The 57,671-nt window shown below is 53.8% G+C and carries 44 protein-coding genes and 1 pseudogene (2 of these 45 only partly in view); 27 read left to right on the forward strand and 18 right to left on the reverse strand.

Translation table 11 applies throughout. The annotated features are described in order from the left end of the window. Nucleotides 1–444: the beginning of an L-asparagine permease gene (ansP, locus tag ACWWFX_RS12595; protein WP_231827196.1), read on the reverse strand. It extends 999 nt beyond the left edge of the window; 444 of the gene's 1,443 nt are visible here — the first part of the coding sequence; its start codon is at nucleotides 442–444; its stop codon lies beyond the left edge, outside the window. A gap of 329 nt (nucleotides 445–773) precedes the next feature. Here ansP and ACWWFX_RS12600 point away from each other — a divergent pair, with 329 nt between their 5' ends. After that, entirely contained in the window at nucleotides 774–1,172 is a 399-nt protein-coding gene (locus ACWWFX_RS12600) for a (R)-mandelonitrile lyase (protein WP_473223936.1), read from the forward strand. Between the two features lie 273 nt (nucleotides 1,173–1,445). On the opposite strand, the gene ACWWFX_RS12605 is transcribed toward ACWWFX_RS12600, so the two are convergent. Next, nucleotides 1,446–2,756 carry an MFS transporter gene (locus ACWWFX_RS12605; protein WP_473223937.1) on the reverse strand — a complete coding sequence of 437 codons (1,311 nt, stop codon included), beginning with the start codon at nucleotides 2,754–2,756 and terminating at the stop codon, nucleotides 1,446–1,448. Nucleotides 2,757–2,825: 69 nt separating this feature from the next. Further along, on the reverse strand, nucleotides 2,826–4,022 hold the full coding sequence (locus ACWWFX_RS12610) for an L-talarate/galactarate dehydratase (RefSeq protein ID WP_473223938.1): 1,197 nt from the start codon (nucleotides 4,020–4,022) through the stop codon (nucleotides 2,826–2,828). 316 nt (nucleotides 4,023–4,338) lie between these two features. Here ACWWFX_RS12610 and ACWWFX_RS12615 point away from each other — a divergent pair, with 316 nt between their 5' ends. The 4 genes from ACWWFX_RS12615 (at nucleotide 4,339) to pptA (ending at nucleotide 6,733) form a co-directional block, all read left to right on the forward strand. Further along, nucleotides 4,339–5,343, forward strand: coding sequence for a LacI family DNA-binding transcriptional regulator (locus ACWWFX_RS12615; protein WP_473223939.1), 1,005 nt, complete (start codon nucleotides 4,339–4,341; stop codon nucleotides 5,341–5,343). 66 nt (nucleotides 5,344–5,409) lie between these two features. After that, a complete protein-coding gene (locus ACWWFX_RS12620) occupies nucleotides 5,410–6,027 on the forward strand; it encodes a glutathione S-transferase family protein (RefSeq protein WP_473223940.1) in 618 nt (205 codons plus the stop codon). A 94-nt stretch (nucleotides 6,028–6,121) separates the two neighbouring features. Next, nucleotides 6,122–6,409, forward strand: coding sequence for a hypothetical protein (locus ACWWFX_RS12625; RefSeq protein WP_276223915.1), 288 nt, complete (start codon nucleotides 6,122–6,124; stop codon nucleotides 6,407–6,409). A 96-nt stretch (nucleotides 6,410–6,505) separates the two neighbouring features. Next, a complete protein-coding gene (gene pptA / locus ACWWFX_RS12630; RefSeq protein ID WP_015964345.1) occupies nucleotides 6,506–6,733 on the forward strand; it encodes a tautomerase PptA in 228 nt (75 codons plus the stop codon). Nucleotides 6,734–6,778: 45 nt separating this feature from the next. Here the strand turns inward: pptA and ACWWFX_RS12635 are convergent, their stop codons facing one another. Next, entirely contained in the window at nucleotides 6,779–7,351 is a 573-nt protein-coding gene (locus ACWWFX_RS12635) for a flavin reductase family protein (protein ID WP_276223909.1), read from the reverse strand. 193 nt (nucleotides 7,352–7,544) lie between these two features. Between ACWWFX_RS12635 and ACWWFX_RS12640 the strand changes: the two genes are divergently transcribed. Continuing rightward, nucleotides 7,545–8,321, forward strand: coding sequence for an MBL fold metallo-hydrolase (locus ACWWFX_RS12640; RefSeq protein ID WP_473223941.1), 777 nt, complete (start codon nucleotides 7,545–7,547; stop codon nucleotides 8,319–8,321). 84 nt (nucleotides 8,322–8,405) lie between these two features. Then, nucleotides 8,406–9,251: an N-hydroxyarylamine O-acetyltransferase gene (gene nhoA / locus ACWWFX_RS12645; RefSeq protein ID WP_276223905.1), complete on the forward strand. Its 846-nt coding sequence runs from the start codon at nucleotides 8,406–8,408 to the stop codon at nucleotides 9,249–9,251. Nucleotides 9,252–9,254: 3 nt separating this feature from the next. Here the strand turns inward: nhoA and ACWWFX_RS12650 are convergent, their stop codons facing one another. Further along, on the reverse strand, nucleotides 9,255–10,211 hold the full coding sequence (locus ACWWFX_RS12650) for an AraC family transcriptional regulator (protein WP_473223942.1): 957 nt from the start codon (nucleotides 10,209–10,211) through the stop codon (nucleotides 9,255–9,257). A gap of 111 nt (nucleotides 10,212–10,322) precedes the next feature. On the opposite strand from ACWWFX_RS12650, the gene ACWWFX_RS12655 reads away from it, so the two are divergent. Further along, nucleotides 10,323–11,516, forward strand: coding sequence for an MFS transporter (locus tag ACWWFX_RS12655; RefSeq protein ID WP_456145586.1), 1,194 nt, complete (start codon nucleotides 10,323–10,325; stop codon nucleotides 11,514–11,516). A gap of 59 nt (nucleotides 11,517–11,575) precedes the next feature. On the opposite strand, the gene narI is transcribed toward ACWWFX_RS12655, so the two are convergent. The 6 genes from narI to ACWWFX_RS12685 all read right to left on the reverse strand — a co-directional run bounded on the left by narI (nucleotide 11,576) and on the right by ACWWFX_RS12685 (nucleotide 20,797). Next, on the reverse strand, nucleotides 11,576–12,256 hold the full coding sequence (narI, locus tag ACWWFX_RS12660; RefSeq protein WP_015964350.1) for a respiratory nitrate reductase subunit gamma: 681 nt from the start codon (nucleotides 12,254–12,256) through the stop codon (nucleotides 11,576–11,578). Then, nucleotides 12,253–12,948, reverse strand: coding sequence for a nitrate reductase molybdenum cofactor assembly chaperone (gene narW / locus ACWWFX_RS12665; RefSeq protein ID WP_276223898.1), 696 nt, complete (start codon nucleotides 12,946–12,948; stop codon nucleotides 12,253–12,255). The genes narI and narW overlap by 4 nt, the downstream gene beginning before the upstream one ends. After that, nucleotides 12,948–14,504 (reverse strand): nitrate reductase subunit beta, encoded by a 1,557-nt coding sequence (gene narH / locus ACWWFX_RS12670; protein ID WP_276223896.1) that lies wholly within the window; start codon nucleotides 14,502–14,504, stop codon nucleotides 12,948–12,950. Before narH ends, narW begins: the two co-directional genes overlap by 1 nt. Then, on the reverse strand, nucleotides 14,501–18,241 hold the full coding sequence (locus ACWWFX_RS12675; RefSeq protein ID WP_473223943.1) for a nitrate reductase subunit alpha: 3,741 nt from the start codon (nucleotides 18,239–18,241) through the stop codon (nucleotides 14,501–14,503). Before ACWWFX_RS12675 ends, narH begins: the two co-directional genes overlap by 4 nt. A 60-nt stretch (nucleotides 18,242–18,301) precedes the next feature. After that, the gene (locus tag ACWWFX_RS12680; protein ID WP_473223944.1) at nucleotides 18,302–19,690 is read right to left on the reverse strand and encodes a NarK family nitrate/nitrite MFS transporter; all 1,389 of its coding nucleotides are present in this window, start codon (nucleotides 19,688–19,690) and stop codon (nucleotides 18,302–18,304) included. Nucleotides 19,691–19,999: 309 nt separating this feature from the next. Then, nucleotides 20,000–20,797 carry an IclR family transcriptional regulator domain-containing protein gene (locus tag ACWWFX_RS12685; RefSeq protein ID WP_473223945.1) on the reverse strand — a complete coding sequence of 266 codons (798 nt, stop codon included), beginning with the start codon at nucleotides 20,795–20,797 and terminating at the stop codon, nucleotides 20,000–20,002. A 255-nt stretch (nucleotides 20,798–21,052) separates the two neighbouring features. Here ACWWFX_RS12685 and ACWWFX_RS12690 point away from each other — a divergent pair, with 255 nt between their 5' ends. The 7 genes from ACWWFX_RS12690 (at nucleotide 21,053) to benD (ending at nucleotide 27,211) form a co-directional block, all read left to right on the forward strand. Beyond that, on the forward strand, nucleotides 21,053–22,171 hold the full coding sequence (locus ACWWFX_RS12690) for a muconate cycloisomerase family protein (protein ID WP_456145582.1): 1,119 nt from the start codon (nucleotides 21,053–21,055) through the stop codon (nucleotides 22,169–22,171). Nucleotides 22,172–22,179: 8 nt separating this feature from the next. Then, nucleotides 22,180–22,470: a muconolactone Delta-isomerase gene (gene catC, locus ACWWFX_RS12695; protein ID WP_015964357.1), complete on the forward strand. Its 291-nt coding sequence runs from the start codon at nucleotides 22,180–22,182 to the stop codon at nucleotides 22,468–22,470. Between the two features lie 74 nt (nucleotides 22,471–22,544). Continuing rightward, a complete protein-coding gene (gene catA, locus ACWWFX_RS12700; protein ID WP_473223946.1) occupies nucleotides 22,545–23,474 on the forward strand; it encodes a catechol 1,2-dioxygenase in 930 nt (309 codons plus the stop codon). 61 nt (nucleotides 23,475–23,535) lie between these two features. After that, nucleotides 23,536–24,930, forward strand: a complete 1,395-nt coding sequence (locus ACWWFX_RS12705; RefSeq protein WP_473223947.1) for a Rieske 2Fe-2S domain-containing protein — start codon at nucleotides 23,536–23,538, stop codon at nucleotides 24,928–24,930. Then, nucleotides 24,917–25,402, forward strand: a complete 486-nt coding sequence (benB, locus tag ACWWFX_RS12710; protein ID WP_473223948.1) for a benzoate 1,2-dioxygenase small subunit — start codon at nucleotides 24,917–24,919, stop codon at nucleotides 25,400–25,402. The genes ACWWFX_RS12705 and benB overlap by 14 nt, the downstream gene beginning before the upstream one ends. A gap of 9 nt (nucleotides 25,403–25,411) precedes the next feature. Then, a complete protein-coding gene (benC, locus tag ACWWFX_RS12715; protein ID WP_473223949.1) occupies nucleotides 25,412–26,428 on the forward strand; it encodes a benzoate 1,2-dioxygenase electron transfer component BenC in 1,017 nt (338 codons plus the stop codon). Nucleotides 26,429–26,437: 9 nt separating this feature from the next. Continuing rightward, complete coding sequence (gene benD, locus ACWWFX_RS12720; RefSeq protein WP_276223879.1) at nucleotides 26,438–27,211, forward strand: benzoate diol dehydrogenase BenD; 774 nt, start codon at nucleotides 26,438–26,440, stop codon at nucleotides 27,209–27,211. Here the strand turns inward: benD and yddG are convergent. Beyond that, nucleotides 27,208–28,086 (reverse strand): aromatic amino acid DMT transporter YddG, encoded by an 879-nt coding sequence (gene yddG / locus ACWWFX_RS12725; protein ID WP_473223950.1) that lies wholly within the window; start codon nucleotides 28,084–28,086, stop codon nucleotides 27,208–27,210. The genes benD and yddG overlap by 4 nt on opposite strands. 221 nt (nucleotides 28,087–28,307) lie before the next feature. On the opposite strand from yddG, the gene fdnG reads away from it, so the two are divergent. The 3 genes from fdnG to fdnI are packed head-to-tail and all read left to right on the forward strand — an operon-like array spanning nucleotide 28,308 to nucleotide 32,899. Then, nucleotides 28,308–31,355 (forward strand): formate dehydrogenase-N subunit alpha, encoded by a 3,048-nt coding sequence (fdnG, locus tag ACWWFX_RS12730; protein WP_473223951.1) that lies wholly within the window; start codon nucleotides 28,308–28,310, stop codon nucleotides 31,353–31,355. Nucleotides 31,356–31,365: 10 nt separating this feature from the next. Further along, entirely contained in the window at nucleotides 31,366–32,253 is an 888-nt protein-coding gene (gene fdxH / locus ACWWFX_RS12735) for a formate dehydrogenase subunit beta (RefSeq protein WP_327621996.1), read from the forward strand. Beyond that, on the forward strand, nucleotides 32,246–32,899 hold the full coding sequence (gene fdnI, locus ACWWFX_RS12740) for a formate dehydrogenase-N subunit gamma (RefSeq protein WP_149462536.1): 654 nt from the start codon (nucleotides 32,246–32,248) through the stop codon (nucleotides 32,897–32,899). The genes fdxH and fdnI overlap by 8 nt, the downstream gene beginning before the upstream one ends. 54 nt (nucleotides 32,900–32,953) lie before the next feature. On the opposite strand, the gene ACWWFX_RS12745 is transcribed toward fdnI, so the two are convergent. Together ACWWFX_RS12745 and ACWWFX_RS12750 are read right to left on the reverse strand one after the other, a co-directional pair. Further along, nucleotides 32,954–33,277: a CcdB family protein gene (locus tag ACWWFX_RS12745; RefSeq protein ID WP_276223869.1), complete on the reverse strand. Its 324-nt coding sequence runs from the start codon at nucleotides 33,275–33,277 to the stop codon at nucleotides 32,954–32,956. Then, the gene (locus ACWWFX_RS12750) at nucleotides 33,274–33,441 is read right to left on the reverse strand and encodes a type II toxin-antitoxin system CcdA family antitoxin (RefSeq protein WP_276223867.1); all 168 of its coding nucleotides are present in this window, start codon (nucleotides 33,439–33,441) and stop codon (nucleotides 33,274–33,276) included. The genes ACWWFX_RS12745 and ACWWFX_RS12750 overlap by 4 nt, the downstream gene beginning before the upstream one ends. A gap of 245 nt (nucleotides 33,442–33,686) precedes the next feature. Between ACWWFX_RS12750 and araJ the strand changes: the two genes are divergently transcribed. Then, nucleotides 33,687–34,862 (forward strand): MFS transporter AraJ, encoded by a 1,176-nt coding sequence (gene araJ, locus ACWWFX_RS12755; RefSeq protein WP_276223865.1) that lies wholly within the window; start codon nucleotides 33,687–33,689, stop codon nucleotides 34,860–34,862. 14 nt (nucleotides 34,863–34,876) lie between these two features. Here araJ and adhP read toward each other — a convergent pair whose 3' ends face one another. The 3 genes from adhP to ACWWFX_RS12770 form a co-directional block, all read right to left on the reverse strand. Next, nucleotides 34,877–35,887, reverse strand: coding sequence for an alcohol dehydrogenase AdhP (adhP, locus tag ACWWFX_RS12760; RefSeq protein ID WP_231827227.1), 1,011 nt, complete (start codon nucleotides 35,885–35,887; stop codon nucleotides 34,877–34,879). A 213-nt stretch (nucleotides 35,888–36,100) separates the two neighbouring features. Then, nucleotides 36,101–37,813: an ABC-F family ATP-binding cassette domain-containing protein gene (locus tag ACWWFX_RS12765; RefSeq protein ID WP_473223952.1), complete on the reverse strand. Its 1,713-nt coding sequence runs from the start codon at nucleotides 37,811–37,813 to the stop codon at nucleotides 36,101–36,103. A 392-nt stretch (nucleotides 37,814–38,205) separates the two neighbouring features. Next, nucleotides 38,206–39,900 carry an NAD-dependent malic enzyme gene (locus tag ACWWFX_RS12770; RefSeq protein ID WP_473223953.1) on the reverse strand — a complete coding sequence of 565 codons (1,695 nt, stop codon included), beginning with the start codon at nucleotides 39,898–39,900 and terminating at the stop codon, nucleotides 38,206–38,208. Nucleotides 39,901–40,113: 213 nt separating this feature from the next. On the opposite strand from ACWWFX_RS12770, the gene ACWWFX_RS12775 reads away from it, so the two are divergent. The 3 genes from ACWWFX_RS12775 to ACWWFX_RS12785 all read left to right on the forward strand — a co-directional run bounded on the left by ACWWFX_RS12775 (nucleotide 40,114) and on the right by ACWWFX_RS12785 (nucleotide 42,778). Then, nucleotides 40,114–41,160, forward strand: a complete 1,047-nt coding sequence (locus ACWWFX_RS12775) for an NAD(P)-dependent alcohol dehydrogenase (RefSeq protein WP_473223954.1) — start codon at nucleotides 40,114–40,116, stop codon at nucleotides 41,158–41,160. Nucleotides 41,161–41,207: 47 nt separating this feature from the next. Further along, nucleotides 41,208–41,639 carry an OsmC family protein gene (locus ACWWFX_RS12780; RefSeq protein ID WP_015964375.1) on the forward strand — a complete coding sequence of 144 codons (432 nt, stop codon included), beginning with the start codon at nucleotides 41,208–41,210 and terminating at the stop codon, nucleotides 41,637–41,639. 173 nt (nucleotides 41,640–41,812) lie between these two features. Further along, entirely contained in the window at nucleotides 41,813–42,778 is a 966-nt protein-coding gene (locus tag ACWWFX_RS12785; protein WP_456145569.1) for a TauD/TfdA dioxygenase family protein, read from the forward strand. Between the two features lie 33 nt (nucleotides 42,779–42,811). Here the strand turns inward: ACWWFX_RS12785 and ACWWFX_RS12790 are convergent, their stop codons facing one another. Further along, nucleotides 42,812–43,945, reverse strand: a complete 1,134-nt coding sequence (locus tag ACWWFX_RS12790; RefSeq protein WP_473223955.1) for an alpha/beta hydrolase — start codon at nucleotides 43,943–43,945, stop codon at nucleotides 42,812–42,814. A 285-nt stretch (nucleotides 43,946–44,230) separates the two neighbouring features. Between ACWWFX_RS12790 and ACWWFX_RS12795 the strand changes: the two genes are divergently transcribed. From ACWWFX_RS12795 to ACWWFX_RS12815, 5 genes and pseudogenes are all read left to right on the forward strand, one after another. Beyond that, the gene (locus ACWWFX_RS12795; protein WP_253899185.1) at nucleotides 44,231–44,476 is read left to right on the forward strand and encodes a DUF2545 family protein; all 246 of its coding nucleotides are present in this window, start codon (nucleotides 44,231–44,233) and stop codon (nucleotides 44,474–44,476) included. A 243-nt stretch (nucleotides 44,477–44,719) separates the two neighbouring features. Further along, the gene (locus tag ACWWFX_RS12800; RefSeq protein WP_276223815.1) at nucleotides 44,720–46,102 is read left to right on the forward strand and encodes a diguanylate cyclase; all 1,383 of its coding nucleotides are present in this window, start codon (nucleotides 44,720–44,722) and stop codon (nucleotides 46,100–46,102) included. Next, a complete protein-coding gene (gene dosP, locus ACWWFX_RS12805) occupies nucleotides 46,096–48,537 on the forward strand; it encodes an oxygen-sensing cyclic-di-GMP phosphodiesterase DosP (RefSeq protein ID WP_473223956.1) in 2,442 nt (813 codons plus the stop codon). Before ACWWFX_RS12800 ends, dosP begins: the two co-directional genes overlap by 7 nt. A gap of 335 nt (nucleotides 48,538–48,872) precedes the next feature. Then, nucleotides 48,873–50,090 (forward strand): TolC family outer membrane protein, encoded by a 1,218-nt coding sequence (locus tag ACWWFX_RS12810; RefSeq protein ID WP_473223957.1) that lies wholly within the window; start codon nucleotides 48,873–48,875, stop codon nucleotides 50,088–50,090. 105 nt (nucleotides 50,091–50,195) lie between these two features. Beyond that, nucleotides 50,196–57,671: pseudogene (locus ACWWFX_RS12815) on the forward strand (Ig-like domain-containing protein) (it continues 14,218 nt past the right edge of the window).

Raw genomic sequence — 57,671 nt, forward strand, 5'->3', positions numbered from 1 at the left:
CGCAAACACCCATTGCGGTACATCGCCAAACGCGCCCCAGTAGTGCATATAGAGGGCCACGGCGGTGATGTCGACGATCCCGGTCATCGCCCAGTTGACGAAATACATCCAGCCTGCGACGTACGCGGCCTTTTCGCCGAGGAATTCACGAGCATAAGATACGAAACTACCGCTGGAAGGGCGGTGTAATACCAGTTCACCCAATGCGCGCAATATAAAGAAAGAAAAGATGCCGCACACCAGATAGACGATAGCCAGCGACGGCCCCGCCATCTGTAAACGTGCGCCCGCGCCGAGAAACAGGCCGGTACCAATCGCGCCGCCGATAGCAATCATCTGGATCTGACGATTGCCCATCGCTTTGTGATAACCCTCTTCGTGGGAGTTCAGCCAACGGCGTTTCGCCGCACGCTGCTCCTCGGTGGTGTTGTGCTTTGTATTCATTAATTTTATACCTGCTTACCTGTCTAAATCCTTCACGGATGTCCTGTTACCCCGTGCAATAACAAACGATTGCGTGGATAGCAAATTATGCTGTCTTTCTCACGTTTCTGATGCAGAGATAAGACAAACATGGCGCTGCATCCTACACAAAACGCCAAATTGACGCAAAAGATAGATGAAGGATCTCAGGGCTGCTCACAGCGCGGTTGTCGTCGATTCAGCAAACTTAACGATTTATGAATTCCGTTCATGGCTCCTTTCATATTTGCCCGGCTAATACTTATCGCCAGGATGCGCTACGGTATTAAGCACAACGTAAGGAGAAACCGATGAAAATTATTCGTAGTGGATCGCTGCCGTCAGTCAAAGGCCCGGACAGCTGGTTTACCGGTACTGTCAGAATCGATGCGCCTTTTCAGGCTGAAGCCCCCGCGAAAGTGGGTGGGGCAACGGTGACGTTTGAACCCGGCGCACGCACCGCCTGGCATACGCATCCATTGGGCCAGACGTTAATTGTGACGCAGGGCCGAGGCTGGCTACAGGAGTTGGGGAAAGCGCCAGAAGTGCTGAACCAGGGCGATATCGCGTGGATCCCGCCGGAGGTAAAACACTGGCACGGCGCAAGTGCTGAAACGGCAATGACCCATATCGCCATTGCTGAAGCAGAAAATGGCAGCCCGGTCACCTGGCTCGAGCAGGTGACAGACGAACAGTATAAAGAGTGTTAACGTTAGCCTGAACATTTCAGGTTGCTGACGAAGTGTGCTTTGTTCTTGCCGGATGCGCTACGCTTATCCGGCCTACAAAATGTTGCCTGTTCAATATATTGCAGGAGTTCGTAGGCCTGATAAGCGTAGCGCATCAGGCAATGTTCTTACCAGAAAAGCCATTAAGGAAGGAGATGAAGAAGGGGCGGAACGTTGAATCTGCGATTAAAAAACGCCACTCCGGTGGAGTACAGTCATACCGGAGTAGCGGTGGCGATATATCGCCAGGTTCGGTTACGCCGCAGACGGCGTAAGGGTAATACGATCCAGTGGCCCGACAATAAACAAATACGAAGCCAGGCCGATAAGCCCCATTGAGCCAACATACAGAATCGCATAATCAAAAGATTGGGTATTCGCGAGGATCACGCCAATCACCAGTGGCGTCACAATGCTCGCGAGATTACCACACATATTGAAAACGCCACCCGCAATACCTAACACCTCTTTAGGCGAGGTATCGCTCAACACGCACCAGCCCAGATTACCAAATCCTTTGGCAAAGAAGGCCAGGCTCATGGCCGCAATCACCACAAATTCCGAAGACGTGTAGTTGGCGACAATAATAACGCACGAAAGCAGCATGCCACAGATAACCGGGAATTTCCGCGCGGTCGTCAGGCTGTAACCGCGTTTAAGTAGCCAGTCAGAGAAAACGCCCCCCATTAATCCGCCGATGAACCCTGCGATCGCGGGGATACTGGCAACAAACCCAACTTTAAGAATCGACATTCCCTTAGCCTGATACAAATAGGTCGGAAACCAGGTCAGGAAAAACCAGGTAATGGATGTCACGCAGAACTGTCCGATGTAAACGCCAATCATCATTCGGTTTACGCACACGCTTTTGATTTGCGCCAGCGTTAGTTTGTGTTGTTCTTTTTTACTACCCAGAGTCGGCTCACCGCCGCCCTCGCGAATATAATCAAGTTCCTGCTGATTTACCTTGGGATGTTGCAGCGGATCTTTCACTTTTACCAGCCAGAATATGCCCAGCAAAACGCCAATCGCACCAATGTAATAGAACACATAATGCCAGCTCAGGTTGTGCAGAATGATGGTCATTAACGGCGTAATAATGCCCAATGAAATATACTGCGCCGCCTGATACACCGAGGTGACGAATCCGCGTTCATTGTTTGGAAACCACTGCACGCTTAAACGACTGTTTGCCGGGAAGGCCGGTGCTTCAATTGCACCCATCATTAAGCGCAGCAAAACCAGTACAATGAGCGGGCTGGCATAAAGATAAATGGTGCCCTGAAACATCGTTACCAAAGACCAGCCGATTAATGCGCAACCGTAAACCAAACGTGAGCCGTAACGATCTAACAGCCAGCCACCGGGCAGTTGCATGATGACGTAGGAAATCCCAAATACAGAAAATGCGAGGCCCATTGATTCCGGGTCAAATCCCAGCTCTTTACTCATAATCGGTGCGACAACGGATAGTGTTGCGCGATCGGCATAGTTAAATACGGTTGCTAAAAACAGAAATATCAAAATGCTGTAACGGACATTGGTACGTTTTATTATTGTATTCATCACCCACTCCTTTTTCAGGGTTGCGAGAGAATGTTGTAGGGAAGGAGGGCGGGATAACCCGCCCGAAAATTACGGACGTTTTCCGAACTCACAGGAGAGCTGCGTCCAGCGACGGGCCTGCTCGCTGAGGCTGAAACCCAGACCGTGGCGATCGGAAATCCACATCCGGCCATTCCGCAGTTCTAGTTGTTCATTAAACAGCGGGTTCAACCACTCGAAATGCTCCAGCCACGGCTCCAGTGGATAGGCCGCGGAAAGATGTAAATGCACTTCCATCGCGAAATGCGGCGCCAGCTTGCGATCATGTTTAGCGGCGAGATCCATAATCTTAAGGAACGGAGAAATTCCCCCTACGCGCGGCGCATCCGGCTGAACAAAATCACTGGCATTGCCCAGAATCAGCTGTTCATGCTCGCGGAAGCTGGTCAACATTTCACCGGTAGCGATAGGCGTATCCAGCGCGGCGGCAAGCTGTGCGTGGCCCTCCACGTCATAGGCATCAAGCGGCTCTTCAATCCAGATTAAATTGAACTGTTCCATTTTTCGGCCCATACGAATGGCGGTTTCGCGATCCCACTGCTGATTGGCATCGACCATCAGCGGGAAATCATCGCCCAGCGCTTCACGTACGGCGGTCAGACGGCGGATATCCTCCGCGCAGTTTGGCTGGCCGACTTTCAGTTTGATACCACCAATGCCGTTTTCACGTGAAATCACCACGTTCTTAAGGACCTGATCCAGCGGCGTATGCAGGAAACCGCCTGAGGTGTTGTAGCACTGTACTGAATCGCGATGTGCGCCCAAAAGTTTCGCCAGCGGTAATCCCGCACGTTTTGCTTTCATATCCCACAGGGCAATATCGATAGGGGAGATGGCCTGAACGGCCATGCCACTTCGGCCAACGGATGCCCCGGCCCACAGTAGTTTGGTGTAAATCTTATCGATATCGTTGGGATCTTCACCCAATAGGTTGTCGGCAATTTCTTTGGCATGCGCGTAAATACCCTGGCCGCCAGCGCGTTTGGAATAGCTAAAACCAACGCCTTCGAAGCCATCGCGACTGCGAATTTCGGCGATGATAATTGCCACCTCGGTCAGCGGCTTCTGGCGTCCGGTAAGTACTTTTGCGTCGCTAACCGGGGTGGCAAGTGGCAGGAAGGCCAATGAAAGCTTGACCCATTCAATACGGTCACCCGTTTCTGCAGCGGTTTTACTGTTGGCCGCTTTCGCGTAGGTCACTGACTCGGAATTTGCGCTAAAGGTCATAAATGTCTCCTGATAAATAAATGTTTGCGCTAACATTTGTATCCTGGCATTTTTTAACAGGCCAGAGGATTGGGTTAAATTTGAACAAATGATCACAATAGTGTGACTAAAAAGGGAATATCGTGGTATTGATGTCACATTCCAGGCCGCTTTGTGGAACTGCACAATGCATAATGATATCGCTAACATTTTGTAATTAATGTTATTCTCTAAGCGGTTGTTTTTGCTGAGACAGGAATGAGGCCGTCTGGTAATAGCGGGGAACATCATGAATAATGCATATTCAACATTATCCTCTGAGGCAGGACTAACCACATTGAAACGTCCCGAAACACCCCGTGCGCCAACGCTCGAAGACGTCGCGCGTGCTGCCGGATTGTCCTCAATGACGGTAAGCCGGGCGCTCAATACGCCGCAGTTGGTGAGGCCAAAAACGGTCGAAAAAGTGATGCAGGCGGTGCGTGCCACGGGGTATATCCCGAATGCACTTGCTGGCGGACTGGCATCACGGCGTAGCAAACTCATTGCCGTTGTGGTGCCGCAAATTAACAACAATATGTTTGTTGATACCATTCAATCGTTGAGCGATACCCTGGCCCAGCGCGGTTATCACATTCTGCTGTGCGTAGCGGGTTATACGCAGCAAACGGAAGCCGAACTGGTGGCAACGCTGCTTTCTCGTCGCCCGGATGGCGTGGTGCTCACCGGTATTCATCACACCACGGAACTTAAAAAGGTGATTCTTAATGCTGCTATTCCGGTGGTAGAAATCTGGGATCTCACCCCCACGCCGTTGGATATGCTGGTGGGATTTTCCCATGAAAAGGTCGGTCAGGCGACGGGGGAATATCTCATAAAGAAAGGCTACCGACGTCCTGGATTACTGTGGACCGCCGATCGCCGTGCCGCACAACGTAAGCACGGTTTATGCGAGGTATTGAGGCGTCATAACATTGACGAACCGCCGCAAGTCGATGTTCCGCTCCCCGCTTCGCTGGCGCTCGGGCGTAGCGGGTTGAGCCAGCTTTTAGCCGAAAGCGAATTCGATATCATTGTTTGTAGTTCTGACACGCTGGCGCAGGGGGCCATCATGGAAGCGGAATCCCGCGGGGTACGTATACCTCAGGATATCGCGGTAATGGGATTTGGCGATCTTGATTTTGCCGCGTTTAATCGTCCGGCAATCACCACGGTAAGCGTTGACCGACGCGGGATCGGTGAACGTGCGGCGATACTGTTGGCCGATCGTATCGAGCATGTCACGCGCGATGAAACGATTCTGGATTTAGGGTTTGAACTCATTGAGCGAGAGTCGGCGTAGACATCGTTTATCATCACTTTCACCTGTTGCACTACACTTATCCCTTTCCCCAAAAGTGGAGGCAGCATGATAACGCTCTACGGTGTACCGGGCTGGGGTTCCGCTATCAGCGAACTGATGCTCACACTCGCGAAAATTCCCTACACCTTTATTGATGTTGATGGTTTCGATCACCCGGGGCCGAAGCGCGAGTTACTGAAAGTGCGCAATCCGCTTTGTCAGGTGCCAACGCTGGAACTGGAAAACGGCGAAATCATGACCGAAACGGCGGCTATTGCCCTGATGGTGCTCGATCGTTGCCCTGATCTTGCGCCGCCAATTGGTCGAGCTGAAAGGCAACAGTTCCAGCGTCTGCTTATCTGGCTGGTCGCCAATGTATATCCCACTTTCACCTATGCTGATTATCCCGAGCGTTGGGCAGCCGAAGCCTCGGAGCAGTTAAAAGAAAACTGTATTGAATACCGCAAGTCTCTTTATTGTTGGCTGGAAACACAGCTAAGCGCTCAGCCCTACGCGCTGGGTAGTGAAATCACATTGCTCGATTGCTATATCGCGGTGATGATGACCTGGGGCCCGCGACGCCCGTGGTTTGAGCTCAACACGCCAGGGTTAGTGTCGGTGGCCGACGCCGTCTACCAGCGAGGCGATCTCCAGCAGGTGCTGCGTGATAATAAATTAATCTAAATCATAAACGCGTAAGGGGAAGTACGGTTAAGGTAGGGTCTCGCAGGAACGCGTCATAGCGTCGTCTATTCATTCAGGATAGGATGTCACAACAATGAAATCATATCGATCACTCTCACTTGCCGTCATGCTTCTGACTGCCTTCAGTGCGCAAAGCGAAACGGCTGTTCCTCAGGATGTTCAGCGTTTTATCGATGAGGCCGAAATATGCCAGCATCTGGCCGGAGAGTGGGACCCGTCACTTCCGGAGCAACAGCAGAAAGAGATAAAAGCCGGTGTCGACGAGCACTGTTCAAAGGCGGAGAAACAACTTCCTGCATTACGCGGTAAGTACAGTGAAGAACAGGATATCCTGGCGATGATTTCGGGGTATTCGTTGTGATTTCTACCACCGCTTTTGCGGCTCTAAACGCACAATTTAACAACCCGCCCGCCGTACCTGTGGTAGCTTTAAACCTCTTATAATAAGGAGCCTGCTATGCCACACGTTGATATCAAAAGTTTTCCTCATGAACTGAACGCCGAAGAGACCGAAGCGCTGGCTGCGGATATTACCGAGGTGATCATCCGTCATCTGCACAGCAAAAACAGTTCCGTGAGTGTCGCCTGGACGCAGGTTCAGCCAGAAGCGTGGAAAGAAGTCTGGGATAGCCAGATTGGCCCGCACATGAATGAGCTTATTAAAAAGCCGGGTTACAGCATGTAATGCTTCGCCGGGTGGCAGTGGCTATCCGGCGAAACGTTCTGCAGGTTAATCCAGCGCGCGCACCAGCTTTCCGCTGGTGACGAACGTTCCCGCGCCAAGATGATGCAGCGTATTGCGTTTATCATCGTCAAACAGCCAGCGCCCTTCGATAAAAGCATTGCCATCAGCGGCGGCAGAGACGACTTCGCCAAACAATGTGTCGTATTTTTCGGCGGCATTGATTTCCGGCAGCAGGCGGCACTCCATCCACGCCAGACACTTTTCCTCAATCATGGGCAACCCCAGGACCGGACCATTAACGGTTGGGATGCCGTAGCTGTTAAATTTATCCTCATCGCGCCCGGACGTGCTGCCAACGGCATAAGTCCAGTTGGTGGCAGCAACCCCCGGCACCACGATGCCAAAGGTGCCGTTACGCTCGATAAGCTCGCGTGACCATGCGCTTTTATCCACCACAATAGCAATACGCGGCGGATCAAACTCCACGGGCATCGACCACGCTGCTGCCATCACATTGCGACGGCCGCTTTTTTCGTCCTTGCTGGTGATAAGGATCGTCGGGCCATGATTCAGTAAACGGCTGGCATGTCTTAACTCAACAGGGCGGAAATGGCTCATAGGGTGTCCAATAAAAGTTTATACATCATAATAGTAATGTCGTATCTCTCGCATAAAGCAAGTGCGTACCGGGCGAATCGCCACTGTCGATAAAAAGTGGCTCAATTCCATCGATGTTTGTCAATCAGGCCTATTTTGCAGGATGGCAACAGCCGCCATACTGGTGCCATCTGAACACGTCAGGAGTACTGAGATGAAAATTACCCAGGTGCGCAACGCAACCCAGATTATCCATTTTGCCGGTAAGTCGTTCCTTATCGACCCGCTGCTGGCAGCGAAAGATGCCTATCCTGGCTATGCAGGTTGTGTTCGGTCTCATATTCGGGTACCGATGGTGGAATTACCCTTTGATATCGAAACGCTGTTAGCGGTGGATGCCATTATTGTGACCCACACGCATCCGGATCATTGGGATGACGCTGCGGTTAAGTTGATTCCAAAAGATAAGCTAATTTATGTGCAAAATGAACGCGACCGCGCATTATTAACCTCGCAGGGTTTTACACATCTGTCGGTATTATCTGAACATTCAATGTTCGGTGATATTGAGCTGATTAAAACCGAGGGGCAACACGGTTTGGACGCGGCTTATGCCGATGCGGCGGTCGGTGAGCGAATGGGCGACGCCTGCGGCGTAGTCTTCCGCCATCCGTCAGAGAAAACACTCTATCTCATTGGCGATACTATTTGGGTTCAACCCGTTGCGGATAACCTGCATCGCTACCAGCCCGGCGTCGTCATTATGAATACCGGCTGGGCACATATTTTAAAATACGGCCCGATTATTTTTGGTTCTGAAGATCTTATTCGCGCGCATCTTATTGTGCCGGAAGCACACATTGTTGCTACCCATATGGAAGCGATTAATCACTGCCTGTTAACCCGTAAAGAACTACTGGAATATGCGCGCATCAATGAAATCGATGCATTTGTCAGCGCACCGGATGACGGTGAAACGATTGCATTCTGATATCACCTCGGCCACCGCACAAAAACGCCAATAGAGAGGCGAAAATGGGTTATAAGTACTGCACTGAATGATAAGGAATGACTTATGACGCCATTTTTGCACACTTATTTTTCCCGACTTGGCTGGGAAGGAACCCCTGAAACCACCGTCGAGACGCTGCGTAAACTGCATCTTCTGCACAACTGTGCCATTCCTTTTGAAAACATTGACGTCCTGCTGCCGCGTGAAATGCAGCTAGACGATCAATCATTACAGGACAAACTGATTACCGCCCGCCGTGGCGGGTATTGCTTTGAACAGAATGGTCTGCTGGAGCGTGCGCTGCATGAACTTGGCTTTACCGTTCGCAGTCTGCTTGGACGTGTCGTATTGGCAAACCCGCCGCAGCTTCCGCCGAGAACGCATCGCTTATTGCTGGTTGATGTGGAAGGCGAGCGCTGGATAGCCGACGTCGGTTTTGGCGGCCAGACACTTACCGCGCCGATTCGTTTGCAAGCCGACCTTGAGCAAGTCACGCCGCACGGTGATTACCGTTTGTTGCGCGAAGGGGTGAACTGGACACTCCAGTTCCGCCATCATGAACACTGGCAGTCGATGTACATTTTCACGCTGGATAAGCAGTACTTCGCCGATCATGTGATGGGCAATTTCTGGTCCGCACACTGGCCGCAGTCGCATTTCCGTCACCATCTGCTGATGTGCCGCCACTTGCCTGAGGGCGGAAAACTCACCTTAACGAATTTCAGTTTCACCCATTGGGATAAGGGGCACGCGGTTGAGAAAACGCGGCTTGCCGATGTCTCCGCGCTTTATGAAACGCTACAAACTCGATTTGGTCTGGGTGTGGACGACCCGCGTCACGGATTCAGTGAAGCCGAGCTGGCGGCGGTGATGGCGGCGTTTGATACGCATCCGGAGGCAGGGAAGTAGGCGTTATGCTGCTTCTCCTCGCGGTGCCTGGCGTGCCGCGCCCGGCGCTTTTCCGGTGATACGCTTGAACGCGCGGCTGAATGCGGCGAGTGAACTGTAGCCAAGCCGAAAAGCAACCTGTTCAAGGGCTACGCCTTCATCGGCGATATACTGCATTGCCAGCCGCATCCGCAGTTCTGTCAGATAGCGGGCGGGCGTTATTCCGGTAGCGGCCAGAAAGCGCTCGGCAAAAATTGAGCGTGAAATGCCCGCTTCCCGCGCCAAATCTTCTACTTTCCAGTTGTTACCCGGCTGCGTATGCATCGCATGGATCGCGCGCCCCAGCTTCGGATCGCGTAGCACCTGCACCCATCCCGTTGCATTTCCACAGCCGCTTTCCACCCAACCGCGCACGATAAGCGCGGCCACTACATCGGCCAGACGCGCGAGGATGCCGGCGTATCCCGCCTGACGCGTGAGGGATTCGCGCTCCATGGCGGTGAGTAAGGGGTGAATTTCCGGCCATGTCGTCAGCAGGCGGCTTACCAACATCACTTCCGGCATGGCTTTTACCAGCGGTTGCATGCCGCCAAGTTCGAAATCCATGCAGCCGCTGAAGATAATCGCGCTGTCATCCGCCGCCGTTTCACAGCCATTTTTGACACAGCATACAGTGGAGCAGACGGGCGTTGTCGGCAGATCCAGAACATTCATCGATGTGGCGCGGTCATCTGAGAGCAGGAAATGACCGGAACCATTGGGAATAAACAGCGCATCGCCGCTTTCCAGATTGAACTGTTGCCCGCTTGCAGTGCGTAGCAGCACCGGGCCACGACTAATGAAATGAAATTGGGCTTTCCCCGCGACGGCGCTGAACTCTACGCCAAACGGTCGGCCGCTCTCAATACGGCGGTAGCTGACGCCAGAGAGCCGCATGCCTGCCAGCAGTTCACTGGTGAGATCGAGATGCTGAAGCGTCATAACACCACTCCCGGACGAATTATCAAGAGTAAAGGGGTTTCCATCATAGATCGTCTGATGAGGATTTCCTAATCTTGTCGAAAATTTGTTAATTATTCTGGAGAGATGTTTATGAGCACATGCATTGCAGCGGAAGCCGGTCTGGATAAAACCAAACCGGCCTGGCGGGCGGTCTATGCACTGGCGCTGGGGGTCTTTGGCTTGATCGTGGCAGAGTTTCTGCCCGCCAGCCTGTTGACGCCCATGGCGGCGAGCCTGAACGTGAGCGAGGGGATGGCCGGGCAAGCGGTGACGGCGACGGCTTTAATTGCGCTGGTAACGGGCTTATTGATTACGCCTGCGACTAAAAATATCGATCGCCGCTGGGTGTTAATGTTCTTCTCTGTTTTACAGATTATCTCCAGCCTGATGGTGGCCTTTGCTCCGTCACTTAATGTTTTGTTATTAGGTCGTTTGCTGCTGGGTATTGCGATTGGGGGCTTCTGGTCAATGTCGACAGCGACCGCGATGAGGCTGGTGCCCGCAGCGATGGTGCCGAAGGCGCTGGCGATCATTTTTAGCGCGGTCTCTATCGCTACCGTCGTGGCAGCACCGTTGGGTAGCTATCTTGGTGGACTGATTGGCTGGCGTAATGTCTTCATCCTCTGTGCGGCCCCGAGCGTTGTGGCGCTGTTCTGGCAACTTTGGGTGTTGCCATCCATGCGTCCGCAAAGCGTGGGCAGTTTTGCCACGCTGTTTAAGGTGTTGGCTCGCCCCGGCATGTTAGGCGGAATGTTTGCCACTATTTTAATTTTTAGCGGTCATTTTGCCTTCTTCACGTATTTACGGCCGTTTCTGGAAACCGTAGCGCAAACCAGCGTGGAGGGCGTGTCGTTGATCTTACTTGGCTTCGGCGTGGCGAATTTTATCGGTACGTCCGTTGCCGGGTATCTGCTGAGCCGAAACTTACATTTAACACTGGCGCTGGTACCGTTTGTGATGAGCTTCCTGGCTCTGCTGATGGTGATATTTGGTCATATGGTATTACTCGACGCACTGCTGGTGGCGATGTGGGGCTTTGCCTTTGGCCTGGTGCCGGTAGGCTGGTCGACGTGGCTTGCCACGACCATTCCCGATGAAGCCGAGAGCGCAGGGGGATTACTGGTGGCCTCCATTCAACTGGCGATTAGCGCGGGCGCGGCGGGCGGTGGCCTGGTGTTTGACCTTAATGGGGCCAGCGGGGTATTTATGGGAAGTGGGATTTTACTGTTGAGCGCGATGGTGATTGTCTTTGCACGGGTAAGAGTGAACGCGGTAGCGAAGTAAGCGTGCGACAACAAAAACCAGGCCCGGTAAGCGCAAGCGCCACCGGGCATTTCTAACGTTTAGCGACGTGACCGCACTACCTGATAGCGCCGCGTCACATACTCAATTGGCGCACTCCATACGTGTACCAGACGGGTAAACGGGAAGAGCAGGAAGATGGTCATCCCCAGCACCAGATGAACGCGGTAAATGATCGCCACGCCGTCAAGATGCGTGGATGCGCCGCCCTGGAAGGTCACCACGCTCTGCGCCCAGCCAACCAGCTTCAGCATTTCGCTGCCGTCCGGATGTTGCGCCGAGAACGGAATGGTGGTCAGCCCGAGAATACACTGAATCAGCAAAATGCTGAGGATCAGGATATCGGCGGTGCTGGAAGTGGCGCGCACGCGTGGGTTGGTCAGCCGACGCACCAGAAGGCCCGCGCCGCCCACCAGCGTGAGCACGCCGCACACGCCGCCGAGGATCATGGCCATTTGCTGTTTTACCGCAATCGGCAGGAACCAGGCGTACATCCAGTGGGGCGTTAGCATGCCGAACAGGTGACCGAAGAAGATCCCCAGAATGCCGACGTGGAACAGATTCGACCACAACACCATCCCGCGCTTGTCGAGCATCTGGCTGGACGAGGCGCGCCACGTATACTGGCCGTAGTCATAACGCACCCAGCTTCCGAGCAAAAATACCGTGCCGCAAATATAGGGGTAGATGTCATAAAAGAAGACGTTGAGAAACTGGATCATTTCGGGCCTCCGGCACGGACGTCGACGTACTGTGGAGCAACGTCCTGGCTAAAGCGTCGTTGATAGCTTTGCAGCGGGGAGCTGTCACAACTGGTGGCATTATCTTCGATAAATTTCACCTGTTCCTCTTCCCATACTGCATCAAGCGCCTGTCGGGTGTCGTCGCGCGGTTCACCCGACACCTGTTTTGTGACACTGTCACTTGAAAGTGAGGTGTTGGCGATAATCAGCAGGGCATCAAAAATTTGATACCACGGTGCCTCGCGCTGTTTGAGTCGGCCACCCAGCAGCGCCAGAATCGGCGCGACGTTCTGTAATCCATCCTGCGCGTCGTGAGGGGGAACAACGCTGAGATATTCCAGGTACAGCGGCAGATAATCCGGCAGTTCGCGACAGTCGATCTGCAGCCCGGCTTTTTCATACTGAGCCATTAAATCGACCATCGCCTGGCCGCGATCGCGTGATTCCGCATGCACGTGTTCAAACAGCAGCAGCGACGTGGCGCGACCGCGTTCAAAAAACTCGCACCATTCCGCCTGCTTATCGAGCAGCGGCACGCTGAGGTGCTTCATCACAAACGGCAGCAGCATCGGCGCATCGCGTTCCACCAGATTAATCAGCTCGTCGCGATTCTCCCAGCACACCTCATCCGGATACTCCAGCAGCAGGCCTATCACCTTCAGAATTTGCATTATTCACCTCCAGCCTTGCGCTGCGCGCCTGCATCTACCGCATCGATGTTGATGGCGTCGATTCGCTGGCTGTTGAACAAGTTGAATTTGGTGTCCGAACCGTGACAGCCATCGCCAAAGGTAAAGCCGCAACCGTTGCGTTCCGGGAAGGCATCTTCCGCCAGTTCGCGGTGGCTGGTGGGGATCACAAAGCGATCTTCGTAATTAGCGATAGCCAGGTAACGGTACATCTCTTCAACCTGTTCCACGCTGAGGCCCACTTCTTCGATAGCGCGAGTATCGGTGACGCCTTCGACGGTTTGCGAACGTTTGTAATGTCGCATCGCCATCATGCGTTTCAGGGCGCGCAGTACCGGGCCGGTATCGCCCGCGCTCAACATATTGGCGAGGTATTGCACCGGAATACGCAGGGTTTCTACGGCAGGCAACACGCCGCCATTGCGCGGAAGGCCACCGGCGTCGGCCACGGACTGAATCGGTGACAGCGGCGGCACGTACCAGACCATCGGCAGGGTGCGATATTCCGGATGCAGCGGCAGGGCCAGCTTCCAGTCCATCGCCATTTTATAGACCGGCGAGCGCTGGGCGGCGTCGATAACGTTTTGCGGAATACCCTGTTTCAGCGCTTCTTCAATGACCGCCGGGTCGTTCGGGTTGAGGAATACGTCGCACTGACGCTCATAGAGATCCGTTTCATGCTCTGTGCTCGCCGCTTCTTCGATACGGTCCGCATCATAGAGCAGTACGCCAAGGTAGCGGATACGCCCGACGCAGGTCTCCGAACACACGGTCGGCTGGCCGGACTCAATGCGCGGATAACAGAAGATGCATTTTTCTGACTTGCCACTCTTCCAGTTGAAGTAGATTTTTTTATACGGACAGCCGCTGATGCACATACGCCAGCCACGACATTTGTCCTGGTCGATCAGCACGATGCCATCTTCTTCACGCTTATAAATCGCGCCGCTCGGGCAGGTCGCCACGCAGCTGGGGTTCAGGCAGTGTTCGCACAGGCGCGGCAGATACATCATGAAGGTGTTTTCGAATGCGCCGTACATCTCTTTCTGCATCGACTCGAAGTTGCGGTCGTGGGCGCGCTTATCGAACTCACCGCCCAGAAGCTCTTCCCAGTTCGGACCCCATTCGATTTTGTTCATGCGTTCGCCGCTAATCAGCGAACGCGGACGCGCGGTAGGCAGGTGTTTTCCTTCCGGCGCATTGTGCAGATTCTGGTAATCGTAAGTGAACGGTTCGTAATACTCATCAATAGCCGGTAGCACCGGGTTGGCGAAGATTTTTGACAGCAGGCCGAGCTTGCCACCGAGGCGCGGCGTGAGCTTACCGCTGATTCCGCGCACCCAGCCGCCTTGCCATTTATCCTGATCTTCCCAGTTTTTCGGATAGCCAATGCCGGGTTTGGTCTCCACGTTATTAAACCACGCGTACTCCATGCCTTCGCGGCTGCTCCAGACGTTTTTACAGGTCACTGAGCAGGTGTGACAGCCGATGCATTTATCAAGATTCAGTACCATCCCAACTTGCGAACGTATTTTCATTTTTTCGCCTCCTGTACCTGGTCCTGACCTTCGCCATCCAGCCAGTCAATGTTTTTCATTTTGCGGATCATGATGAATTCATCACGGTTCGAGCCGACCGTGCCGTAATAGTTAAAGCCATAGGCCAGTTGCGCATAGCCGCCTATCATGTGTGTCGGTTTCGGACAGACGCGGGTAACCGAGTTGTGAATACCGCCGCGCAGACCGGTTACTTCCGAGCCCGGGATGTTCATAATGCGTTCCTGCGCGTGGTACATCATCGTCATACCCGGCGGAATACGCTGGCTCACCACCGCGCGGGCCGTGAGCGCACCGTTGGCGTTGAAGGCTTCAATCCAGTCGTTATCGACAATGCCTAACTCTTTAGCGTCGGTTTCACTGATCCACACAATCGGCCCGCCGCGTGACATGGTCAGCATCAGCAGGTTTTCACTGTAGGTGGAGTGGATACCCCATTTCTGGTGCGGCGTCAGGAAGTTAAGCGCTTTCTCCGGGAAACCGTTTGGCGGTACTTCCTTCATGTGCGTGACGCTGCGGGTATCAATTGGCGGACGATAAGCCACCAGAGCCTCACCGAAATCGCGCATCCAGGCGTGGTCCTGATACAACTGTTGTCGCCCGGAAACCGTGCGCCATGGGATCAATTCATGCACGTTGGTGTAACCGGCGTTATAGGAAACATGTTCACTCTCAAGTCCCGACCAGGTTGGGCTGGAGATAATTTTGCGCGGCTGGGCCTGAATATCGCGGAAACGGATCTTTTCATCTTCTTTATTCAACGCCAGATGGGTGTGATCGCGCCCGGTAAATTCACCCAGCGCTTCCCAGGCTTTTACTGCCACCTGGCCGTTGGTTTCCGGGGCCAGCGAAAGAATCACTTCCGAGGCGTCCAGCGCGGTTTCGATTTTCGGGCGACCTTTGGCCGGGCCATCCAGCTTGACGTAGTTCAGCTTGCCGAGGAAATCGACTTCCTGCTGCGTCTTCCAGCTGATGCCTTTCCCGCCGTTACCGAGTTTGTCCATTAACGGGCCAAGGGAGGTAAAGCGCTCGTACGTTGCCGGGTAGTCGCGCTCGACGGCGATAATGTTGGGCGCGGTTTTGCCAGGAATGAGGTCACATTCGCCTTTGCGCCAGTCTTTGATTTCAAATGGCTGAGACAACTCTGCCGGGGAGTCATGCTGAAGCGGCAGCAGCACGATATCCGTTTCCTGACCCAGATGGCCCTGACACACTTCGGAGAAGGATTTGGCGATACCTTTGTAGATCTCCCAGTCGCTTTTCGATTCCCAGGCCGGATCGACCGCAGCGGAGAGCGGGTGGATAAACGGATGCATATCCGAGGTGTTCATATCGTCTTTTTCATACCAGGTCGCGGTTGGCAGGACGATATCGGAGAACAGACAGGTGCTGGACATACGAAAATCGAGCGTGACCAGCAGATCCAGCTTGCCCTCAATGGCGGCGGTTTGCCACTCCACTTCTTCCGGTTTTACGTCATCGGTTGAGCCCAGCTCTTCACCCTGAATACCGCTGTCGGTACCGAGCAGATATTTGAGCATATACTCATGCCCCTTACCGGAAGAACCCAACAGATTTGAGCGCCAGATAAACATATTACGCGGGTGGTTTTTACCGCTGTCCGGCTGTTCGCAGGCCATGCGAATATCGCCGGATTTGAGTGACTGCGCGGTATAGTCCGTTGGCGACACGCCAGCGGCTTCCGCCATCCCTTTGATGTGCAGTGGATTCAGATTGAGCTGCGGGGCAGATGGTAGCCAGCCCATTCGTTCAGCACGGACGTTAAAGTCAACCAGATGACCCGTGTATTTGCCCGGATCGGCCAGCGGTGAGAGTAACTCCTGGGCGGTGAGTTTCTCGTAGCGCCACTGGCTGGCGTGGTTGTAGAAGTACGAGGTGCTGTTCATATGGCGTGGCGGACGGTTCCAGTCCAGCGCAAAGGCCAGCGGCAGCCAACCGGTTTGCGGACGCAGTTTTTCCTGGCCGACATAGTGGGCCCAGCCGCCGCCGCTTTGTCCGACGCAGCCGCAGAACACCAGCATGTTGATCATCCCGCGGTAGTTCATATCCATGTGGTACCAGTGGTTGACCCCGGCACCGAGAATAATCATTGAACGACCGTGCGTTTTGTTGGCGGTGTCGGCAAACTCGCGAGCAATCAGCTCAATGTTTCTGCGCGGTACGCCGGTGATTTGCTCGGCCCAGGCCGGGCTGTAGGCTTTTACATCATCGTAATCGGTCGCCGCGTTCTCATCGTTCAGACCGCGATCGAGGCCATAATTCGCCAGTATCAGGTCATAGACACTCACCACCAGACCACTGTGACCATCGGCGAAAGTTAACTGTTTTGCCGGAAGCTGGCGCACCAGAATCGGTTCCTGTTTGACGCTACGGAAATGCGGGTTTTCATTACCACCAAAGTAGGGAAACGCCACGCCCGCCACCGTATCGCGGGTATCCATCAGCGACAGCGTCAGTTCGGTCTCCTGGCCGGATGCCAGTGATTCCAGATTCCATTTGCCTTTCTCGCCCCAGCGAAAGCCAATCGAGCCGTTCGGTACCACCAGTTCGCCTGCGGTGTTGTAGGCCACGGTTTTCCATTCCGGATTATTGCTTTCACCAAGACCATCCACGAGGTCGGAGGCGCGCAGCATGCGGCCAGCGCTGTACGAACCATCTTCACGCGCGTCGAGCATCACCAGCATCGGCATATCACTGTAGCGACGGCAGTAGTTGAGGAAGTATTCGCTTGGGTTATCGAGATGAAACTCTTTGAGGATCACATGGCCCATCGCCATCGCCAGGGCGCTATCGGTGCCCTGTTTTGGCGCCAGCCAGTGGTCGCAGAGTTTGGCAACTTCCGAATAGTCCGGGGTAATGGCGATGGTTTTGGTACCCTTATAGCGCACCTCGGTGAAGAAGTGGGCGTCAGGTGTACGCGTCTGCGGCACGTTAGAGCCCCAGGCGATGATATAGCTGGAGTTGTACCAGTCAGCGGATTCCGGTACATCCGTTTGCTCACCCCAGGTCATCGGCGATGCCGGAGGAAGGTCGCAGTACCAGTCATAGAAACTCAGGCAGGTGCCGCCAATCAGCGAGAGATAACGCGTCCCCGCAGCGTAAGACACCATCGACATCGCCGGAATCGGCGAGAAGCCCGCCACGCGATCCGGGCCGTAGTTTTTGATGGTCCACACGTTGGCGGCGGCGATAAGCTGGTTTAACTCTTTCCACGACGAGCGAACAAAACCGCCTTTGCCGCGCGCCTGCTTGTAGCTCAGGCATTTTTGCTTATCAGACATGATGGCATCCCAGGCCAGGACCGGGTCACCGTGCTGGTTTAACGACTCGCGCCACAGTTCAATCAGCTTTTTACGTGCCAGCGGATATTTCAGGCGGTTGGCGCTGTAGAGATACCAGGAGTAACTGGCGCCACGCGGGCAGCCGCGCGGCTCATGATTTGGCAGGTCAGGGCGGGTACGCGGATAGTCTGTCTGTTGGGTCTCCCAGGTGACCAGGCCATTCTTCACGTAGATTTTCCAGCTACAGGAGCCGGTACAGTTGACGCCGTGGGTAGATCGCACAATTTTGTCGAATTGCCAACGCTGGCGATAGCTGTCTTCCCAGTCACGGTTGGTATGGAACTCCTGGCCGTGGCCATTGGCGAAGGTTTCGCCTTTTTGTTTGAAATAACGAAAGCGATCCAGCAACTTACTCATGACATTTCTCCTGACGGGGAAAGCGGCTTCCCCGTGGTTACACTGCTCAGGTATTTTTGATTATTGAGGTGACGCTTTACGGCGACCATAAACCAGCCAGGTCACCAGCACACAAACGATGTAAAAGATGAGGAATATTTTCATAGCGCCGACCGGGGAACCGGCGAGGGCCAGCGAGGTGCCGAAGGCTTTCGGTATGAAGAAACCACCAACGGCACCAATGGCAGAGATAAAGCCCAGCGCAGCGGCGGTGTCGGTAACGGCGGCATGTTGGGCTTCTTCATCGCTGCCGCCGCGTTTTTTGATTTTTTCAATCGTCAGTTGACGGAAGAGAACGGCGATCATCTGGAACGTTGATCCACTGCCCAATCCGGCGGTCAGGAACAGTCCCATAAAGACTACATAAAACGCCAGGAAGCTACCCAGCCCGGAACCGGGAAGGGTAAGGAACAATAGGGCGCTGAACAGGGCCATGAGGATAAAATTCACCAGCGTGACGCGCACGCCGCCGAGACGGTCAGAGATGACGCCACCAAAGGAACGCGCCAGCGCGCCGATAAATGGCCCAAAGAAGGCGAGCTTCAGGATGTTCACATCCGGGAACTGAGTTTTCGCCAGCATCGCAAAGCCTGCCGAGAAGCCGATGAACGAACCGAAGGTGGCGAGGTACAGCAGACTTAACAGCCACATATGCCCGCTTTTCAGCACGGGCAGTTGCTCGGCTATCGAGGCCTTCGAGCTTGCTATGTCATTCATGCCAAACCAGGCGGCAACGGTGGCGATGAATAACAGGGGAGCCCAGATCCACGCGGCGTTGGTGAGCCACATTGAAGAACCGTCTTCCTGCGAGACACCATGAACACCCAGGAAGGTAAATATCGGCAGGAATATTACCAGCGGCGCGGCCAGCTGCATGACGCTCACGCCAAGGTTACCCAGCCCGCCATTGATACCCAGCGCACTGCCTTGCTTTGCTTTTGGATAAAAGAAGCTAATGTTTCCCATGCTGGAAGCGAAGTTCGCCCCGGCAAAGCCGCACAGCAATGAAATGATGATAAATACTTCGAAGGGAGTACTGGTGTTCTGAATGGCAATGCCCAGCCAGATGCAGGGAATAATCAGAATAACGGTGCTTAATACCGTCCAGTAACGCCCACCAAATATAGGCACCATAAAGGAGTAGGGGACGCGTAAAATAGCGCCGGAGAGAGAAGGTAACGCAGTTAATAAAAAGAGCTGATCGGTGGTGAAATTAAAGCCGACTTTATTGAGATTGACCGCAACGGCACTGAAGAGCATCCAGACACAGAAGGCGAGCAATAAACAACTCACTGAAATTATAAGATTTTTTCGCGCAACCTTATGCCCTTTATTCTCCCAAAATGCCGCATTTTCCGGTTTCCACGTAGTTAAAAGATAATGATTATTTTTCTCATTTTGTTGTGACATATCACCCTCGACGCGCCAGTAATTAATGAAAAACAAGCAATAACGGCAACTGATTTCCACAAATCAGGGGGCCGTCAAATAATCGGTATTATTGGAGTCTCGAATGAAGGATAGATAAGAAAAGCTCGCCACGAGAAGGACATGGGTATTATGGGGGATAACAATTGTTACTAATTGTAACTCAACGGTTAGTGTTTGGTTGCTTGCGTGCGGTTTTAATGGAGATGCTGGAAATATCAGGGAAGCTGAAGTATGGGGAAGGACACCCTCTCCCTGCGGGAAAGGGTCAGAGTGAGGGGCCCGATCATCCTACAACTGCAACGACAGCTCCATCGCCGCCCGCCTTAACGGAGCCAGTGCTTTCTCCTTCAACGCCTGGGCGTCCATGCTGGAGGCCGGGACACCGACATTCATCGCCGCCACGATTTGACCGCTGCGAGACAATAGCGGAACCGCCAGCGAACAAAGACCTACCTCTATCTGCCGGTCAGCAAGGGCGTAACCCTGAATACGCACTTTGGCAATCTCTGCGCGCAGGGACTCTTTATCGCACAGCGTATGCGGCGTGTAGCGAATTAACGTGGCGCGTGACAGTGTCACCTTTAATTGATCTTCCGGCAGCGCACTCAGCAGCACGCGTCCCATGGAAGTCGCCCAGGCGGGCAAACGACTGCCGCGTCCTAAATCAATACTCAGCAGGTTATTCACGGCGGTTCGGGCGATGTACAGCACATTATCGCCATCAAGCGTCGCGGCTGAGCAGGACTCATTCAGCTGCTGACCGAGAATATCGAGGGAGTGTTGAGCCGCTTTTGCCAGCGGTGTTCCGGCGAGATAGGCGTGACCGACCGCCAGTACGCGGGGCAAAAGCTCGTAGGTTCGGCCATCTGGCGTATGCACCATGCCCAGCGCCGCAAGGGTGTACAAACAGCGACGAACGGCCGCACGGGAGATCTGGGTTTTCTGACTCAGTTGTGAGATTGTTAATCGCTGACGTTGTGGGGTGAAGGCACTCAGCACCTCCAGGCCACGGGCCAGAGACAACATAAAGTTGGGGTCCCGTTCAGCCTGCCTGGCCGCAAGGGAGTCGTTGATTTCATTGCTCATTTTAACCCGCTCCATTCAGGGGTAACGATGCTCACTGCGTCACTATACCTTGCGGATGCAACGGTAGGCAGGAATCTCCCCAATATCCCACGAAGATCACATTATTAACCTACGTATAACAAACGTGTCGATAATCGCACAACATTTCGATTATCGTCGTTGACCACCCCTGTTGTGAAAATCTATTGTCAAAAGCAAGGTTATCACCACCCTGTGGGGATAAGACCAAAACAATAAGAAGTAAAAGGAAGAGAGATGAGCGCCACGATAGAACATATTGAAAGCTGGCTGGTGGATGTTCCGACTATCCGCCCGCACAAATTATCGATGACCACCATGGGCTGCCAGACGCTGGTGATCATTCGCATTACCCGCTCAGACGGCATCACCGGGATTGGTGAAGCGACCACCATTGGTGGGCTGAGCTACGGGGTAGAAAGCCCGGAGGCTATCAAACTCACCATCGACGGTTACCTGGCACCCTTATTACAGGGTCAGCCAGCGGACAATCTGCAGGCGCTATTGTATCGCATTGAAAAGAGCGTGAAGGGCAACACCTTTGCCAAATCGGCGATTGAAACCGCGTTGCTGGATGCACAGGGTAAATCGTTGGGCGTGCCGGTGTCTGCCCTGCTGGGCGGCGCTTTGCAAACGTCTATTCCGGTGCTGTGGACGCTGGCGAGCGGTGATACAACAAAAGATATTGCCGAAGGTGAGAACCTGCTGGCTTCCCGCCGCCATCAGGCGTTTAAGCTGAAAATCGGTGCGCGTGAGCTGGCGACCGACCTTAAACATACGGCGGCGATCGTCGATGCGCTGGGCGATCGCGCCAGTATTCGCGTTGATGTAAACCAGGCATGGGATGCGACAACCGGGGCGAAAGGGTGCCGCGAGCTGGCGGCGATGGGCGTTGACCTGATTGAACAGCCGGTTTCGGCGCGAGATAACGCCGCGCTGGTGCGTTTGAGCCAGACCATCGAGACGGCGATTCTGGCCGATGAAGCGGTCTCCACGCATTTCGACGGTTATCAGCTGGCGCAGCAGGGTTTTACCGGAGCATACGCACTGAAAATTGCCAAAGCGGGCGGACCGCAAAGCGTTCTTAAGCTGGCACACGTGGCGCAGGCGGCGGGCATTGGTCTGTATGGCGGGACGATGCTGGAAGGCAGCGTCGGGACGGTGGCTTCGCTGCATGCCTGGTCAACGCTTCCGCTGGCCTGGGGTAGCGAAATGTTTGGCCCACTGCTGCTAAAAGACGACGTCATCAGCGTACCGCTGACCTTTGCCGATGGGCACGTTACGCTGCCGCAGACGCCTGGGTTGGGCATTGAACTGGATGAAGATAAATTGCGTTTTTATACGCGTAAAGGATGAGGTAGAGCATGTTATTTAAAGTTGAAATGACCGTTAATATTCCGCTGGACTTTCCGGTAGAGCAGGCGGATGAAATTAAGAAAAAAGAAAAAGCCTACTCGCAGCAATTACAGCGTGATGGCAAATGGCGACACATCTGGCGCGTAGCCGGTTTATATTCCAATGTCAGCATTTTCGATGTACAGGATGCTGATGAATTGCATCAAATTTTAATGGGTTTACCGCTGTATCCGTTTATGGATATTCAGGTTGATGCGCTGTGCCGTCATCCTTCATCTATTCGCGATGACGATAAATAAAATAATAACCTCATGTCGGGGTAATTCCCCGGCATTCTCTGCTCCCTGCAAGCAATAACAAGTGAGATAACAATATGACTAACTCATTCGTACAACAAGACGAAGTACAGGCTTTATTACGCGAAAGCGCCGGTTTAAATTCCCCTGAGGGCAATGAACGTTTTAAAGCGATTACCCATCGTCTGCTGGAAAATATTTGTGGCTTAATTGATGACTACAATGTCACCCAGGAAGAGTTCTGGCATGCCATTAATTATCTGCATGAACTGGGCGGTCGTCAGGAAGCGGCATTATTAGCGGCGGGCCTGGGGCTGGAGCATTTCCTCGATTTACGTCAGGACGCCATTGATGCCGCACAGCAGCGTGAAACTGGCGGTACGCCACGCACCATTGAAGGCCCGTTATATGTGGCTAACGCGCCGTTGGCACAGGGGCACGCCCGAATGGATGACGGTAAAGATCCGGGTGAAACGCTGTGGCTGCACGGCGTGGTCACTGACACCAAAGGTCAGCCTGTCACAAATGCCATTGTTGATATCTGGCACGCCAATACGCTGGGCAACTATTCCTTCTTCGATCAGAGCCAGAGCGAATACAACCTGCGCCGTCGTATTCAAACCGGCGCGGACGGGCGCTACAGCGTGCGTACCATTATGCCTTCCGGCTATGGCTGCCCGCCAGATGGCCCAACCCAAAAATTGCTGGATCTGTTAGGCCGCCACGGCAACCGTCCTGCACACATTCACTTCTTTGTTTCTGCACCCGGCCATAAACATTTAACCAGCCAGATTAACTTTAACGGTGATGAATATTTGTGGGATGACTTTGCTTTCGCCACGCGCGATGGCTTAATTGCTGACCCGGTTAAAGTTAATGATGAACAGAAAATTCGCGAACGTGATCTCGAAGGCCCGCATACGGAAATTCGCTTTGATTTTACCATCTGCAAAGCGTTATCTGCCGATGATGAAGGCCGAATTACCCGTTCACGTGCAAAAGAATAATATTTAACACTCGCTGTTCACCTGCACTATTTTTATCCTTGCAATTACGGGAGAAACCGTTATGCAAAAAACACTGACATCGCTAAAAAGTAAAATCAGCAATGCACTGATTGTCGATCGTGAAAATCATATTTATCGCTGCCATCGTTCGATATTTACCGACCAGGCTTTATTCGATTTTGAAATGAAACATATCTTTGAAGGTAACTGGGTTTTTCTGGCGCACGAAAGCCAGATCCCGGAGCCGGGTGATTATTACACCTTAACTCTGGGCCGCCAGCCGGTGATTATTACCCGCGATAAGAAAAATGAGCTGCACGCCATGATCAACAGCTGCGCTCACCGTGGCGCGATGCTGTGCCGGCGTAAAACAGGCAACAAGAGCTCTTTTACCTGTCCTTTCCACGGCTGGACCTTCAGCAATAACGGTAAGCTGCTGAAAGCGAAAGATGAGAGTACCGGCGGTTATCCGGAGACGTTCAAACATGAAGGTTCGCACGACCTGAAAAAACTGCCGCGTTTTGAGTCGTATCGCGGATTCCTGTTTGGCAGCCTGAGTGACGATGTACAACCGCTGGCTGATTACCTGGGCGAAACGCTGAAAATAATCGATCTCATTGTTGATCAGTCGCCGGAAGGTCTGGAAGTGCTGAAAGGCTCTTCCAGCTACGTGTACGAAGGTAACTGGAAACTGGGTGCGGAAAACGGTGCCGACGGTTATCACGTGAGCGTCGTGCACTGGAACTATGCCTCTACCATGTCACGCCGAAACTACGAAGCGGAAGGTACGCACGCGGTGGATGCGAACGGCTGGTCGAAAAGCGTAGGCGGTGGTTACGGCTTTGAAAACGGCCATATGCTGCTGTGGACGCGCGCCCTGAACCCGGAAGTGCGTCCGGTCTTTGCCCATTACGATCGTCTTAAAGCGGAATTCGGCGACAATCGCGCCGGGCAGATGGTCAATGAGACGCGCAATCTGTGCGTTTATCCGAACGTTTATCTGATGGATCAGTTCTCCACTCAGATCCGCGTGATTCGGCCCATTTCCGTCGATAAAACAGAAGTCACCATCTGGTGTTTCGGCCCGAAAGGCGAGCCGGATCAGGCGCGCGCGCTGCGTATTCGTCAGTACGAAGATTTCTTCAACGTCAGCGGTATGGGCACTCCGGACGATCTCGAAGAGTTCAGCGCCTGCCAGCGCGGGTATCTGGGGGAAAATCTGGCCTGGAGCGACCTCAGTCGCGGTGCGCTGCACTGGGTCGATGGCCCCGATGAGCATGCCAGCGAGTCCGGTTTTAAACCCATTTTAAGCGGCGTGAAATCGGAAGATGAAGCGCTGTACATCGCCCATCACCATCACTGGCAAACGGTCATGCTGGCCGCGCTGGAGAAAGAACAGCAGCGCTACGATGCGTCAATTACCCAGCGTGTGGAGGTGGCCGATGCTGACGTGTGATCAGGTAAAACAATTTTTGTATCACGAGGCCAGGCTGCTGGACGACCGTCAATGGGATGAGTGGATCGCATGCTACAGCCCAAAAGTGGTCTACTGGATGCCCGCCTGGGGCGATGATGACAAGCTGACCACTGACCCGCAGCGTGAAATTTCACTGATTTACTACCCGAACCGCGAGGGGCTGGAGGACAGGGTTTACCGCATCAAAACTGAGCGTTCTGGCGCCAGCACGCCGGAGCCGCGTACCACCCATATGATCAGTAACATCGAAATCACCGGGCAGAGCGAACAGGGTGTGGAGGTGCGCTACAACTGGGTGACCTACAGCCACCGTTATCAACAAACGGATTGCTACTTTGGTACCACGTTCTGCACGCTGATGGCGGGTGAAGGCCTGCCGCAAATTGTGCGCAAAACGATCCGTTTGAACAACGACTACATTCGTCAGGTTATTGATGTTTACCATGTTTAAGAGGTGCTTATGAGCTATACCATAGCGCTCAATTTTGAAGACGGCGTCACCCGGTTTATTCAATGTAACGCGGGGGAGAAGGTGCTCGATGCCGCGTATCGCCAGAAAGTTAACCTGCCGATGGATTGCTCTGACGGTGTGTGCGGCACCTGCAAGTGTCATTGCCCAAGCGGCAACTACTCGCTGGGCGAGGATTATCTGGAAGAGGCGCTGGATGAAGACGAAGCGCAGGCGCGTCAGGTGCTGACCTGCCAGATGATCCCGGACAGCGATTGCGTGCTGGATGTGCCCGTCGCGGCGGCAGCGTGCAAAACGGGGATCTCCTCATTTAATGCCACGGTGAAACGCGTCACGGCGCTGTCGGATAGCGCCATTGAACTGGTGGTGGAAACCGACGAAAACCTGAACTTCCTGCCTGGGCAGTACATTAATATTCAGGTGCCGGGAACGCCGCAGGTACGTGCTTATTCCTTTAGCTCACTACCGGGCAGTAACGAAGGCCGTTTCCTGATTCGTAACGTGCCGGGTGGCCTGATGAGCCAGTGGTTAAGTCATAAAGCGGTGGCGGGTGCGCCACTGAGCCTGACCGGGCCGATGGGTAGTTTTTATCTGCGTGACGGCGAACGCCCGCTGCTGATGCTGGCGGGCGGCACCGGGCTGGCGCCGATGCTGGCGATGCTGCATACCCTGGTGCAGCAGCAAAGCACGCGCGACATTACCTTGCTTTACGGCGTGAACGGCGACGATGACCTGGTGCTGGGCGACTTGCTCGAGAGTTTCGCCGCGCAGTTGCCGGGATTTAGTTGGCTGCCGGTGGTGGCTGCCAGCGAAAGCACTTGCCTGCAGAAAGGTTATGTGACGGAACACTTTACCAGCAAGATGCTCAATGAAGGCGATGTTGATATTTACCTCTGCGGGCCGCCGCCGATGGTGAACGCCGTTACCTCTACGTTGCAGGCGCTGGGCGTTAACCCGGCTGGATTCTGGTATGAGAAATTTATCGCCAGCCAGAGTGCGGCGGCATAAGGAGCAATCATGCGATTTAGCAATAAAGTGATGGCGATTACCGGCGCGGCGCAGGGTATTGGCCGCCGCACGGCGGAGCTGGCGGCAGAACAGGGCGCAGCGCTGCTGCTTATCGACCGATCGCAATACGTTCATGAACTGGCGGCGGAATTGTCTGCTGCCGGGCACCACGTGCTGGCGCTGGAAGCGGATCTTGAACAGTGGGAAAGTACGGAACAGGTATTTGCCGCAGGTGTCGCGCATTTTGGCCGGATTGATGCGTTGGTGAACAACGTCGGTGGCACCATCTGGGCACGACCGTTCGCCGAGTATCAACCCGCGCAGATTGAAGCGGAAGTGCGCCGCTCGCTTTTCCCGACGTTGTGGGGCTGCCGTGCGGTGCTACCGTATATGCTGGCGCAGGGCAAAGGCAGTATCGTCAATATCTCTTCGGTGGCGACCGGCGGGGTGAATCGCGTGCCGTACTCGGCAGCGAAAGGCGGCGTTAATGCCCTGACGCGCTCCATTGCGATGGAGTATAGCGAAGCAGGCATTCGTATTAATGCCGTTGCGCCCGGCGGAACAGAAGCCCCGGCGCGGTTAACGCCGCGCAACACGGAGCAGCCGAGCGAGCAGGAGAAAGTGTGGTATCAGCAGGTGGTGGATCAAACGGTGCAGAGTAGTTTACTGCACCGTTACGGCACGCTGGATGAACAAGCGCATGCCATTCTGTTCCTCGCCAGCGATGAAGCCAGCTATATCACCGGCGTGGTATTGCCCGTCGCAGGTGGCGACCTCGGTTAACGCCGGGTAGCGTACCAGCAGAGCAGGGAGCCTGCACAAACCATGCAGGCCCCTTGCCAGAATGCCCATGAGAGGGATTCACTCAGTAACATTGCCGCAAGCGCAGCGGAAAGCACCGGCGTCAGATACGAGGCCGTCGCCAGCAGGCTGACGTTACCGTGCAGGATCCCTACGTTCCACGCCGCATAGCCAAAGCCCAGCGCGATCGCGCACATGCCAAGCTTAATCACCACTGGCAGGCTGAAGGCCATGTCTGGCTGCGTGCTAAACAAAAACTTTATCCACAGCGTAACGGCGGTCAGCAGAATAAACAGCGTGATGCCATTTTTGCCTTTGGCATATTTCGCTGTCACCGTACAGTAAGCCGCCCAGATGAAAGCCCCGGTAAAGGCGAGAATATAGCTTAGCGGGCTGGAAATAACGTTGCTGATAATTTCATCAATATTTAGCCCGCGATCGCCGCCCAGTACCCAACTGACACCTAACAGTGATAATCCCAGACCGGGAATAATTAATAAGTTACTTTTCTGCCCGTTGAAAATAATGGCGAACAGAATCGTCAGGCTCGGCCACAAATAATTGACCATCCCCACTTCGATGGCCTGCTGGCGCGTACCGGCAAATCCGAGCGACAGCGCCAGACATATTTCATAGCTAACAAACAGCACGCAGCCCGCCAGCAGATAACGGCGTGAAAACTGGCGAAGATCGGGGAAGCCGACGGTCAACATCAGCAGCAGACCGCTCAGGGTGTAGATCATTGCCGCGCCGCCAACCGGGCCAAGACCTTCGCTGACGCCGCGAATCAGCCCCACCATGGTGCTCCATAACAGAATGGCCACCAGGCCAATAAGCGTTGCTTTCTTTTTATTCATCACAAATTGAGGTGCTTACGTTGAGCAAACCTCGTTTATAGCACTTTTTACCCGTTGACGGAGAATAATTTCCGGGGGGCGTACTACTAAAGAGTTAATGAAAATCAATGACCCTGACTATTAAGGGGGCAGATCTATTTGAGTTTGATTTGACGCAAAAAACGCAGGGGTATAGCTGTTAATTTGCCTGCCTACGTTACATTCCAATAACGAGGAAAGCAATGGACGTCAGCCGCAGGAAATTTTTTAAAATCTGCGCGGGCGGTATGGCGGGTACAACGGCAGCGGCGCTGGGCTTTATGCCTAAAATGGCGCTGGCTCAGGCACGTAATTTCAAACTGCTGAAAGCCAAAGAAGTCCGTAATACCTGTACTTACTGCTCTGTGGGTTGTGGGCTATTAATGTATAGCCTGGGCGATGGGGCGAAAAATACCCGCGAAGCCATTTATCATATTGAAGGTGACCCGGATCATCCGGTCAGCCGCGGGGCGTTATGCCCGAAAGGGGCGGGCCTGCTGGATTACATCCACAGTGAAAACCGCCTGCGTTACCCGGAATACCGTGCGCCAGGCTCCAACAAATGGCAGCGCATCAGCTGGAACGAAGCGTTTGAACGCATCGCAAAGTTGATGAAAGCGGATCGCGACGCCAACTTTATCGAGAAAAACGATCAGGGCGTGGCCGTAAACCGTTGGCTGTCGACCGGGATGCTCTGTGCATCGGCGGCAAGTAATGAGACCGGTATGCTGACGCAGAAGTTTGTGCGCTCTCTTGGCATGCTGGCGGTAGACAACCAGGCGCGCGTCTGACACGGACCAACGGTAGCAAGTCTTGCTCCAACATTTGGTCGCGGTGCGATGACCAACCACTGGGTTGATATCAAAAACGCCAACGTTGTGATGGTGATGGGCGGCAACGCCGCTGAAGCGCATCCGGTGGGTTTCCGCTGGGCGATGGAAGCCAAAAACAATAACGATGCGACGCTTATCGTCGTCGATCCACGCTTTACGCGTACCGCCTCGGTGGCGGATATCTACGCGCCAATTCGTTCCGGTACGGACATTACGTTCCTGTCTGGCGTACTGCTGTATCTGATCGAAAACAACAAAATTAACGCCGAATACGTTAAGAGCTACACCAACGCCAGCCTGCTGGTGCGGGATGATTTTGGCTTCGAAGACGGCCTGTTCAGCGGCTATGACGAAACGAAGCGCCAGTACGATAAAACGTCCTGGAACTATCAGTTCGATGAAAACGGCTATGCCAAACGCGACGACACGCTGACGCATCCTCGCTGTGTATGGAATCTACTGAAGCATCATGTTTCCCGCTATACGCCGGATGTAGTTGAAAACATCTGCGGTACCCCGAAAGCGGACTTCCTGAAGGTCTGTGAAGTGCTGGCGTCAACCAGCGCGGCTGACCGGACGACCACGTTCCTGTATGCGCTGGGCTGGACGCAGCACACCGTCGGTGCGCAGAACATTCGTACCATGGCGATGATTCAGTTGCTGCTCGGCAATATGGGCATGGCAGGCGGCGGCGTGAATGCCCTGCGCGGTCACTCCAACATTCAGGGCTTAACGGACCTGGGGCTGCTTTCTACCAGCCTGCCGGGTTATCTGACGCTGCCGTCGGATAAACAGACTGATCTGCAAACGTATCTGACGGCCAACACGCCGAAAGCCACGCGTGCAGACCAGGTGAACTACTGGGGCAACTATCCGAAGTTCTACGTCAGCCTGATGAAAGCGTTCTACGGTGATGCGGCGCAGAAAGAGAACGGCTGGGGCTTCGACTGGTTGCCGAAGTGGGACCAGGCCTATGACGTGATTAAGTATTTCAACATGATGGACCACGGTAAAGTGAATGGCTATATCTGCCAGGGCTTTAACCCGGTCGCCAGTTTCCCGGATAAAAATAAAACCGTCCGCGCACTGAGCAAGTTGAAATACATGGTGGTTATCGATCCGTTAGTTACCGAAACTTCGACGTTCTGGCAGAACCACGGCGAATCGAATGATGTTGATCCGTCAACGATTCAGACTGAAGTCTTCCGTCTGCCGTCAACCTGCTTTGCGGAAGAGGATGGCTCTATCGCCAACTCTGGTCGCTGGCTGCAATGGCACTGGAAAGGCGCAGAGCCGCCGGGAGAAGCGCTGAACGACGGCGAAATTCTGGCCGGTATTTACCATCGCCTGCGTGAGATGTACAGCACCGAAGGCGGGAAAGGCGCTGAACCGCTGCTGAAAATGAGCTGGAACTACAAACAGCCAGATCGCCCGGAATCAGAAGAAGTGGCGAAAGAGAACAACGGTTATGCGCTGGAAGATCTCTATGATGCAAACGGCGTGCTGGTGGCGAAAAAAGGCCAGTTGCTCAACAGCTTTGCGCTGCTGCGCGACGACGGTTCGACGGCCTCTTCCTGCTGGATTTACACCGGTAGCTGGACAGAGCAGGGTAACCAGATGGCGAATCGCGATAACGCCGATCCGTCTGGCCTGGGGAATACCCTCGGCTGGGCATGGGCGTGGCCGCTGAACCGCCGTGTGCTGTACAACCGCGCATCTGCCGATCCGCAGGGTAAACCGTGGGATCCGAAACGGATGCTGATTAAATGGAATGGCGCGAAATGGGTCGGAAACGATATTCCGGACTTCAACACCGCCGCACCGGGTAGCGATACCGGGCCGTTTATCATGCAGCCGGAAGGACTGGGCCGTCTGTTTGCCATTGATAAGCTGGCTGAAGGTCCGTTCCCGGAACACTACGAGCCGATGGAAACGCCGCTGGGCACCAACCCGCTGCACCCGAACGTCATTTCGAGCCCGGTGGTTCGACTGTACGAAGACGATGCGCTGCGGATGGGTAAAAAAGATCAGTTCCCGTATGTGGGGACGACCTATCGCCTGACCGAGCATTTCCACACCTGGACCAAGCATGCGCGCCTGAACGCCATTGCGCAGCCGGAACAGTTCGTCGAAATCAGCGAAAACCTGGCCAAAGCCAAAGGGATTGCTAATGGCGATCGCGTGACCGTCAGCAGCAAGCGTGGCTTTATCCGCGCCGTGGCGGTGGTGACGCGTCGTCTGCAAACCCTGAACGTTCATGGACAACAGGTGGAAACGATTGGGATCCCGCTGCACTGGGGTTATGAAGGCGTGGCCCGTAAAGGCTATATCGCTAACACCCTGACGCCTAATGTCGGCGATTCGAACTCGCAAACGCCGGAATATAAGGCGTTTCTGGTGAACATCGAGAAGGCTTAAGGAGCGAACGATGGATATGCAATCTCAGGATATTATCAAACGCTCTGCGACGAACCCGATGACTCCCGCGCCGCGTGCGCGGGATTATAAAGAGGAAGTGGCGAAGCTGATTGATGTTTCCTCCTGCGTGGGCTGTAAAGCCTGCCAGGTGGCGTGCTCAGAGTGGAATGATATCCGCGATGAGGTGGGCCACTGCGTGGGTGTGTACGATAACCCGGCGGATTTAAGCGCCAAATCCTGGACGGTGATGCGTTTTAGTGAGACCGAACAGAACGGCAAACTGGAGTGGCTGATTCGTAAAGATGGCTGCATGCACTGTGAAGATCCGGGCTGCCTGAAGGCGTGCCCGTCTGCCGGGGCAATCATCCAGTACGCGAACGGGATCGTCGACTTCCAGCAGGATAACTGCATTGGCTGCGGCTACTGCATTGCCGGGTGTCCGTTTAATATTCCGCGCCTCAATAAAGAGGATAACCGGGTATACAAATGCACCCTGTGCGTGGACCGCGTTAGCGTGGGCCAGGAGCCGGCCTGTGTGAAAACCTGCCCGACCGGTGCGATTCACTTCGGCACCAAGAAAGAGATGCTGGATGTGGCGCAGGAACGTGTCGATAAGCTAAAAGCACGCGGCTATGCCAATGCGGGCATTTATAACCCGCAAGGCGTGGGCGGTACGCACGTGATGTATGTGCTGCATCATGCGGATCAGCCGGAGCTGTATCATAAGCTGCCAAAAGATCCGAGCATCGACACCAGCATCAACCTGTGGAAAGGGGCGCTGAAGCCACTCTCCGCCGCCGGGTTCATCGCCACCTTCGCCGGGCTGATTTATCACTACATTGGTATTGGCCCGAATAAAGAAGTGGATGACGACGAAGAGGATGATAGCCATGAATAAGTCGAAAATGATTGTGCGCACCAAATTTATTGACCGCGCCTGTCACTGGACGGTGGTGATTGCCTTCTTCCTGGTGTCGCTGTCGGGGATTTCGTTCTTCTTCCCGACGCTGCAATGGCTTACCGAAACGTTCGGTACACCGCAGATGGGGCGTATTCTGCACCCGTTCTTCGGCGTACTGATCTTCGTGCTGTTGATGCTGATGTTCTTCCGCTTTGTGCATCACAACATTCCGGACAAAGAAGATATACCCTGGGTGAAAGGGATTGTTGAAGTTCTGAAGGGTAACGAGCACAAAGTGGCGCGCGTCGGCAAATATAACGCCGGGCAGAAAATGATGTTCTGGACCATCATGAGCATGATTTTCGTATTGCTGGTGACCGGGATTATTATCTGGCGTCCGTACTTTGCGCACTATTTCCCGATTCAGGTAGTGCGTTACAGCCTGCTGTTGCACGCCACATCAGCCATTATTTTGATTCACGCCATCCTTATCCATATGTATATGGCTTTCTGGGTGAAAGGATCGATTAAGGGCATGATTGAAGGCAAGGTGAGCCGCCGCTGGGCGAAGAAACATCACCCGCGCTGGTATCGTGATGTCGAGCGTATGGAAGCGAAAAAAGAGACTAACGAAGGGCTGTAAGGGCCTGACGTGAATACGCTCCCCCGTGCTGCAAGGTGCGGGGGATTTTTGCATTCAGGTGTTGGTGATGAGCGAGTCGATGGCGTGGATAACGTCGTTCCGGGCGGTGCGCAGGTTGCAGATGTAGTCTGCAGGGGCGATTTTTCTGACATCAATATTAGTCAGCAGCGGTGCGAAAAGCTGGTAGGTTTCAAAATCGATATTCACTTTGGGCGCGATGGCCTGCTGCCAGAGAGGAACTAATTTATTATTCATCATAGGCATAATGACTCTTCGGGAAAGATCATTATAACAATCATTTTGGACAATAATGTAATAAGGCCACATATTATTGGTTTCCCTAATGGGATTACGATATACATCGAATTGTTCTGTCATTGTAACTCCGTAAATATTTCGTCACAGGCAAAAATTCCATGTTTTTCGATTAGTTGATTCATGGCTTGCATGAACTCTTTATCGTGCTGCCGCTTCTCATCAGCCTTGTCGTGGTGAGGGTAGTCCTCGCGTTGTTGTGTTTTGTTGGTAGTGGGGTTTTTCATTTCGTTCTCCTTATCGTTAATGCGCTGATTATCGTTCCCCCCATTTAAAAGGCAAGTGCCTTTCACCGTGAGTTTATTAATTTGCGTCGCGGCTTCCACAATATAGCAACGTGTTACATTTACACCGGTATATTAATTCAAAAACTGAATATATGGACAATCGCGTCAGCGGGGATTTTGCGCTGGTTTGCGCCGGATGAATGTTCAATAATGTCTGCCGCAAATAATTAACAAGTGGTTGTGGTATGAAAAAGACGGTTTTTTCGTTAGCGCTTGGTACTTTTGGCCTGGGAATGGCGGAGTTCGGCATTATGGGCGTGCTGACGGATCTGGCGCGTGATACGCAGATCTCGATTCCTTCCGCCGGGCACATGATCTCGTTCTATGCCTTTGGCGTGGTGATTGGCGCGCCGATTATTGCGCTGTTCTCCAGTCGCTTTTCTCTCAAGCATATTTTGCTATTCCTGGCCGCGCTGTGCGTGCTGGGCAACGCGATTTTCACCTTTTCGTCTTCCTACGCCATGCTGGCCATCGGCAGGCTGGTCTCCGGTTTTCCGCATGGCGCCTTTTTTGGCGTTGGGGCAATCATTTTGTCTAAAATCGCGCCGCCGGGTAAGGTCACAATGGCGGTAGCCGGAATGGTATCCGGTATGACGGTTGCGAATTTATTGGGTATTCCGATTGGCACCTGGCTCGGTCACGCCTTTAGCTGGCGCTACACGTTTTTGCTGATTGCCGCGTTTGATGTCATCGTTATCGCATCGATTATCTTTTGGGTGCCCGATCTGTTTGATAAATCCGACGCGCGCCTCAGCGAGCAGTTCCGTTTCCTGAAAGCGCCAGAGCCATGGTTAATCTTTCTGGCTACCCTGTTTGGCAACGCGGGCGTCTTTGCCTGGTTTAGTTATATCAAACCCTACATGCTGTATGTTACCGGCTTCACAGAAACCTTTATGACCTTCATCATGATGTTTGTGGGGCTTGGGATGGTATTGGGAAATATCATCAGCGGGAAATTATCCGCACGCTTTAGTCCTCTGCGTATTGCTGCCACCACCGATGGAATTATTGTGCTTTCGTTAGTGATGCTGTTTCTGTTCGCTGATGTTAAAGGCGCGGCGTTGGGGCTGGCGTTCATTTGCTGTGCGGGGTTGTTTGCGCTTTCTGCGCCGTTGCAGATCCTGTTGCTGCAAAATGCGAAAGGCGGGGAGATGCTGGGTGCCGCTGGTGGGCAAATGGCCTTTAACCTCGGTAGCGCCGTGGGGGCTTATTGCGGTGGCATGATGCTGACGTTGGGTTTTGCCTACAACTATGTGGCCTTACCGGCGGCGTTGCTTTCGTTCTCAGCGATGTCGGCGCTGCTGGCGTATGGCTATGTGAAGAATCGTCGTCACGAGCGCGTTATTGCTCCCTCTGCATAGAGGGAGCATCCAGCTTACTTACGGAAATCAATCACCATACGGCCACGGATTTGGCCTTGTTCCATCTCTTTGAAGATAGCGTTGATATCTTCCAGCGGGCGAGAGGCGACTTTAGGAACCACTTTCCCTTCGGCTGCAAACTGGAAGGCTTCAGTCAGATCCTGACGTGTACCGACCAGCGATCCCACAACCTGAATACCGTCCAGCACCAGGCGCGGGATATCCAGGCTCATCGCTTCCGGCGGCAGGCCAACAGCCACCACGCGGCCACCGGCACGAACGGCATCAACCGCGGAGTTGAAAGCCGCTTTGGCGACAGCGGTAACCACTGCCGCATGTGCGCCACCGGTTTTTTCCTGCACCAGTTTTGCGGCATCCGGGCTACGGGAGTTGATGATTAAGTCTGCGCCCATGCTTTCAGCCAGTTTCAGCTGTTCATCATTGACGTCAAGCGCGATAACTTTGGCGTTAAAGACGTTTTTGGCATATTGCAGCGCCAGGTTGCCCAGGCCGCCCAGGCCGTAGATAGCGATCCACTGGCCCGGTTTGATGCCGGAAATTTTTACGGCTTTATAGGTGGTTACGCCCGCACAGGTGATGCTGCTGGCCGCTGCGGATTCCAGACCGTCAGGTACTTTAACGGAGTAGTCGGCGGTGACGATGCACTCTTCCGCCATACCGCCATCTGCGGTGTAACCGGCGTTAATCACTTCGCGACACAGGGTTTCATTACCGCTGTTACAGTATTCACAGTGCCCACATCCCTGGAAGAACCATGCGACGCTTGCGCGGTCGCCGGGTTTCAGCGAGGTCACACCCGGGCCGACTTCTTTCACAATCCCGATACCTTCGTGGCCCAGAATCACGCCGGTTTTGTCGCCAAAATCGCCATTTTTAACGTGGAGATCGGTGTGGCAAACGCCGCAGCATTCCATCTTCAGAAGCGCTTCACCATGTTTCAGCGGGCGCAGGGTACGTTCGGTGACATCAACCTGATGATCTTTTGTGACGACAGCAGCCTTCATGTATTTCTCCTTTTATGATGAATTTCTGCAGAGCAATCATGTGATTACTCCATAAGGATTAATGTTTTTCTGCTTCAGATGCAATAGCTCAGACACGTAATGTAATAATTCTTATTAAGAATTACCTATCCAGACCAAAATATTCCTTTAATACGCTTAATGAGTATTTGACCCGGTGAGAATAGCCTGGCAGGGGGGCTGCCAGGCGCGTGCTTACAGTTTAGATTGAATTACCGCAATTTCCTGGCGCCAGGCCTGTTGCAGCTGTGGCTTCTGATGTTTGGCTTTACGGGCGAGATCGGCGGCTAACCACGATTCCAGCGCAATGAGCCGTTCCAGCAGCGCGTCAGCATCGTCTGGCTGAGGTTGCGGTGTGTCAGCCTGAGGGCTTAGGGCACTCACTGAACCGTGCTTTTCCCTGATACGTGTAAACATCTCATCAGCATCATGCCATTCGCTGAGGTAGCCGTTTTCAACCAGCCAGAAACGATTGCAGCTGGCGGTAATCAGTTGTCTGTCATGACTGACCAATAATACTCCGCCCTCAAATTGCTGTAGCGTTTCTGCCAGCGCGATTTTCCCCTCGATATCCAGATGGTTCGTGGGCTCATCGAGCATTAACAGGTGGTAGCGGGCAAGGGTGAGCCCGACAAACAGTAGCCTTGCACGCTCGCCGCCGCTGAGCGTGTGCACCCGTTGCCCATGACGCAGCCACGGAAAACCCGCCTGTAATAACGCTTTTTTGCGTGTTTCCGGATCTGGCGCAAAGGCATCAAGTGCGTCAAACAGCGTGGCATTATCGGGCAACTGATGCAGAGTCTGGTCGTAATAGCCGACGGTCACGCGCGGATGCAGTTTTAGCGCATCGTTGCTGCTGCCAGATAATACGTGTTGCCAAAGGGTCCGTAACAGGGAGGATTTGCCACAACCGTTATGGCCGACGAGAGCAACTCTGTCACCGCTTTTCAGTCTCGCGGCCTGAATGTGGAACAGCGGCGGCAATCCGACGTCGGGAGAAATCGACAGATTCTCAACGTCCAGCAGTCGATTTGCCGCAAGCGCATCGCCCCGCAGCGTTAATGTCCAGGGGTTGCCGTCTGTCACTGTCGTCTGGTTTTCGCGAAGCCGGGCAACCTGTTTTTCCATCTGTTTGGCTTTTTGCGCCAGTCCCTCGTTATCGTAGACCCGGCCCCATGTCGCCAGCCGTTTAGCGCTTGCTGTTACCCGTTCTATCTCTTTTTGTTCCGCTTTACGCCGCAGAAAATCGCTTTCATCTTTAGCCGCCAGGGCAAGCCGGGCTTGACTACAGGGAAGGGCGAAGCAGTGCAGCGTTTTATCGCGCAAAATCCAGCTGCCATTGGTGACGGTATCGAGCAACTGTCGGTCATGCGAGACAAGGATAAAACTCCCGGCCCAGCGCAACAGAAATTGTTCGAGCCACAGCAGCGTGGACAGATCAAGATGGTTACTGGGTTCATCCAGCAGTAGTAAATCGGGTTGATGGATTAACGCGCGCGCCAGCATCAAACGTGTGTGTTGTCCGCCGCTCAGCGTAGCGCTGGTGAGTGTTGTTTCCTGCGCACTAAAGCCCATCTCCGCCAGCAAGCTTTCGCCGCGCCAGCGTTCAGCATCACGGGCGTGGGCGGGGAGCCCGGCAAGTACGGCTTCCAGCAGTGATAGGGTATAAACCGCTTCGGGAAGATGTTGCTCAACGCGAGCCATCAGGCAGCGATTGGCGATGGCCACATTGCCGGAGGCGGGTTGTAGTGTGCCATCCAGAACTTTCAGTAGCGTACTTTTGCCACTGCCGTTATCGCCAAGTAGCCCAATACGGTCACCCTGTTTCAGGGTAAAGGAAAGGCCGTCGAAAAGCGTAGCAAACGCCGTATCAACACGTAATGATTGTGCAGTGAGTAATGTACTCATTGTTGCTTACCCAAGAATTACAGGCGTAATAACGCCTCGTCAAACATCGCTGACGATAACCTGGTAAGCCCGAGGGAAGGGATTGCGGTGAGAGTCTTCGCTCAAGCCTCCGTTATCGCAGCACGATATCGGTAATGCTTGAGCTGGTGCGATCACCAAGTGTATGTGAAACATTAAAAATTTCACAGTACAGCATAATTAGCCTCCTTTTTTATTATCAGTATGAATGGGTGAAGGCAGTGTAGCGGGGATTATTACGATTTGCCATCAAGCAGGTTGAAAAAAGAACCATTAGTTACAACATACACTATGTTGCTTTCAATAACCGACCATTAACGTCGGTGCACATTCAACGCTTATCAGGAAAGGTGGGCCGAAGCCCACCAGAAGGATTAGATCGATGTCCGGCGGTAGCTGCGATATTCCGGCAGCCAGAAGTTTTCGTTGATGGCCTGCTGGAGCGCGTCGGCAGAGGTTTTCACCGCGACTCCCTGTTGCTGAGCCATTTTCCCGACCGCAAAAGCGATATCCCGTGATACCTGATGAATGTCTTTCAATTCTGGTAGCACCAGACCTTCGCCGGTATTGGCCAGCGGGGAGTGCTTCGCCAGCGTTTCACTGGCTGACATCAGCATTTCATCGGTAATACGTGTTGCGCCGGATGCAATAACGCCAAGCCCAATGCCGGGGAAGATATAGGAGTTATTGCACTGGGCAATCGGGTAAACCTTATCTTTCCATACTACCGGGCTGAACGGGCTGCCGGTGGCAACCAGCGCATTGCCTTCAGTCCAGGCGATAATATCCTGCGGGGTCGCCTCTACGCGTGAGGTCGGGTTCGAGAGCGGCATGACAATCGGGCGCGGGCAGTGTTTGTGCATCTCACGGATAATCTCTTCCGTAAACAGCCCCGTTTGCCCGGAAACGCCAATCAGAATATCCGGTTTCACATTACGGACCACGTCAAGCAATGACAGCACTTCGTTATTCGTATCCCAGGTTTGCAGGCTGCTGCGCTTTTGTACCAGTTTGGTCTGGAAGGAGAGCAGATTTGGCATCTGATCGGTCAGTAAGCCAAAACGGTCAACCATGAACACGCGCGCTCGCGCCTGTTCTTCGCTGAGGCCTTCACGCTGAAGTTGCGCAATGATTTGTTCGGCGATACCGCAACCGGCGGAACCGGCGCCCAGGAAGACAATTTTCTGATCGCTAAGCTGGCTTCCCGCTGCGCGGCTGGCGGCAATCAGCGTGCCGACGGTAACGGCGGCGGTGCCCTGAATATCGTCGTTAAAGGAGCAAATTTCATCGCGATAGCGGTTGAGCAGCGGCATGGCATTTTTCTGCGCAAAATCTTCAAATTGCAGCAACACGTTTGGCCAGCGCTGTTTCACGGCCTGAATGAAATCATCAACAAACTGATAATAGTCATCATCGGTAATACGCGGATTACGCCAACCCATGTACAGAGGATCGTTCAACAATTGTTGGTTGTTGGTACCGACATCCAGCACCACCGGCAGGGTATATGCCGGACTAATACCGCCACAGGCGGTATAGAGCGACAGCTTACCAATTGGAATGCCCATGCCGCCGATACCCTGGTCGCCAAGGCCGAGAATGCGCTCGCCGTCGGTGACAACAATCACTTTGATATTGTGGTTAGGGACGTTTTGCAGAATGTCATCCATGTTGTGACGATTCTGATAGGAGATAAACACCCCGCGTGAGCGACGATAGATCTCTGAGAAACGCTCGCAGGCCGCGCCGACAGTCGGGGTATAGATGACCGGCATCATTTCATCGAGATGGTTTTCTACCAAACGGTAGAAGAGCGTTTCATTGGTGTCCTGAATGTTGCGCAGGTAGATGTGTTTATCGATCTCCGTTTTGAACCCCTGATACTGGATCCAGGCGCGCTCTGCCTGCTCTTCAATCGTTTCAACCACTTCAGGCAGCAGGCCGAGCAGGTTGAAATTGCTGCGTTCTTCCTTGCTGAAGGCACTGCCTTTATTCAGCAACGGAAATTCCAACAGCACCGGGCCGGCATACGGGATATACAGAGAACGGTTCGTTTTACCTTGTGACATCGTATTACTCCATCGTCATCACGCCAGGCCATGGGAAGTCTGGCAGAAACTGCAGTGCCGGGGATTATAAAGCAACTGTTAACTATCGTGGGGCAAAATTGCCGGGAAGTTGAGGGCGGGTTGACGCTTCGTGCGGTGAGTGTCGCGTTCTGCTGAGATTCAACTAAGCTGAAACGTGTCTGTGACGTTGATCACTCATTGTGAGGTAAGACGATGAAAGTATTAGGTTATGCCGCTCAGAATCCCGCCGCGCCGCTCGCGCCCTTTACCTTTGACCGCCGCGAACCCAGGCCCGACGATGTGGTGATCGACATACTTTACTGTGGCGTCTGCCACTCTGACCTCCATCAGGCACGGGATGACTGGGGGTTTAGCCGTTATCCGATTGTCCCCGGACACGAAATTGTTGGCCGGGTAGTGGCTATCGGTGACAACGTCACAAAATTTAAACCGGGTGAGCTGGCGGCGATTGGCTGTATGGTCGATTCCTGCCGCGTTTGCCATCCCTGCCAGCAGGGCCTGGAGCAGTATTGCGAAGAAGGCAATATTCAGACCTACAATGGCATAGACCGCCACGATGGTTCGTTAACCCTGGGCGGTTACTCACAAACGATTGTTGCCAGTGAAGATTTTGTCCTTCATCTGCCGGAAAACATTGACCTGAAAGGCGCTGCGCCGCTGTTATGCGCCGGGATAACCACCTGGTCGCCGCTACGTCGCTGGAACATCAATGAGAACAGCAAAGTTGCCGTCATCGGTCTGGGCGGTCTGGGACATATGGCGCTGAAGTTAGCCAATGCGCTGGGGGCAGAAGTTACGCTCTTTACCCGTTCCTCCGGAAAAGAGGCGGATGCACGGCGGCTGGGCGCACATCATGTGGTGCTCTCCACGGATGATGCGCAAATGAAAGAGGTACAAAACCAGTTCGATCTGATCATCGATACGGTTCCCTATGCCCATGATATTAATGCCTACGTTCCCACCTTAACGCTGGATGGCACCCTGGTCTTCGTCGGCCTGTTGGGCAATATTGCTGATTTCTATACGGTTCCGCTGATTCTGGGGCGCCGCTCAGTAGCAGGTTCCTGTATTGGCGGTATCGCCGAAACGCAGGAGATGCTCGATTTTTGTGCTCAGCACGGTATTACCGCCGATGTTGAAGTGATCACAATAGATACGATCAATGAAGCGTTCGAGCGCATGCTCAAAAGCGATGTGAAATACCGCTTTGTTATCGATATGGCGTCGCTAACGCTTTGAAAAGATGTACTACACTTAGAAGTTCTGCAAGCAAAAAGGAGTGATATATGACGATTCATAAGAAAGGTCAGGCGCACTGGGAAGGCGATCTTAAACGTGGGAAAGGCACCGTCTCGACGGAGAGCGGCGTACTCGACCAACAACCCTACGGTTTCAATACGCGTTTTGAAGGTGCGAAGGGGACTAACCCGGAAGAACTGATTGCCGCTGCGCATTCGGCCTGCTTCTCTATGGCGCTTTCCTTGATGCTGACTGAGGCCGGACATGCCCCGACCTCGATTGATACCGTTGCCGATGTGTCGCTGGACAAAGTCGATGGCGGTTTCGCTATCACCAAAGTGGCGCTGCAAAGTAAGATTGTTTTGCCGGGTATCGATAGTGCGAAATTCGATGAAATCATTCAGAAAGCAAAAGCAGGCTGTCCGGTTTCCCAGGTGTTAAAAGCAGAAATTACACTAGATTATCAATTGGATAACTAACCTTCACAGGGCAGCGTCACGCTGCCCACACCTTGTTGTGACAATGTCACGTTAATTGCAATAATTATCTTAACTTATTCACCTTGCCTTCATATCGTTAGCCTGAGAAGGCATTTGTCATGGGCTTTATTCCCTTTAGAGTGAAATTCCTGCTGACTCTTAAGGAAAAACCGATGGCGACAGAATATCCTCTTACCGACAGTGAATTTCCTTTACTCAACCTGCGACGCGTAGCCGGACACATTGGTGCAGAAGTGCGTGATATTGCACTCTCAGCCGATCTTGATGACGCAACGTTTGAACAGCTGAACGCCGCACTGGTGAAATATAAGGTGCTGTTTTTCCGTCAACAGCCGCATCTTACCGATGACGCTCATCAGGCATTTGGTGCGCGTTTTGGTCGCATTGTGGCACATCCCACCGTGCCAGCACCGACCGGCACTCAGCTGTTTGAACTGGATGCCTCTAAAGGCGGAGGACGGGCAGACTCCTGGCACACGGATGTCACCTTCGTTGATGCTTTTCCAAAAATTTCTATTTTGCGCGGCGTGACGATCCCTGCGTATGGTGGCGATACCGTGTGGGCGAATACGGCGCGGGCCTATGAACAACTTCCGGATGAGCTTAAGCGGTTTGCGGCTTCACTGCGTGCGGTGCACAGTAATGATTATGACTACGGTGCAGAACGGGTGGTGGTTGAATCAACCCGCCTGAATCATCACAAAAATGTGTTTGTTTCATCCGTCTGGGAAGCTGAGCATCCCGTGGTGCATGTTCATCCGGTTAGCGGCGAAAAGTGCCTGCTCCTTGGGCATTTCTTCAAACGCCTGGTAGGATTCAGCAGCCGTGAGTCCGCCAGTCTGTTTGAGCTGCTGCAAAATCGGGTGATTCGCCTTGATAATACCGTTCGCTGGCAGTGGCAGCAGGATGATGTGGTTATCTGGGATAACCGCAGCACGCAACATTACGCGGTGAACGATTACGGCAGTCAACCGCGTGTGGTGCGTCGAGTTACGGTTGAAGGAGAAACGGCGGTGGGCGTCGATGGTACCCGCAGCCGAACGATTGCGCGCGGGCAAACCGATCCGCAGCAGGTTGCCGCAAACACGGATCCGCGCACGAAAGAGGCTGCGTCATAAGACGAGCGGGCAGGGATCTCTCCCTGCCTGCATTTATTTCGCGGTGGTATGCAGGATGAAAGGAATGGAATCACGCAGGGACGGATTCACCGTTCCGCTATGGTCAAGCCCCTCATAGAGATGAACCTCCGCTTGCGTACCGGCACGTTTCACCGCGTCGGCAAAACGGAGCTGCATCGCGGTTGGTACGTTGATGTCATTGCTGCCAATGCCGATAAATACCGGATGGGAAATTTTGAGCGTAGGGTAAAGCATACTGCCGATACTGCTGCTCAACAGCGATTCTACCGCAGGTTTCAGCGTCGTGGCGGCGTTCAGATTCGCCTCCATCGTCTGCTGTGTAAGCGGGTTAATACAAAGCTTTTGGGCTTTTTCCAGATACGCCAGAGCGGTATCCTGGAAATAGTCGGTCGCATTAAGTTTGCCATTAATGTCGGCAGCAGAAAGATAGATATAGAAAATATACGGTATTTTGGGATCACCCTTGGCCTGCGTCGCGCCATTTACGGGTGGCAAAAAATCGGCAGCCGTGGTGTTTTTGTCAAAATAAGGGGTACCCGTCAGGACCGTCGCGCGGATATTCAGTTCTGGCGCATACTGCGGCTGATAACCTGCTGTCGCAAACGCAGCGTGCGCGCCCTGAGATTGACCTACCAGAATTAACTCATTACGTAGCGGGTACGTTTTCATCGCCGCCCGTACGCCATCCAGAATACTCCAGGCTTCTCCACGCGCATTAAGATAGTGATGCAAGCCAGCAGAGCCTAAACCTGCATAGTCTGGCGCCACCACGGCGTAACCGAGCGAAAGCCAGGTATTCAGATACTGTTTATCCCGATCGGTACGGACGTTGAGTGAAGGCGCACAGTCATTTGCCACACCCACGGTACCGTGCGCCCAAACGACAACAGGCCAACCGCCTTCCGGGGTTTTGCCATAGGGGAGAAAGACAGCGGCGGTATCTTGCCGCGAGGTTTTGCCGTCAACGCCGCTGACTGAAGCGTAGTGAATCAAATATTGTTGTGCGGCTTCATTAAGGCCATTTTCTTTCGCCAGCACACGCGTTGTTTCAAGGTTATCAGCGGCCAACGCCGTGACTGGTGACAGCGCCAGTAAAAATAACGCGGACGTCGTTGTCAGGATGCGTTTTGATTTCAGGTAGTGCATGGTTTTTCATTCCTTATATACGATGCCCCCAGTGTAGTGGAACTGGCCTGAACGGGAACCTAACTGGTAACGTTAATCAGAAAAGCCTGATTTCTTTAATAATAAAAATAAAATTGGCAAGGCTATTAAAAATGTCACTGGAGTGACTATTCTCATTGTAAGCATTGATTAATTGTGTGGTGTCTTTTTGATAACGGATTAAAAATTGATTGTTGTCAATGTGATAATGAGACCAGGCAGGCAACCTCAAGTAACAAGTATCGGTAAAAACGGGCAGGAGGCTATATGCAATATTTATTGTTGTTTATCCTGGTGAGTATCGGTTCTGTTTCTTATTACAACGGCTCAGTCCTGGGCGTGAAATCAGGCGTACTCTCTCTCGTCTGTATGATACTAATGGCTTACGGAATATACGTTTTTACAGACTGGCTGACGCAAGGGCATGATCTGGTCACTGGCATCTATATGATGTTGTCACCGGCTGCGGGCCTGATAATGACGATAATGATGAAATCGGTAAAAGCCGCATAGCCACGACACATCCCGCAGTAATGTGGGGTGTGTCTCTTTTCAGTTTTGTCACGTCTCCAGCGCTTTATCCCCCATTCGATACGGGTTATCACCTTATGCTTCTTTATGGCTTGAACATCTTCAATTAATACGCGGCTATCAAGATAAAAAGAACACATGTCATAAATTGAGCTTAACTTAAGATTATTCAATAAGGGCTGACAGTCGGGTTACCGCTCCGTTTTACTAAAAGGTCGATAAATCATGGAAACATATCTGCAAAAAATGAAGGATGAGTGGGCGCAACTCATCGGTGATACCGACCCGCAGGTGCGTCTCCTCGCCGCCGAGATTGCCGGAGAACATGCGAAAGTACTGAGTCAGGAATTCTATAGCGTTGTCCTTTCTGACTCTCAGGCCGCGGATTTTCTGACGAATGATCAAGTTGAAAGGCAGCTAAAAACTGCGTTACAGCAGTGGATTATCGATGTGCTTTCCTGCCAGGTCGAAGGAGTCGAACAACAGATTCAGGTCCAGCAACGCGTAGCGGACGTGCATGCCCGCATTGGTATTCCTGTCGATTTAGTCGAGATGGGATTTAGAGTCCTGAAGAAATTATTGTTTCCGGTTATTGGCGCCAGCCAGCACTCGGCCGACCTGAAATTAGGTATCTACCACTTTGCGATAAACAGTATCGATCTTGCTATGGAGGTCATGTCTCGCGCCTTTATTTTCAGTGAAAACAGCGCGGCGAAAGAGGATGAAAACTATCGCATCTTTTCGCTGATGGAAAACGCGGAAGAGGAAAAGGAACGGCAGATCGCCTCTTTGCTCAGTTGGGAAATGGACCTTATCTACAAAGTGATGCTTGATTCAGGGCCCGGCAACAGTCTGCCGTTGGGGCAGTCTGATTTTGGACTTTGGTTCAATCATAAAGGTCGCCACTATTTCAGCGGCATTGCAGAAGCAGGCCATATATCACGGCTGATTATCGAGTTTGATGATGCATTCCGCGCTGTCCGCCACTCACCGCAGGGGATGAACACGCGGCAGCAACGCGTTAACTTTATCCTGCAAACCCGCAATACGCTTTCACAAATCGCCACCCTGTTACGCGAACTCTTTGAAGAGGTGTCGCGCCATGAAGTGGGAATGGATGTGTTGACACGCTTGCTGAACAGACGTTTCTTACCGACCATTTTTAAACGCGAAATTGCCCATGCGGGCCGTGCCGGAACGCCGATGTCGGTTCTGTTGATCGATGTTGATAAGTTCAAGCAAATCAATGATACCTGGGGGCATAACACGGGCGACGAAATCCTGCGTAAAGTCGCTGGTGCCTTTTACGAACACGTTCGTACCAGCGATTTTGTGTTCCGCTATGGTGGCGATGAATTCCTGATTATTCTTACGGAAGCCAACGAGGCGGACACGCTGCGGATTGCCGAGCGGGTGCGTTCACGCGTTGAAAAAATCAAAGTCTCTGCACCCAATGGGGAAACTATCTCACTTTCGCTTTCCATTGGCGCGGCGATGTTTAGCGGGCACCCTGATTATGAACGCCTTATTCAGCTTGCCGACGAGGCGCTATATGGCGCGAAACGCAGAGGCCGCAACTGTGTTGAGCTGTGGAAAGCATCATGCTAAGCCACTTTCGGCAGTATCTGCCCTGGTGGAACATCGCTGAAACCCTTGATTCCCACCGGGGTGATATTCTTTTTTCAGCGCTTGAACAAAATATGATGGGCTCGGTTCTCATTGACGCCGACGATACCATCATGTTTTTCAATCGTGCAGCGGAGCAGCTGTGGGGATACCGCCGTGAAGAAGTATTGGGGCAAAATGTTTCTTTATTGATACCTCATGCGCTTCGTGCAGCCCATCCGGATTACATCCAGCACCATCGCGAAGGGGCGCAATCAAAAGTGGTGGGGATGAGTCGGGAGCTGCAGCTGGAGCGTAAGGATGGCAGTAAAATCTGGACTCGTTTTGCACTCTCGCGCGTCGATATTTCTGGCAAAATCTGCTACCTCGCGCTGGTGCGCGATGCTACCCGGGAAATGGCGCAGAAAGAACAAACACGGTTGCTGCTCCTGGCGGTTGACCATATCACCAAACCGGTGATCGTACTGGATAATCAGCGGAGAATTGTACAAGGGAATCAGGCTTTTACCGAAATGTCTGGCATGAAAATTGACGATATGGTTGGGCTGCGGCCGGATAATGTCCTGCGGCTCCCCGATGCATTACCGGAGCATCGTGAGCGTATTCAGCGATTGTTGGCAAAAAGCCACCGTGACCAGGACGAATTCATGCTGCTGGCATGTTCTGGTACATCCGTCTGGTTTAAGGCGACGATTAACCCGGTCTTTAATGAAAATGGTGAGTTGCAGAATTTGGTGATGACCTTTGTGGATGTCACCGAAGATCGCAAGATACGTGAGCTGGAACGTACATTATTGACGGCCATCTCGCGCAATCCGCCGTTTCAGGATATGGGTGATATTTTATGTCGCAGCATTGAGGCGGTTTTTCCTGGTTCACATGTGGAATTGACGCTGGAAGAAGAGGGCATTTGGGCGGCCACGCCGGATACCTTTGGTGGGCAGAGCGCGATTCAACGGATCGTATCTATTCGCCGTCGTGATAGAAGTAAAGCTGGCACATTGTCTATCCGCACCGTGGCGGGTCGGGAAAGCCGCGCCTTTATCGATCGTGTCGCCGATATCAGCCAACACCTGGCCGCCGTGGCGATAGAACAAGAGCATAGCCGCCGCCAGATCGCGCAACTGGTTCAGTTCGATCCGCTTACGGGGCTGCCAAACCGCAGTCAGTTACAGGATTATCTCGATCAGCGCCTGACCGGCGATGATACGGCTGCGCCGGTAATTTTCCTGATGACGGTGGATCACTTCCAGGATGTCATTGATGCCCATGGTTATGCAACGGCGGACCAGGTGTTACTGACGGTGGCAAATCGTCTGCGTGATACGCTACGGCCTGGCCAATATCTGTGTAAGACGGAAGGCCCGCAGTTTGTCCTTATTGACGATGAAAATGATGTCAGCAATTTGTCACGCGTTTCTGAGGATCTGGAAAACAGCGTTCACGAACCGTTCACCCTCGATCAGCACACTTTTTCGCCGACGCTCAGTATTGGCATTAGTTACGAAGCGGGTAAAAATCTCGACTGGCTTCTCTCAACTGCCAGCAGCGCAATGGATCACATCCGACGCTCGGGAGGCAATGGCTGGCAATTCTTTAGCCCCGAATTAAATCGGGCAGTGACCGAACGCATGCTGCTGGGCGCAGCGTTAAAACGAGCGGTAAGTGACAATCATCTCAGGCTGGTCTACCAGCCCCAAATCAATATTGCTACTGGAGAGTTGTACGGTTTTGAAGCGCTGGCACGCTGGCGCGATCCTGAACATGGCGACGTTCCGCCTTCCCGATTCATTCCTTTAGCGGAAGAGGTGGGCGAAATTGAAAACATTGGCCGTTGGGTGATTCGCGAAGCCTGTCGGCAACTGGCGCAATGGCGTTCACAGGCGCTTCGTGTGCCTGCGCTTTCGGTTAATTTATCGGCGCTTCATTTTCACAGCAGCGCGTTATTTACTCAGGTTACCGATGCGATGACGGAGTTTTCTATTGTCGGTAATGAACTTACGCTGGAAATCACCGAAAGTATGATGATGGACCCTGATGAGGCGCTACTTAAACGCATTAAAATGCTGCGAGAAGCAGGGGTTGGTTTATCGATTGATGATTTTGGTACTGGCTTCTCCGGTCTTTCACGTTTGGTTACACTTCCGGTGACGGAAATAAAAATAGATAAAAGCTTTGTCGATGGTTGTTTAACCGATACCCGCAGCCGATCGTTGTTGGAAGTCATCACTCGTATTGGGCAGAGTTTTAATATGGTAGTGGTCGCGGAAGGTGTCGAAACACAGGAACAACTGCAATTATTACGTGCTATTGGCTGCCCGGTGGTACAGGGTTACTATTTTTCCAGACCGTTAAAACCTGAGGATATTCCGAGTTGGTATCAGTCAGATTATCAACGCATTATCACTAATTTGTGATAGGGAACGATTTTGTTAAAAAATAAAATAACTTAGAACCTTGTCTTTTCAATGTTTACTATACTAAAACTCTATTTCAGGTGCTAAGTCATTTTCGCACAAGAATTTAGCCGTTATTTTAGTGTGGGTTAACTTATTGGTATTGTATAAAAACACGAACTTAATATAACTTCCTGGAATAATTCTTTAAAGGAGTAGGTGAATTGAGCTCTTCACTGCACTTTGCAAGAATAATATCGTGCTTTTTACTCGCAACGGCTAATATTCTGGCCCCGGCGTATTCCGCGCCTTTACCCGGCTGGGCAAAGGCGCCCGTGGTGCAGAAGAGAGAGAGAATGACGCTGAAGGAGTGTATTCTCCACGCCTTCGGACAAAGCCCTGAGATAGCCCAGCAGGCAGAAAAAACCGGTATTGGTCAGGCGCAAATTGATGAAGCGAAAAGCGCCTGGCATCCTAAGATCGGTCTTAGCGGTAACGCGGGCCCCTCGCGGCAATACGATTCCAGTGGCCATCTTGATAACGCCGTTTCATACGGCATTACTATCACTCAGCTGGTTTATGATTTTGGTAAAACAAACAATGATATAAAGCTGCAAACGGCGGCGCGTGACAGTGAACGTTTTAAACTGATGGAAACGATGACCGACGTGGCGGAAAAAACCGCGGCCACGTATATGGAGGTTAATCGTTATCAGGCGCTCATCGAGGCTGCCGATCAAAATATCCTCTCTCTTGAAAGCGTCAGAAAGATGGCGCAACTGCGTGCCAATGCCGGGCTGAACTCCTCGTCTGATGAACTTCAGGCCAGCACGCGCATTGCCAGCATTCGTTCCGCCCGCGAACAATATCTTGCGCAACTGCACAGCGCGCTTGCTCAGTTGTCGGTATTAACTGGCGTACAACCGGCAGCGCTAGCGCCGCCACCCGCAGAGCTCGCCAGCCAGCCAGTCGAACTCAGTCATATTGATTACAAAACGATTCCTGCCGTACTGAGCGCAGAAAACCTGAGTCAGTCTGCGTCCTATGGGGTAGAAAAAACAAAGTCACAATACTGGCCGACGGTCAGTATCCAGGGCGCCAAAACGCGCTATGAGACCAGCGACCGCTCTTACTGGAACGATCAACTACAGTTAAATGTGGACGCCCCGTTATATCAGGGCGGATCCGTATCGGCGCAGGTCGCACAGGCAGAGGGGCAAAAACGCATTGCGGCTTCTCAGGTTGAGCAGACCAAGCTCGATATCCTGCAACGTGCCTCCGTGGCGTACGCTAACTGGAACGGTGCGCGCGGGCGAGAGGAAGCCGGAAATGCACAGTCGCAAAGCGCACAGCAATCTCGGGAAGTCTATAAAAAAGAGTATCAATTAGGTAACCGCAGTCTGAATGATTTATTAAGCGTGGAGCAGGATGTTTTCCAGGCGCAATCAGCAGAAATCAATGCCAACTATGATGGCTGGGTCGCCGCTGTGAATTATGCGGCGGCCGTCAATAACTTGATTCCGCTTGCAGGCATAAAGGAAGCGTTACAAAACGATCTGCCCGATCTGAAGTAATGGGCAGTTGTTGCACTCCTGGAGCGAAAAAAAAGTGTGTTTTTCGCTTGTAATGTCATGTGCGCTGGCTCCGAAAAGCTAACGCCAGAATGTCTGGATACCATCATGAACACTGTCATTGATATTATTTCCCGTAAAGGCGCGGTTAAACAAAGCATTATTGCGTCCAATAATGCCTCTTTGGTGGTATATCAACCTTCAGTGTTGCAGATTCATTCCCCGGTCAGCGGTGTGGACCATTATGTTCGCCAGGGAAACGATCTGCTGATTTACATGAAAGACGGTACGGTTATTCGCTGCAACGGCTATTTTGCCGTCGATCCTGCAACAAAAGAATATTCAGAACTGGTCTTTGATGACGGGCAGACGTTAACACATGTATCGTTCGCCGGAAATAGCGAAGCCGCAGGTTTAGCGCCTGCTACGTTAACGCCGCAAAATGACATCATTACCTCGATTTCGCCTTTTATTGAGCACGCGGTCAGTACGGCGGGCGAGCTGCCGTGGGGCTGGATTGTTGGTGGGACGCTGGCAGGCGGCGCGGTTGGCGCACTACTCGCCAATGGCGGCAGCGATGGTGACAGCAAAACCGAAGTGGTTACGCCGCCGGGTGAACCGCAAAGCGCAACACCCTCGTTTATCACTCTTGATAACACTGGCGACAAACAGGGCTTGCTGGCAACCAGGAATACCACTGACGATACCACCCCCACGTTCAGCGGCACCGGGCAGGCCGGGGCAAGCATTGCGATACGTGACAGTAATGGCGTCACCGTTGCCAGTACTACGGTGGGCGCGGATGGCCGCTGGTCCGTCAGCTTACCCACGCAGTCTGCGGGCGAGCATACCTGGTCCGTCTCGCAAATTGACGGCGACCAGACGAAGCAAGCTGGCAGTATCACCCTGAATATCGACACTGCGGCTGCCGCTATTTCTATTGCCACGACGTCCGGCGATAACGTACTCAATGGTCAGGAACAGGCGGCAGGATTTACGCTTTCCGGCGCAACGCAGCATCTTGCCGCAGGTAGCACGCTAACGCTGACGCTCAATGGCAAAACCTACACCACGGAAGTGGGCAGCGGCGGCGCGTGGCGCGTCGCGATCCCCGTGGCGGATGCGCAGGCTCTGGCGGAGGGTAATCAAAACGTCACTGTTTCAGGCATTGATGCGGCCGGGAACCGTATCTCTGCCAGCCAAACATTCACGGTCGATACGCAGCCGCCAACGCTCTCCATCGATACTCTCGCCCAGGACAATGTTATCAACGCGCTGGAACATCGCGCGTCACTGACCATAAGCGGCGTGACAACGGCGCAGCCCGGTCAAACGGTCACGGTTACGCTCAATGGCGTCTCGCATACGGCGGTGGTCAGCAACACCGGCAGCTGGCAGCTTTCGATTTCGGCGAGCGAAGTGCAGGCGCTCGGGGACGGCCAGTTCACCGTGACCGCCAGTGTGACCGACAAAGCGGGAAACCCGGCGCAGGCGCAGAGCAGCCTGAGCGTTGATAGTCAGGCGCCGCTGATAACCATTAGTACCGTGGCCGGGGATGACATTCTCAACGGCGCGGAACAGAGCGTCGCACAGATCATTTCCGGGCGGGCGAACGGCGCATCGGCCGGAGATGTGGTGACCGTCAGGGTCGGTAATCAGGTGCTTTTGGGGACGGTCGCGGCGGATGGCAGCTGGAGCGTCGGTATGACGGCTACAGTTAGCCACGCGCTGGGAACGGGCGCGCATACCATCACCGTGTCTGTTACCGATGACGCTGGCAATACGGGCAGTGCATCGCGCGTAATTACTCTGAGCGGCACGGCGCCCCAGGTTACGGTCGTTCCTGTGAGTCAGGATAATGTGCTGAACGCGCAGGAGGCATCGAGACCGCTGACGTTAAGCGGCACCACCAGTCTGCCCGATGGCAGCACAGTCAGTGTGGTACTGAATAATCATACCTATACCGCGACAGCCAGCGGGCACGCCTGGTCGCTACAGGTGCCGGTGAGCGATGTCGTTAATCTGGCGAACGGAAGTTACACCGTAACGGCAAGCGGAACCGATGCCAACGGCAACAGCGGTAGCGGGCAAGGGCAACTGCTGGTCGATACGGTGCTGCCGCAGGTGATCATTAACACCTTTGCGGGCGACAACGTGGTGAATGTTGCCGAATCCGGGGCGAATCAAACCCTGAGCGGGCGCGTGGTTGGTGCCGCGCAGGGCGATACGATAACTATTGAGCTGGGCGGCAATACTTACACGGCGACGGTGGGCAGCAATCTCACCTGGAGCGTGAACGTTCCGGCGGCAGATTTACAGGCGCTGGGCGATGGCGCGTTAACGATAAATGCCTCTGTGACGAACGGACACGGCAACACCGGTAATGGTGAACGTGATATCACTATCAGCGCCACGCTGCCGGGTCTGCGTATCAATACTATTTCCGGCGATGACGTTATTAACGCCCTCGAACAGCTTCAGGATCTGGTCATTTCTGGTAGCAGCAGTCATCTCTCCACGGGCACCACCGTGACGGTGACGCTCGGTAACGAAACGTATCAAGGCGTGACTGACAGCAACGGCAACTGGCAGGTGGGCGTACCCGCAGCCGATTTACAGGCGCTCACCGCAGGCACGGTCATCGTGACGGCCAGTGCGACAGATTCGGCAGGTAACCCGGTCGCTATCGACCATAACGTCGTTGTTGATGCGGGGGACGTGGCAATTGCTATCAATATCGTCTCCGGTGATGACATGATTAATGCCTCGGAAAAAGGCGCATCGCTGACATTGACGGGCACCACCCAGGGCGTCGAGGCCGGGCAAACCGTGGTAGTGAAATTCGCCGGGCAAACCCTGACGACCACCGTTCAGAATGACTGTTCCTGGAGCCTGACCGTTCCCGCCAGTGCGGTAAGCAGCCTGCCAGACGGCGCGGCAGAAATCACCGCGACCGTCACCAATATCAGCGGTAACACTGGCGACACTTCCCGTACCATTACCGTCGATAGCCAGGCCCCGGCCTTAAGCATTGACTCGCTGACCGCCGATAACATCATCAACGCCGCCGAAAGTGGTCAGGATCTGCAAATCACTGGCACCACCGACGCCCAGCCAGGGCAGACGGTGACCGTTACGCTGAATGGGCAGACCTATCAGGGGCTCGTGCAGTCAGATGGCACCTGGAGCGTGACCGTTCCCGCCGCCAATGTTGACGCACTGGCTGACGGCAATGCGACGGTCACCGCCAGCGTGAATGATATCGCAGGTAACCCGATCAGCGTTTCACGCGTGGCGCTGGTCGATGCCACGCCGCCGGTGGTAACCATTAATCCGGTGGCGACCGATAACGTCATTAACACCCCGGAACATACCCAGGCGCAAATCATCAGCGGCACGGTTACTGGTGCACAGGCTGGCGATATCGTCACCGTGACATTGAATAATGTGAATTACACCACCGTGGTGGATGCTTCCGGCAACTGGAGTCTGGGCGTTCCGGCCTCGGTGGTCAGTGGGCTGGCGGACGGCAGTTATCCCATCAGCGCTTCGGTCACTGACCGCGCCGGAAACACGGGCAGCCAGTCACTGACCGTCACGGTCGATACCGCCGCGCCAGTAATTGGTATTAACACCGTTGCTGGCGATGATGTGATAAACGCCAGCGAAAAAGGGGCCGATGTTCAAATTACCGGTACCAGCGATCAGCCTGTTAATACCGCCATCACCGTGACATTGAACGGGCAAAATTACACCACCACGACCGACGCCTCCGGCAACTGGAGCGTCACGGTTCCGGCATCGGCGGTCACCGCCCTGGGCCAGGCCAACTATACGGTAACGGCGGCGGTGACCAGCGGTATCGGCAACAGCGCCATCGCCAGCCATAACGTGCTGGTCGACAGCGCGCTGCCCGGTGTGACCATTAACCCGGTGGCAACCGACGATATTATTAACGCCGCCGAAGCGGGCGCAGCGCAAACCATCAGCGGGCAGGTTACCGGAGCCGCCGTTGGCGACACGGTAACGATTACGCTGGGCGGCAATACTTACACCACCACCGTCCAGCCGGGATTAAGCTGGAGCGTGAGCGTTCCGGCGGCAGATATTCAGGCGCTGGGCAATGGCGATTTAACGGTTAATGCCTCGGTCACCAATCAAAACGGCAACACCGGCAGCGGTACGCGGGATATCACCATCGACGCCAATCTGCCCGGTCTGCGGGTCGATACGGTGGCGGGCGATGATGTGGTCAATATCATCGAGCACGGGCAGGCGCTGGTAGTCAGCGGCAGCAGTTCGGGGCTGGCTGAAGGCACGCCGCTTACCGTCACGATTAATAATGTGGAATACACCACTGCGGTACAGGCCGATGGTAGCTGGAGCGTGGGCGTCACGGCGGCGCAGGTTAGCGCCTGGCCTGCGGGGACGGTGACGATTGCCGTGTCCGGGGAAAGTAGCGCCGGAAATCCGATAAGCATTACGCATCCGGTTACGGTGGATCTCACTCCGGCGGCGATCGCCATCAACACTATCGCCACGGACGATGTGATTAACGCCGCAGAAAAAGGCGTCAATTTAACTCTTTCCGGCACCACCACTAACGTAGAAGCCGGACAAAAGGTCACCGTTACCTTTGGCGGTAAAAATTACACTGCCAGCGTGGCGAGCGATGGTAGCTGGACAACTACTGTACCCGCTGCCGATTTAGCGTCATTAACCGATGGCAGCGCCTCCGCGCAGGCCAGCGTCAGCAATATCAATGGCAATAGCGCCTCGGCGGTGCATAACTACAGCGTAGACAGCAGCGCGCCAACCATCATTATCAATACCGTCGCCAGCGACAATATCGTCAACGCCAGCGAAGCTGATGCGGGCGTGACGGTGAGCGGCACCACCACCGCCGAAGCGGGGCAGATTGTTACGATAACGCTCAATAGCCCGACCGTGCATACGTATCAGGCAACGGTACAGGCCGACGGCAGCTGGAGTATTAATATTCCGGCGGCAGATCTTGAGGCATTGACCGATGGCAGCCACACCCTGACCGCGACGGTCAATGACAAAGCGGGCAACCCGGCGAGCACCACGCATAATCTGGCGGTGGATCTCACCGTTCCGGTACTCACCATCAACACCATTGCGGGCGACGATATTATTAACGCCACCGAGCACGGGCAGGCGCTGGTGATTTCCGGTTCCAGCACAGGCGGAGAGGCGGGAGATGTCGTCAGCGTCACGCTAAACAATAAAACTTACACCACCACCCTGGATGCCTCCGGCAACTGGAGCGTCGGCGTTCCGGCAGCGGACGTCACGGCGCTGGGCAGCGGCCCGCAAACCGTGACGGCGACCGTTACCGATGCGGCAGGCAACAGTGACAGCGAGACGCACACGGTTACCGTTAACCTTACCGCGCCGACCATTGACATCAACACCATCGCCACCGATGACGTGATTAACGCCACCGAAAAAGGCGCGGACCTGCAAATTTCCGGCACCAGCAATCAGCCCGCAGGCACCACAATTACGCTGACGCTTAACGGGCAAAATTATACCGCGACGACGGACGCCGCAGGCAACTGGAGCACCACGGTACCAGCCTCCGCTGTCGGTGCGCTGGGCGAAGCCAGTTACACGGTGACGGCGAACGTTACCGACAGCGCGGGCAACAGCAATTCCGCCAGCCATAACGTGCAGGTCAATACCGCGCTGCCGGGCGTCACCCTTAATCCGGTGGCGAGTGACGATATTATTAATGCCGCCGAATCGGGCGTGGCACAGACTATCAGCGGCCAGGTGACGGGCGCGGCGGCGGGCGATACCGTCACCGTAACGCTTGGCGGGAAAACCTACACCGCTACCGTGCAGGGCAATTTAAGCTGGAGCGTGGACGTTCCGGCGGCAGATATTCAGGCCATCGGTAATGGCGACCTGACGGTGAATGCCTCGGTAACCAACGGCGTTGGCAATACTGGCAGCGGTTCGCGAGACATTACTATCGACGCCAATTTGCCTGGTCTGCGCGTCGACACCGTGGCGGGCGATGATGTGGTTAACAGCATCGAGCACGCTCAGGCGCTGGTGATAACCGGTAGCAGTAGCGGGCTGGCGACGGGCGCGGCGCTGACGGTGGTGATTAACACGGTCACTTACGCTGCGACCGTATTAGCCGATGGCACATGGAGCGTTGGTGTTCCGGCGGCAGATGTGGGCAACTGGCCTGCAGGGACGGTGAATATCACGGTTTCAGGCGCCAGTAGCGCCGGAAACCCGGTCACTATCACCCATCCGGTCACCGTCGATCTGGCAGCGGTGGCGATCTCCATTAACACCGTTTCCGGCGACGATGTGATTAATGCCGCTGAAAAAGGGGCAGATTTAACCCTTTCCGGCAGCACCTCCGGCGTGGAAGCGGGGCAAACGGTCACCGTCATCTTTGGCGGCAAAACCTACATCACCACCGTAGCAGGCGATGGTAGCTGGACAACCACCGTACCTGCCGGCGATCTCAGCGCGTTACGCGACGGCGACGCCACGGTACAGGCCAGCGTCAGCAATATTAGTGGCAACACGGCTTCGGCGACGCACGACTACAGCATCGATGCCACAGCCCCGACGCTTGTCATTAACACCATCGCCACCGACGATATTCTGAACGCCGCCGAGGCGGGCAATCCGTTAACCATCAGCGGCAGCAGTAGCGCCGAAGCGGGTCAGACGGTAACCGTCACCCTGAATGGCATTACTTACAGCGGCACCGTCCAGGCGGACGGAAGCTGGATCGTCAGCGTACCGACGGCGGATCTCAGCAATCTGACCGCCAGCCCGTACACGGTCAGCGCCTCGGTGAACGATAAAGCGGGTAACCCGGCGACCGCCACTCACGGTCTGGCGGTAGATCTCACTGTTCCAGTGCTGACCATCAACACCGTCTCCGGCGATGACATTATTAACGCCACTGAACACGGGCAGGCGCTGGTTATTTCAGGCTCCAGCACTGGCGGCGAAGCGGGCGATGTCATCACCGTCACGTTAAACAGTAAAACCTATACCACCACGCTGGACGCTTCCGGCAACTGGAGCGTCGGCGTTCCGCTGTCAGATGTCACCGCGCTGGGCAGCGGCCCGCAAACTATCACTGCCACTATTACCGATATCGCAGGCAACAGCGATGACGCCAGCCGCACGGTCACTGTGAATCTCACCTCGCCAACCATTGGCATCAACACTATCGCCAGCGATGACGTGATTAACGCCACGGAAAAAGGCACGGATCTGCAAATTACCGGCACCAGTAATCAGCCCGCAGGCACCACCATTACGGTGACGCTGAACGGGCAAAATTACACCGCCACCACAGATGCTTCCGGCAACTGGAGTGCCACGGTGCCAGCCTCGGCGGTTAGCGTGCTGGGTGAGGCCAACTACACGGTAACGGCAAACGTCACTGACACGGCAGGCAACAGCAATTCCGCCAGCCATAATGTGCAGGTCAACAGCGCCTTGCCTGCCGTTACCATTAACGCGGTGGCGACTGACGATATTATTAACGCTGCCGAAGCGGGCAATGCGCAAACCATC

It is taken from the genome of Pseudocitrobacter sp. 2023LY-00077 (genome assembly GCF_055796175.1).

Coding starts and splice junctions, on each gene's coding strand:
- ACWWFX_RS12705 (WP_473223947.1), top strand. CDS start 23,536: ATGCAAAAAACACTGACATCGCTAAAAAGTAAAATCAGCAATGCACTG.
- ACWWFX_RS12635 (WP_276223909.1), bottom strand. CDS start 7,351: ATGAGCCATTTCCGCCCTGTTGAGTTAAGACATGCCAGCCGTTTACTG.
- ACWWFX_RS12690 (WP_456145582.1), top strand. CDS start 21,053: ATGAGCGCCACGATAGAACATATTGAAAGCTGGCTGGTGGATGTTCCG.
- narH (WP_276223896.1), bottom strand. CDS start 14,504: ATGAAAATACGTTCGCAAGTTGGGATGGTACTGAATCTTGATAAATGC.
- ACWWFX_RS12675 (WP_473223943.1), bottom strand. CDS start 18,241: ATGAGTAAGTTGCTGGATCGCTTTCGTTATTTCAAACAAAAAGGCGAA.
- benC (WP_473223949.1), top strand. CDS start 25,412: ATGAGCTATACCATAGCGCTCAATTTTGAAGACGGCGTCACCCGGTTT.
- yddG (WP_473223950.1), bottom strand. CDS start 28,086: ATGAATAAAAAGAAAGCAACGCTTATTGGCCTGGTGGCCATTCTGTTA.
- narI (WP_015964350.1), bottom strand. CDS start 12,256: ATGATCCAGTTTCTCAACGTCTTCTTTTATGACATCTACCCCTATATT.
- ACWWFX_RS12680 (WP_473223944.1), bottom strand. CDS start 19,690: ATGTCACAACAAAATGAGAAAAATAATCATTATCTTTTAACTACGTGG.
- ACWWFX_RS12780 (WP_015964375.1), top strand. CDS start 41,208: ATGACGATTCATAAGAAAGGTCAGGCGCACTGGGAAGGCGATCTTAAA.
- ACWWFX_RS12770 (WP_473223953.1), bottom strand. CDS start 39,900: ATGTCACAAGGTAAAACGAACCGTTCTCTGTATATCCCGTATGCCGGC.
- pptA (WP_015964345.1), top strand. CDS start 6,506: ATGCCACACGTTGATATCAAAAGTTTTCCTCATGAACTGAACGCCGAA.
- fdnI (WP_149462536.1), top strand. CDS start 32,246: ATGAATAAGTCGAAAATGATTGTGCGCACCAAATTTATTGACCGCGCC.
- ACWWFX_RS12600 (WP_473223936.1), top strand. CDS start 774: ATGAAAATTATTCGTAGTGGATCGCTGCCGTCAGTCAAAGGCCCGGAC.
- ACWWFX_RS12785 (WP_456145569.1), top strand. CDS start 41,813: ATGGCGACAGAATATCCTCTTACCGACAGTGAATTTCCTTTACTCAAC.
- ACWWFX_RS12765 (WP_473223952.1), bottom strand. CDS start 37,813: ATGAGTACATTACTCACTGCACAATCATTACGTGTTGATACGGCGTTT.
- ACWWFX_RS12605 (WP_473223937.1), bottom strand. CDS start 2,756: ATGAATACAATAATAAAACGTACCAATGTCCGTTACAGCATTTTGATA.
- dosP (WP_473223956.1), top strand. CDS start 46,096: ATGCTAAGCCACTTTCGGCAGTATCTGCCCTGGTGGAACATCGCTGAA.
- ACWWFX_RS12800 (WP_276223815.1), top strand. CDS start 44,720: ATGGAAACATATCTGCAAAAAATGAAGGATGAGTGGGCGCAACTCATC.
- ACWWFX_RS12620 (WP_473223940.1), top strand. CDS start 5,410: ATGATAACGCTCTACGGTGTACCGGGCTGGGGTTCCGCTATCAGCGAA.
- benD (WP_276223879.1), top strand. CDS start 26,438: ATGCGATTTAGCAATAAAGTGATGGCGATTACCGGCGCGGCGCAGGGT.
- ACWWFX_RS12790 (WP_473223955.1), bottom strand. CDS start 43,945: ATGCACTACCTGAAATCAAAACGCATCCTGACAACGACGTCCGCGTTA.
- ACWWFX_RS12625 (WP_276223915.1), top strand. CDS start 6,122: ATGAAATCATATCGATCACTCTCACTTGCCGTCATGCTTCTGACTGCC.
- fdxH (WP_327621996.1), top strand. CDS start 31,366: ATGGATATGCAATCTCAGGATATTATCAAACGCTCTGCGACGAACCCG.
- catA (WP_473223946.1), top strand. CDS start 22,545: ATGACTAACTCATTCGTACAACAAGACGAAGTACAGGCTTTATTACGC.
- araJ (WP_276223865.1), top strand. CDS start 33,687: ATGAAAAAGACGGTTTTTTCGTTAGCGCTTGGTACTTTTGGCCTGGGA.
- ACWWFX_RS12750 (WP_276223867.1), bottom strand. CDS start 33,441: ATGAAAAACCCCACTACCAACAAAACACAACAACGCGAGGACTACCCT.
- ACWWFX_RS12640 (WP_473223941.1), top strand. CDS start 7,545: ATGAAAATTACCCAGGTGCGCAACGCAACCCAGATTATCCATTTTGCC.
- ACWWFX_RS12655 (WP_456145586.1), top strand. CDS start 10,323: ATGAGCACATGCATTGCAGCGGAAGCCGGTCTGGATAAAACCAAACCG.
- ACWWFX_RS12810 (WP_473223957.1), top strand. CDS start 48,873: ATGACGCTGAAGGAGTGTATTCTCCACGCCTTCGGACAAAGCCCTGAG.
- nhoA (WP_276223905.1), top strand. CDS start 8,406: ATGACGCCATTTTTGCACACTTATTTTTCCCGACTTGGCTGGGAAGGA.
- ACWWFX_RS12795 (WP_253899185.1), top strand. CDS start 44,231: ATGCAATATTTATTGTTGTTTATCCTGGTGAGTATCGGTTCTGTTTCT.
- benB (WP_473223948.1), top strand. CDS start 24,917: ATGCTGACGTGTGATCAGGTAAAACAATTTTTGTATCACGAGGCCAGG.
- ACWWFX_RS12745 (WP_276223869.1), bottom strand. CDS start 33,277: ATGACAGAACAATTCGATGTATATCGTAATCCCATTAGGGAAACCAAT.
- ACWWFX_RS12610 (WP_473223938.1), bottom strand. CDS start 4,022: ATGACCTTTAGCGCAAATTCCGAGTCAGTGACCTACGCGAAAGCGGCC.
- ACWWFX_RS12685 (WP_473223945.1), bottom strand. CDS start 20,797: ATGAGCAATGAAATCAACGACTCCCTTGCGGCCAGGCAGGCTGAACGG.
- adhP (WP_231827227.1), bottom strand. CDS start 35,887: ATGAAGGCTGCTGTCGTCACAAAAGATCATCAGGTTGATGTCACCGAA.
- ACWWFX_RS12775 (WP_473223954.1), top strand. CDS start 40,114: ATGAAAGTATTAGGTTATGCCGCTCAGAATCCCGCCGCGCCGCTCGCG.
- ACWWFX_RS12650 (WP_473223942.1), bottom strand. CDS start 10,211: ATGACGCTTCAGCATCTCGATCTCACCAGTGAACTGCTGGCAGGCATG.
- catC (WP_015964357.1), top strand. CDS start 22,180: ATGTTATTTAAAGTTGAAATGACCGTTAATATTCCGCTGGACTTTCCG.
- narW (WP_276223898.1), bottom strand. CDS start 12,948: ATGCAAATTCTGAAGGTGATAGGCCTGCTGCTGGAGTATCCGGATGAG.